The 50,450-nt window shown below is 55.5% G+C and carries 38 protein-coding genes; 31 read left to right on the forward strand and 7 right to left on the reverse strand.

The window, feature by feature from the left end; all coding sequences use genetic code 11:
- Window positions 1–90 precede the first annotated feature (90 nt).
- Window positions 91–1,131 carry an AraC family transcriptional regulator gene (locus tag IBX51_RS04840; RefSeq protein ID WP_291829234.1) on the reverse strand — a complete coding sequence of 347 codons (1,041 nt, stop codon included), beginning with the start codon at window positions 1,129–1,131 and terminating at the stop codon, window positions 91–93.
- A 140-nt stretch (window positions 1,132–1,271) separates the two neighbouring features.
- On the opposite strand from IBX51_RS04840, the gene IBX51_RS04845 reads away from it, so the two are divergent.
- The 21 genes from IBX51_RS04845 (at window position 1,272) to IBX51_RS04945 (ending at window position 28,092) form a co-directional block, all read left to right on the forward strand.
- Complete coding sequence (locus IBX51_RS04845; protein ID WP_291829236.1) at window positions 1,272–3,335, forward strand: NADPH-dependent 2,4-dienoyl-CoA reductase; 2,064 nt, start codon at window positions 1,272–1,274, stop codon at window positions 3,333–3,335.
- Between the two features lie 140 nt (window positions 3,336–3,475).
- A complete protein-coding gene (locus tag IBX51_RS04850) occupies window positions 3,476–4,708 on the forward strand; it encodes a DNA repair protein (RefSeq protein WP_291829238.1) in 1,233 nt (410 codons plus the stop codon).
- Window positions 4,709–4,821: 113 nt separating this feature from the next.
- Window positions 4,822–5,706 (forward strand): NAD(+) kinase, encoded by an 885-nt coding sequence (locus tag IBX51_RS04855; protein WP_291829240.1) that lies wholly within the window; start codon window positions 4,822–4,824, stop codon window positions 5,704–5,706.
- A 2-nt stretch (window positions 5,707–5,708) separates the two neighbouring features.
- Window positions 5,709–6,722 (forward strand): metallophosphoesterase, encoded by a 1,014-nt coding sequence (locus IBX51_RS04860; protein WP_291829243.1) that lies wholly within the window; start codon window positions 5,709–5,711, stop codon window positions 6,720–6,722.
- 17 nt (window positions 6,723–6,739) lie between these two features.
- On the forward strand, window positions 6,740–7,414 hold the full coding sequence (locus IBX51_RS04865) for a rhomboid family intramembrane serine protease (RefSeq protein ID WP_367166340.1): 675 nt from the start codon (window positions 6,740–6,742) through the stop codon (window positions 7,412–7,414).
- Between the two features lie 173 nt (window positions 7,415–7,587).
- A complete protein-coding gene (locus tag IBX51_RS04870) occupies window positions 7,588–7,878 on the forward strand; it encodes a DUF1315 family protein (protein WP_291829246.1) in 291 nt (96 codons plus the stop codon).
- On the forward strand, window positions 7,875–8,711 hold the full coding sequence (locus IBX51_RS04875; RefSeq protein WP_291829247.1) for a DUF2797 domain-containing protein: 837 nt from the start codon (window positions 7,875–7,877) through the stop codon (window positions 8,709–8,711). Before IBX51_RS04870 ends, IBX51_RS04875 begins: the two co-directional genes overlap by 4 nt.
- A 68-nt stretch (window positions 8,712–8,779) precedes the next feature.
- Window positions 8,780–11,419, forward strand: a complete 2,640-nt coding sequence (gene pepN, locus IBX51_RS04880) for an aminopeptidase N (protein ID WP_291829249.1) — start codon at window positions 8,780–8,782, stop codon at window positions 11,417–11,419.
- 176 nt (window positions 11,420–11,595) lie between these two features.
- Window positions 11,596–12,984 carry a DUF1329 domain-containing protein gene (locus tag IBX51_RS04885; protein WP_291829250.1) on the forward strand — a complete coding sequence of 463 codons (1,389 nt, stop codon included), beginning with the start codon at window positions 11,596–11,598 and terminating at the stop codon, window positions 12,982–12,984.
- 141 nt (window positions 12,985–13,125) lie between these two features.
- Window positions 13,126–14,274, forward strand: a complete 1,149-nt coding sequence (locus tag IBX51_RS04890; RefSeq protein ID WP_291829252.1) for a YCF48-related protein — start codon at window positions 13,126–13,128, stop codon at window positions 14,272–14,274.
- A 46-nt stretch (window positions 14,275–14,320) separates the two neighbouring features.
- A complete protein-coding gene (locus IBX51_RS04895) occupies window positions 14,321–16,705 on the forward strand; it encodes an efflux RND transporter permease subunit (RefSeq protein WP_291829254.1) in 2,385 nt (794 codons plus the stop codon).
- 186 nt (window positions 16,706–16,891) lie between these two features.
- A complete protein-coding gene (locus IBX51_RS04900; protein WP_291829257.1) occupies window positions 16,892–17,875 on the forward strand; it encodes a TAXI family TRAP transporter solute-binding subunit in 984 nt (327 codons plus the stop codon).
- 81 nt (window positions 17,876–17,956) lie between these two features.
- Window positions 17,957–20,560 carry a TRAP transporter permease gene (locus IBX51_RS04905; protein ID WP_291829259.1) on the forward strand — a complete coding sequence of 868 codons (2,604 nt, stop codon included), beginning with the start codon at window positions 17,957–17,959 and terminating at the stop codon, window positions 20,558–20,560.
- A 139-nt stretch (window positions 20,561–20,699) separates the two neighbouring features.
- On the forward strand, window positions 20,700–22,625 hold the full coding sequence (gene thrS / locus IBX51_RS04910; RefSeq protein ID WP_291829261.1) for a threonine--tRNA ligase: 1,926 nt from the start codon (window positions 20,700–20,702) through the stop codon (window positions 22,623–22,625).
- Entirely contained in the window at window positions 22,622–23,167 is a 546-nt protein-coding gene (gene infC / locus IBX51_RS04915) for a translation initiation factor IF-3 (RefSeq protein ID WP_291829310.1), read from the forward strand. The genes thrS and infC overlap by 4 nt, the downstream gene beginning before the upstream one ends.
- A gap of 95 nt (window positions 23,168–23,262) precedes the next feature.
- Entirely contained in the window at window positions 23,263–23,454 is a 192-nt protein-coding gene (gene rpmI / locus IBX51_RS04920) for a 50S ribosomal protein L35 (protein WP_007151842.1), read from the forward strand.
- Window positions 23,455–23,504: 50 nt separating this feature from the next.
- Entirely contained in the window at window positions 23,505–23,858 is a 354-nt protein-coding gene (gene rplT / locus IBX51_RS04925) for a 50S ribosomal protein L20 (RefSeq protein ID WP_022989373.1), read from the forward strand.
- 138 nt (window positions 23,859–23,996) lie between these two features.
- Complete coding sequence (gene pheS / locus IBX51_RS04930) at window positions 23,997–24,995, forward strand: phenylalanine--tRNA ligase subunit alpha (protein WP_291829267.1); 999 nt, start codon at window positions 23,997–23,999, stop codon at window positions 24,993–24,995.
- 72 nt (window positions 24,996–25,067) lie between these two features.
- Window positions 25,068–27,440 carry a phenylalanine--tRNA ligase subunit beta gene (gene pheT, locus IBX51_RS04935; RefSeq protein WP_291829269.1) on the forward strand — a complete coding sequence of 791 codons (2,373 nt, stop codon included), beginning with the start codon at window positions 25,068–25,070 and terminating at the stop codon, window positions 27,438–27,440.
- A gap of 3 nt (window positions 27,441–27,443) precedes the next feature.
- The gene (gene ihfA / locus IBX51_RS04940) at window positions 27,444–27,746 is read left to right on the forward strand and encodes an integration host factor subunit alpha (protein ID WP_044386556.1); all 303 of its coding nucleotides are present in this window, start codon (window positions 27,444–27,446) and stop codon (window positions 27,744–27,746) included.
- Window positions 27,727–28,092 carry a MerR family transcriptional regulator gene (locus tag IBX51_RS04945; RefSeq protein ID WP_291829275.1) on the forward strand — a complete coding sequence of 122 codons (366 nt, stop codon included), beginning with the start codon at window positions 27,727–27,729 and terminating at the stop codon, window positions 28,090–28,092. The genes ihfA and IBX51_RS04945 overlap by 20 nt, the downstream gene beginning before the upstream one ends.
- Before the next feature lie 39 nt (window positions 28,093–28,131).
- On the opposite strand, the gene IBX51_RS04950 is transcribed toward IBX51_RS04945, so the two are convergent.
- The gene (locus IBX51_RS04950) at window positions 28,132–29,310 is read right to left on the reverse strand and encodes a glycerate kinase (RefSeq protein WP_291829277.1); all 1,179 of its coding nucleotides are present in this window, start codon (window positions 29,308–29,310) and stop codon (window positions 28,132–28,134) included.
- 9 nt (window positions 29,311–29,319) lie between these two features.
- Window positions 29,320–29,772, reverse strand: a complete 453-nt coding sequence (locus tag IBX51_RS04955; RefSeq protein ID WP_291829278.1) for a winged helix-turn-helix transcriptional regulator — start codon at window positions 29,770–29,772, stop codon at window positions 29,320–29,322.
- A 201-nt stretch (window positions 29,773–29,973) separates the two neighbouring features.
- Between IBX51_RS04955 and putA the strand changes: the two genes are divergently transcribed.
- Window positions 29,974–33,600 (forward strand): bifunctional proline dehydrogenase/L-glutamate gamma-semialdehyde dehydrogenase PutA, encoded by a 3,627-nt coding sequence (gene putA, locus IBX51_RS04960; RefSeq protein WP_291829280.1) that lies wholly within the window; start codon window positions 29,974–29,976, stop codon window positions 33,598–33,600.
- Window positions 33,601–33,626: 26 nt separating this feature from the next.
- On the opposite strand, the gene IBX51_RS04965 is transcribed toward putA, so the two are convergent.
- Window positions 33,627–36,155 (reverse strand): chemotaxis protein CheB, encoded by a 2,529-nt coding sequence (locus IBX51_RS04965; RefSeq protein WP_291829282.1) that lies wholly within the window; start codon window positions 36,153–36,155, stop codon window positions 33,627–33,629.
- On the reverse strand, window positions 36,155–36,724 hold the full coding sequence (locus tag IBX51_RS04970; protein WP_291829284.1) for a hypothetical protein: 570 nt from the start codon (window positions 36,722–36,724) through the stop codon (window positions 36,155–36,157). The genes IBX51_RS04965 and IBX51_RS04970 overlap by 1 nt, the downstream gene beginning before the upstream one ends.
- A gap of 257 nt (window positions 36,725–36,981) precedes the next feature.
- On the opposite strand from IBX51_RS04970, the gene IBX51_RS04975 reads away from it, so the two are divergent.
- The 3 genes from IBX51_RS04975 to IBX51_RS04985 are packed head-to-tail and all read left to right on the forward strand — an operon-like array spanning window position 36,982 to window position 39,621.
- Window positions 36,982–37,383 carry a DUF4398 domain-containing protein gene (locus tag IBX51_RS04975; RefSeq protein WP_291829286.1) on the forward strand — a complete coding sequence of 134 codons (402 nt, stop codon included), beginning with the start codon at window positions 36,982–36,984 and terminating at the stop codon, window positions 37,381–37,383.
- Window positions 37,380–38,246, forward strand: coding sequence for an OmpA family protein (locus tag IBX51_RS04980; protein ID WP_291829287.1), 867 nt, complete (start codon window positions 37,380–37,382; stop codon window positions 38,244–38,246). The genes IBX51_RS04975 and IBX51_RS04980 overlap by 4 nt, the downstream gene beginning before the upstream one ends.
- Window positions 38,247–38,250: 4 nt before the next feature.
- Window positions 38,251–39,621, forward strand: a complete 1,371-nt coding sequence (locus IBX51_RS04985; protein WP_291829289.1) for a diguanylate cyclase — start codon at window positions 38,251–38,253, stop codon at window positions 39,619–39,621.
- Here the strand turns inward: IBX51_RS04985 and IBX51_RS04990 are convergent.
- Window positions 39,618–40,334, reverse strand: coding sequence for a Crp/Fnr family transcriptional regulator (locus IBX51_RS04990; RefSeq protein WP_291829292.1), 717 nt, complete (start codon window positions 40,332–40,334; stop codon window positions 39,618–39,620). The two genes, IBX51_RS04985 and IBX51_RS04990, sit on opposite strands and share 4 nt — an antisense overlap.
- Window positions 40,335–40,589: 255 nt before the next feature.
- On the opposite strand from IBX51_RS04990, the gene IBX51_RS04995 reads away from it, so the two are divergent.
- From IBX51_RS04995 to IBX51_RS05010, 4 genes are all read left to right on the forward strand, one after another.
- A complete protein-coding gene (locus IBX51_RS04995) occupies window positions 40,590–41,045 on the forward strand; it encodes a sn-glycerol-3-phosphate transporter (RefSeq protein WP_291829294.1) in 456 nt (151 codons plus the stop codon).
- 189 nt (window positions 41,046–41,234) lie between these two features.
- The gene (locus tag IBX51_RS05000) at window positions 41,235–42,131 is read left to right on the forward strand and encodes an ABC transporter substrate binding protein (RefSeq protein WP_291829296.1); all 897 of its coding nucleotides are present in this window, start codon (window positions 41,235–41,237) and stop codon (window positions 42,129–42,131) included.
- Window positions 42,128–44,818: a hybrid sensor histidine kinase/response regulator gene (locus IBX51_RS05005; protein WP_291829298.1), complete on the forward strand. Its 2,691-nt coding sequence runs from the start codon at window positions 42,128–42,130 to the stop codon at window positions 44,816–44,818. Before IBX51_RS05000 ends, IBX51_RS05005 begins: the two co-directional genes overlap by 4 nt.
- 169 nt (window positions 44,819–44,987) lie before the next feature.
- Entirely contained in the window at window positions 44,988–46,889 is a 1,902-nt protein-coding gene (locus IBX51_RS05010) for a TonB-dependent siderophore receptor (protein WP_291829300.1), read from the forward strand.
- Between the two features lie 16 nt (window positions 46,890–46,905).
- Here IBX51_RS05010 and IBX51_RS05015 read toward each other — a convergent pair whose 3' ends face one another.
- Window positions 46,906–47,508, reverse strand: a complete 603-nt coding sequence (locus tag IBX51_RS05015) for a response regulator transcription factor (protein ID WP_291829302.1) — start codon at window positions 47,506–47,508, stop codon at window positions 46,906–46,908.
- 158 nt (window positions 47,509–47,666) lie between these two features.
- On the opposite strand from IBX51_RS05015, the gene IBX51_RS05020 reads away from it, so the two are divergent.
- Both IBX51_RS05020 and IBX51_RS05025 read left to right on the forward strand, forming a co-directional pair.
- Window positions 47,667–48,632 carry a peptidyl-prolyl cis-trans isomerase gene (locus IBX51_RS05020; protein WP_291829304.1) on the forward strand — a complete coding sequence of 322 codons (966 nt, stop codon included), beginning with the start codon at window positions 47,667–47,669 and terminating at the stop codon, window positions 48,630–48,632.
- 52 nt (window positions 48,633–48,684) lie between these two features.
- The gene (locus IBX51_RS05025; RefSeq protein WP_291829306.1) at window positions 48,685–50,436 is read left to right on the forward strand and encodes a hypothetical protein; all 1,752 of its coding nucleotides are present in this window, start codon (window positions 48,685–48,687) and stop codon (window positions 50,434–50,436) included.
- Window positions 50,437–50,450: the final 14 nt, after the last annotated feature.

Genomic DNA, 50,450 nt, shown 5'->3' on the forward strand with positions numbered 1-50,450 from the left:
GAATACCGGCCTGTCACGCCGGGGGTCGCGGGTTCGAGTCCCGTCCGCTCCGCCATTTTTCTCCCCCTTTGTAGTTCCTCTGCTATCGCTCTACTCTCTGTTTTTTGTCTTTCGGTGCTCTCCAGGGCTCAGGCCATACCAGCGCTGATACGCTTTGTGAAACGCCGGTGGATTGGCAAATCCCAGCAGCCATGCAATTTCAGATAACGAGCTGTTGGTCTCTTGCAAATAGTCCTGAGCCAGTTGTTTTCGGGTGTCATCCAGCAAGTGCCGGAACCCCGTGCCTTCACTGGCAAGTTGCCGTTGCAGTGTCCAGGGGGTTGTGCCCAGTCGCGTCGCCAGTGCCTCCAATGTGGGTGTTTCGCCCCTTAGTAGCGGTGTGATCAGGTATCTGGCCCGATCGGCAACGCTCCAGCCTTTGCGAATTTGCGTGAGCTCGTGATCACACCAGCTGGTCAGTTTCTCATGCATTCCCTTATGGGCCTGAAAAGGCGTTTGCAGCCAAGCGCTGGGTTTGAGCCGTATCGAGTTCTCGGTGGCTCCAAATTCAACGGGGCACCGAAACCAGCTCTCGAACACGTCATCCAGTCCGATCGACGAATACTCAATACAGACTTGCTCAAGCACGTCGTAGCGCCCGGTCAGGTGTCGCGCCAGTTGAGTCCACGCCGCCAGGATCGAATCCACCACAAAGTAGTTGTATCGGTTGTAGGGCTGAATTGAATAGAACCGGGCCGTGCGCTGCTCTGCGTTCAGTGTGGGTTCGCCCCGGGAGTTCTGGCTGGTTAACAGCGAATAGCGGATCAGTGTGGCGAGCGCCTGCCCGACAGAGGGGGCCGCTTCCGCGGCCAGCCCCGCGATTCCGGCATCTACCGGGCGAGTCAGTGCCCCCATTCGAAGGCCCAGGGCTGCGTTGCCAGTGGTCGTGATTGCAGCGTGGCCGAGGCGCATAAATCTGGGGATGCTGATCCTGGCGTCTGGTGATGCCAATCCCGAGTCACTGAGGTGGAACTGTGCTTTCAGGTGTTCGGCATCGCCACCTTCTGCCGCTGTGGCGCGCAGGAGTACTGAGGCGTAAAGCAGGCTGATATCGCCGAGCGCGTTCTTTTTGGGTTGGGTTGTGAGTGTCATGGGCCTATTATGGCTGTTGTTTTAAGATAATAAAATGTTGCCTTTGGATATTGTTGGCTCGGGAGATGCTGGGTAGTGTAGCGCTATAACAACGGGAGCCTTGAGTTACCCGGCCTGACAATACGATGAGGAGATTACCGATGACTGCAACTGCTGGCGTCAACAAGTATCCGCACCTGCTCGAGCCTCTGGATCTGGGCTTTACCACCCTGCGTAACCGCGCCCTGATGGGTTCCATGCATACCGGCCTTGAAGAAGTGAAGAACGGCTTCGAACGGCTGGCTGCGTTTTATGCGGAACGTGCCCGTGGTGGTGTTGGCCTTATTGTGACCGGTGGGATCGGGCCCAACAGTGAAGGCAGCCCGTTCCAGCATGCGGCTAAATTGACGACTGAGGAAGAGTCCGATAAGCACAAAGTGATCACCCAGGCTGTGCATGAAGCCGGCGGTAAAATCTGTATGCAGATCCTGCATACGGGCCGGTACGCCTATTCCCCGGAATTGGTTGCTCCGTCTGCCATCCAGGCGCCCATCAACCCGTTCAAGCCCAAAGAGTTGGACGAAGCGGGTATTCAGAAGCAGATTGATGATTACGTTACCTGTTCTGCGTTGGCCCAGCGGGCCGGCTATGACGGTGTTGAGATCATGGGTTCTGAAGGTTACTTCATCAATCAGTTCATCGTTAAGCACACCAATCATCGTACCGATCAGTGGGGCGGCAGCTACGAGAACCGTATACGGTTAGCTGTTGAAGTCGTTCGCCGAGTACGTGAACGGGTGGGAGAGCACTTCATCATTATCTATCGATTGTCCATGCTCGACTTGATCGAAGAGGGTAGCAATTGGGAAGAGGTTGTGCAGCTGGCCAAGGAAATCGAGAAGGCCGGCGCCACCATTATCAATACCGGTATCGGTTGGCATGAAGCCCGCGTTCCAACGATCGCCACCTCGGTCCCCCGTGGTGCCTTTACCAAGGTGACCGCAAGGCTGAAAGGCGAGGTGAGTATTCCGCTGGTGACCACTAACCGCATCAACATGCCAGACGTGGCTGAGAAGATTCTGGCTGATGGCGATGCCGATATGGTGTCTATGGCGCGGCCTTTCCTGGCGGACGCCGATCTGATGCTCAAGGCTGAAGAAGATCGGGCTGATGAAATCAACACCTGCATTGGCTGTAACCAGGCGTGCCTGGACCATGCATTCAGTGGCAAGCTGACCAGCTGCCTGGTGAATCCCCGGGCCTGTAATGAAACCGAGCTGGCCTACGTGCAAACGGCGACACCCAAATCCATCGCCGTGGTTGGTGCCGGTCCTGCTGGCCTTGCGTTTGCGTCTGTTGCGGCTGAGCGTGGTCACAAGGTCACGCTGTTTGATGCCGGCAGCGAGATTGGCGGCCAGTTCAACGTGGCTAAACGGATTCCTGGCAAGGAAGAGTTTTACGAAACCCTGCGCTATTTCCGGGTGATGCTCGATAAGCACGGTGTGGATGTTCGCCTGAACACTCGTGTCTCTGCCGACGATCTGAAGGCCGGAGGATTTGATGACGTGATTCTGGCAACCGGTGTTGAGCCGCGCATGCCGGATATTGAAGGAATCGATCATCCGAAAGTCATCGGTTACCTCGATGCGTTGTTAGGCCGTAAGCCGGTAGGTCAAAGGGTTGCGGTGATCGGTGCAGGTGGTATTGGCTTTGATGTTTCTGAATTCATCGTGCACAAGGGCGAGTCTCCCGCCTTGAATACAGAGCACTTCATGAAAGAGTGGGGTGTTGACCTTACGGTACAGCACCGTGGCGGTATTCAGGGTATGACTCCGGAAGTTCCAGAGCCGGCCCGCGAGGTTTATCTGCTGCAGCGTAAGTCGTCTAAGGTCGGTAAAGATCTGGGGAAAACAACCGGCTGGATTCACCGTACCTCCCTGAAGCATCGTCAGGTTCAGATGGTTCCGGGTGTTAGCTATCGCAAGATTGACGATGCGGGCCTGCATATTACCGTTACTCCGAAGGGCGCAGAGCATGGTGAAGACAAGCTGTTGCCGGTAGATACCATCATTGTGTGTGCTGGCCAGGAGCCACTGCGGGAGCTGCAGGCGGGTCTCGAATCTGCAGGTGTGCCGGTACACTTGATCGGTGGTGCTGATGTGGCTGCAGAGCTGGATGCAAAGCGGGCCATTGATCAGGGCAGTCGCCTGGCTGCGCAGATCTGATCACAAAACGTTGCAGTATTTCGCTGTGCTTCGGTTAAGCTCCGGCTAGACTAAAGGAACAATGGGTGGGCGGAAAACGGAACCTTTCGCCCGGCCCAGTCGTCCCTTTACAGGATCTTTCCGGAGCATGGAGATGGTGGATGGTTAATGCCGGCCCGGCAGCTGAGGGTTACTCGGCGGTTTTCTTTACGGAGGGCAGTCAGGTTGCCCGCCAGATGCGTTTGTCAGAATTTGGCGCGTTTCTGGATGGCTATGTGGGCCTGTCGGATCTCGCAGAGACCGAAGTGCGGGCAATTCTGGTTAACCTGAGCCCGGATCTTAACGTCCGTGAGCTGGTGTTCTTCCGGATCTGGTTTGACGAAGAGGGGCGGGCCGACAGCAATTGGAACGTTCCCATCGAAGCGCTGGCCGAAAAAGGTGCCAAAGGCCCTGACATGGGTGGCGGTCCGATCCGGTTGGTGTGCCGCAGTCAATGCCCCGATCCATCGTTTGCTGAAGAACTCTGGGATCCCGACATGACACCGGGCAGCAACCATTTCCAGACAATCCGCAAGGCAGTGATTGCCAATACCCTGCATTTTCAGAAAGCTGAACCTGAAGAAGAAAATATCCCGGTTTTGACTGCGTCCAGTCCTGATCCGTCTGCCGACGACGACAGCCGTGACCGCGCGCGCCTGGCGCAACTGCTTCGGGAGCAGCGGCTTCGAATCAAGACATTGCAAAGCGTGCATCGTGATTCCCTGGCCGATCTCCAGCGGGAGCATCGCCTGGAAATACAAGCGCTGCGCAGTGATATGACCGCTCTTGAGCAGCGTTATGAGAGAGTAAGGCTGAGCAACGAGCAACTCAAAACACGTCTGTCACAACGCAATGAGCAGTACCTGTCGATGCAGGAAAAAATGGCCGAAGGCGATGCCCGCCAGCGTCATGAAACCAACACCGATGCCGAAACCGTGCTGTTGCGAGAGCAGCTTGAGCGTAAACAGCGGGAGCTGGAGCTGCGAGACGAAAAAATCGTAAAACTTGAGCAGGAGAATCATGAGCTTAGGCATCGAGAACTGCCCGAGGACTCGTTGCTTGAGCAATTGCGCAGTCAAGTGGTCTTTTTGGTGGCCTATCACGCGGGTGTCGGCCATATCACCCTGCCTTACGCCGATATCGAAACCTACTTCAATAACCCTCTGGCCTATGCCGCTGAGCGTTGTGGCATGAATGAGCCTGCCTATAAAGAATGGCTGGCGCATTACGAGCACCCGGTGTGCGGTCACCGTGATGATGACGGGGCGGCGTGCGCCGAGCCGATCATGCGGGTCACCCAGCCGGCAGAATTTGAGTCCGGAGTGGATGATCGCTGCGATCAACACAAAACCTGACGCGGATCTTTTTTCAGTATCTGCCAGAGATTCGTTAAACTGTGGTTCTGTTTCTCACGTATCAGGGTTGGCGCGGGCCTTTCCTGGCTTATTCAGACACCACGGGATACTTCATGGACCAGTTCAGGAACATCGGCATTATCGGGCGCATGGGTAGCGTCAAGGTGGTCGAATCGTTGCGGCAGTTGAAGAAATACCTCACCGCCAATAACTATCAGGTCATCATCGAAGAAGAGACCGCCACCATGATACCGGGCCACGGGTTGCAGGTGGCCAGCAAAAAGCTCCTTGGCGAAATTTGCGATCTGGTCATCGTGGTGGGGGGTGATGGCAGTCTGCTGGGCGCGGCCCGGGAACTGGCTAAATCCAAAATCCCCATTCTTGGCGTAAACCGTGGTCGGCTCGGCTTCCTCACCGATATTTCGCCCTCGGATCTGGAAGAGCGCCTTGGCCAGGTGCTGGCGGGTGAGTACATTGAGGAATCCCGCTTCCTGCTCGACGGCCACGTCGAGCGCAATGGCCAGCCTCTGGGCTTTGGCTCCGCCTTGAACGACGTAGTTCTGCACCCCGGTAAATCGACCCGGATGATCGGTTTTGATCTGTATGTGGATGGTCACTTTGTTTACAGTCAACGCTCTGATGGCCTGATTGTATCGACGCCGACCGGGTCCACGGCTTATTCGCTCTCCGCCGGTGGCCCCATCATGCACCCAAAGCTGGATGCCATCGTGCTGGTGCCCATGTTCCCTCACACTCTGAGCAGTCGTCCGATCGTGGTGGATGGCAAGAGCGAGATCAAACTGGTGATCGGGGAGACCAACGAGACCTATCCGCAGATCAGTTTTGATGGCCAGATGAACATCGCTTGTGCGCCGGGCGACATCATCCGCATCACCAAGAAGCCCTTCAAGGTCCGTCTGATCCACCCGACCGATCACAATTTCTATGCCACCTGCCGTGACAAGCTGGGGTGGGCAAGCGAAATAGCAGCGAGTTGATTATGGTGGGTAACACGACAGCCGCGAGCCGCGGCTACGACATCATCGGTGACATTCACGGTTGCGCCCATACCCTGGAGCGACTGCTTGAACAGATGGGCTATCGCAAACGGAACGGCATCTACCAGCATCCCCGGCGGCAGGCCATCTTTATTGGCGATATCATCGACCGTGGCCCGCGAATCCGTGAATCGCTGCATCTGGTCCGAGATATGGTTGAGCACGGCGCTGCCCAAATCGTCATGGGTAATCATGAATACAACGCACTCGGTTACTGCACTCGTGCCCGGCCTGGCAGTGGCAAGCAGTTCCTGCGTGAGCATAATGCCCGTCACGACCGACTGATCAAGGAAACGCTTGAGCAGTTTGATGCGTACCCCTATGAGTGGAATGAGTTCCTGGAGTGGTTTTACACCATTCCTTTGTTCATTGAAGAAGACCACTTTCGGGCAGTACACGCCTGCTGGGACCAGGAGTTGATCGATAAATTCCGGCAGAGCCAGGGGGGCGCCTGTATTGACGAGGACTTCCTGCACGCGTCGGCGGCGATCGAGTCCTTTGCTGGCCAGGTGATGGATACACTGCTCCGGGGTACCGACCTTCGGTTGCCTGAGGGTGTTAAAATCACAGGCCGCGATGGCTACGTGCGGGAGTTTTTCCGTACCAAATTCTGGGCCGACAATCCGGCCACTTACGCCGATGTTGTCTTTCAACCGGACCCGTTACCGCCAGAGGTGGCGCGCATGGAGCTTCAGGATCACGAACTCAAGCAGCTGATTACCTATTCACAGGATGCACCACCGGTCTTTGTCGGGCACTACTGGATGGAAGGTGAGCCCGCTCCGTTAAAGCCGAACGTGGCCTGTATCGACTACAGCGCCGTAAAATATGGCAAGTTGGTGGCGTATCGGTTAGACGACGAGAAGGCACTATCCCGGGATAAATTTGTCTGGGTAGATGTAGATCGGCCAGAGCAGTCGGATTACCCCACCAGCGAAGACAGTGTCGCGCGGTAAGAATCAACGAGGTGCACTTGGATCAACAAACATCTTCTCCGGTTACGCCGAGCGGACGCTGGCAACCGACACCACGGCATGCACCCTTTGTGGTTGCGATCATCGCGATTGCTCTGGTGATGGTATGGCTCACCTCGATGGGGCAGAACTCCGTAGCCGCCGCAATGATGATTGTGGATCCGCGAGCATTTCCCTGGGATGTGTTCAGTTCCTTGAATGGGCGGCTGGATGCGCTGTCAGCAACGCTGGCCAGTGGCCAGATCTGGCGACTGATTACCCCGGATTTTTTGCACTTTAGCTGGACCCACATCATTTTCAATTCTGTGATCTTGTGGTTTTTGGGGAGTCAAATCGAATGGATTGACGGCAAGGGCCGTCTTCTGGCTCTGTTTTTGGTAACGAGCCTGGGTTCAAACGGTCTGCAGTATCTGGTGTCGGGGCCATTGTTTGGCGGCTTGTCTGGCGTCGTCTACGGGATATTGGGTTACTGCTGGATCAGCCAGAGGCGCTGGCCGCGATTCCAGTTCCCGCCTGCCCTGGTGACCTTCGCACTGGTGTGGATGGTTATCGGCTTTACACCCATCCCTGAAATGATAGGCGTGGGGCGCATGGCGAACGAAGCCCATCTTGGCGGTTTTATCTCTGGCCTGGCTTTGGCCGTCATCATGCCGCTGCGGCGCAGAGCAAGGTAGCTGGACGAAAAAAGCCCCGCACACTGGCGGGGCTGAAAAAGAGCTTATAGCTCCTGATGAGAGACCAAATGTCACGACGTTCCGTCATTTGGTGTTTTAATGATAATTGTTATCATTTGCGTCTGTCAAACGGATTTGCCGAGCTTTTTATGAATCATTTTTCAGGAGGCGTTATGACCTACGACGAATTGATCGAGCGGTTGGATCCGATGGTGTACCGCAATCTCAAACAGTCCATCGAATTGGGTAAGTGGCCAGACGGCCGCGCGATGTCTCGGGAGCAGCGCGCGATCAGCCTTGAAGCGGTCATATACTACGAGAACAAGCACAACATTCCGGAAGAGCAGCGGGTTGGTTATCTGGATCGTGGTGAGAAAGCAGGCACAGCCTGCGATCCCTCAGTACAGTTCAGCACGCGGAAAAAAGACGTAGACCCGGATCAGTTTGTTGAGGTCAAGGTTTGAGTGTGCCCATCGATGTTACCGGCAGGCTGAGAAAAATGCCGGCTAAGGCGGGAAGCCCAGTGTCCTATGCGCTTAAGGTCGGCGATACTGAGGTTCCCCTGAACGAGTTGATCGGTCGTAAGGTCCGTCTGGATTATGACGGCATCATTCGCTGTATTCATTGTGACCGGACCACCAAAAAGAGCTTCAGCCAGGGCTTCTGCTATCCCTGTTTTCGGAAGCTTGCGGCCTGTGACAGCTGTATCATGAGCCCGGAGAAGTGCCATTTCCACCTGGGCACTTGTCGGGAGCCGGAATGGGGTGAGCGCAATTGCATGGTGGAGCACGTGGTCTACCTGGCTAATTCCAGCGGCCTGAAGGTGGGCATTACCCGGAGCTCCCAGGTGCCCACTCGCTGGATTGATCAGGGTGCAGTGGATGCCATTCCCATGCTTCGTGTCTCCAGCCGGTACCTGTCGGGTTTGGTGGAAGTGGCTTGCAAACAACATGTGGCAGATCGCACCAACTGGCGAGCCATGCTCAAGGGTGACGTGCCGGAGCTGGACCTGTTGGAGGAGCGGCGGCGCATATTGACGTTGATTGAAGGCGATCTGGCGACTCTGAAACAGCACCACGGTGACGACAGCATCAACGTGGTGGATGAAGCCTCATTAAGTCTGGGTTACCCGGTGGATGTGTGGCCGTCGAAAGTGAAAACCCACAACCTGGACAAAACACCGGAAGTGGAAGGGCTGCTTGAGGGGATCAAGGGCCAGTATCTGATGCTGGATACCGGCGTCATCAATATCCGAAAATTCACCGGTTACGAAGTCCGGTTCCGGGTTCTTGACTGAGCCCACACGTTTTTCTTCTGGCTCGCGCCCTGTGTGTCGGGTCAGGACACCTTTTTTGGAGAGTGTGAATGCGTACCAATCAGCCCCAAACCATCTACCTCAGCGACTATCAGGCACCTGCGTACTTTGTGGATCAGGTGGACCTGCGTTTTGAATTGTTCGAGGACGGTGCCCGTGTGCACAGCAAGTTGGCTCTGCGCCGTAATCCTGAGGCCAGCGTCGGTGCGCCGCTGGAGTTGAATGGCGACAGCTTGACGCTGGAGTCCCTGACGCTTGATGGTGAAGCTCTGCCGGCAAGTCGCTATCAGAATGAGGGCGACAAGCTAGTGGTCCCCGGGGTGCCTGCCAAGTTTGAGCTGGCGGTAGTGACCTGGATAGAGCCCCAGAAAAACACCCGCCTTGAAGGCTTGTACAAGTCATCTGGTATGTTCTGTACCCAGTGTGAAGCCGAAGGCTTCCGCTGCATCACCTACTACCCCGATCGCCCCGATGTAATGGCCCGGTTCCGCACCCGCGTTGAAGCAGACAAGAGTGCCTACCCAATATTGTTGTCTAACGGTAATCCCGTTGAGCAGGGCGACCTGGATGATGGTCGGCACTTTGTTACCTGGGAAGACCCGTTCCCCAAGCCGGCCTATTTGTTCGCCCTGGTGGCGGGAGATTTGCTGGAGAAGAAAGACACCTTCACCACTTGCTCGGGCCGGAACATCGATCTCCGCATGTACGTGGAGCCCCGTAACTCGGAAAAATGCGATTACGCCATGGACGCGCTCAAGCGCTCCATGCGCTGGGACGAGGAAGTGTACGGCCGGGAGTACGATCTGGATATCTTCATGATCGTAGCGGTAGATGATTTCAACATGGGTGCCATGGAAAACAAGGGCCTGAACATCTTTAACTCCTCGTGTGTGCTGGCCAGCCAGGACACCGCGACGGATGCGGCATTTCAGCGTATTGAAGCCATCGTCGCCCATGAGTATTTTCATAATTGGTCAGGCAACCGGGTGACGTGCCGGGACTGGTTTCAGTTGAGCCTGAAGGAAGGCTTTACCGTGTTCCGGGATTCGCAGTTTTCAGCGGATATGGGGTCGCCCACGGTCAAGCGTATTGAAGACGTGACCTTGCTGCGCACCGCCCAGTTTGCTGAAGATGCCGGTCCTATGGCGCATCCGATTCGCCCGGCCTCGTATATGGAAATTACCAACTTCTACACCCTCACCATCTATGAAAAAGGTGCAGAAGTGGTGCGTATGCTCCACAACTTGTTGGGCTCAGAGATGTTCCGCAAGGGCAGTGATCTTTACTTCGAGCGCCATGATGGTCAGGCCGTGACCACCGACGATTTTGTTCGCGCGATGGAAGACGCTTCCGGTCGCGATCTGAACCAGTTCCGGCTGTGGTATGAGCAGGCGGGTACGCCGATTGTGACCGTGGTAGACGACTATGACGAAAGCGATGGCATTTACCGGCTCACGATCAAGCAATCGATTCCCGATACGCCGGGTCAGACCCATAAAAAACCGCAGCACATTCCCTTTGCGATGGGCCTGCTGAACCGTGCTGGTGAGCCTTTGCCGCTTAATCTGAGCGCAGAAGAACAGAACGGTCCGCAGGATCGGGTGCTCGAGCTTACGGAATCTGAGCACTGCGTAGAGTTCCACGGCCTGTCTGAGCGCCCGGTGCCCTCTTTGCTTCGGGATTTTTCGGCGCCGGTCCGCGTGCAGTATTCCTGGACCCGTGAGCAGCTTCTTTTTCTGATGAGCCACGATCCTGACGGTTTCAACCGCTGGGATGCCGGTCAGCGGCTGGCGGTGGATGTGATTCAGTCCCTGCTTGGTGCGCCAGACGATGCGCCCATTGAGCCTCGGCTGGTGGATGCTTACCGCCAACTCTTGAATAATGTATCTCTGGACCAGGCCCTGGTGGCCAAGATGCTGCTGTTACCATCAGAGGCCTATCTGGTGGAACTGTCTGAACAGGCAGATGTGCCCGCCATCCATGCGGCCCGTGAGCGTGTGTTGAAACACCTCGCGCACGCGCTACGTGACGAGCTCCTGACGTGCTACCAGCGCAATCTGGATCACGGCGATTACCGGTTATCCCCGGAGGCCATTGCCCGCCGAAGCTTGCGTAACATCGCGCTTGCCTGGCTGCTGCATATTGATGACGAGCAGGCATTGGCGTTGGCCAGCGAGCAGGTTGAGAACGCCGATAATATGACCGATCGTCTCGGCGCCTTGCGAGCCATGGTGAACTCCCGGTTTGAAACTCAGCGTAATCAGGCGCTGACCGCGTTCTATCAGCGCTTCAGTGATGATCCTCAGGTAGTGGAGTTGTGGTTCTCCGTGCAGGCTTCCAGTGATCGGGCAGGGCAATTGCCTCAAATTCAGCAGCTACTGCAGCACCCGGCGTTTGACTGGAAAAACCCTAACAAGGTGCGCTCTGTAGTGGGGGCGTTTGCCGGTCAAAATCTGTCAGCCTTCCACAGCCCGGATGGCACCGGCTATCAGTTCCTGGCAGAGCAGGTATGCCGGCTGGATGACAGTAACCCTCAGATCGCTGCACGTTTGGTGTCTCCGCTGACCCGCTGGAAAAAATTTGCACCGCATCATCGTGAGCAAATGAAAGCCGCCCTTGAGCGTATTCGTGATAAAGACGAGCTTTCCAGGGACGTCTACGAAGTCGTTCACAAAAGCCTGGCAGACTGACGTCGGGCCTGTATTCAGCGGTGATTGTAACGCCGTCGTCACCGCCGGATACAAAATCGCACTTTCGGTCGATAGACAATATTGCCCAATCGGCTAATCTGAATAAAAGTCTGCGATTGAATCAGACCATAACAATAAAGCCCAAAAGGGCTTCCAGACGGCTCTAAGGTTGCACAATGAGAAACAACAAAAACGCATTTTTCGGCGGGTTGCTTGCGCTTTCGTTTGCGACAGCTCCTGTTCAGGCTGCAGTATCGGCTGCCGAGGCCAGCCGCCTTGGTCAGGATCTCACTCCTTTTGGCTCCGTGAAAGCAGGCAACGAGGCGGGCACCATTCCAGCCTGGGATGGCGGGTTGACAGAAGCGCCGGCGGGCTATCAGGGCAGTGGTCAACATCACATTAATCCTTTTCCGGATGATCAGGTTCTGTTCACGATTACTGCCACCAATATGGACCAGTACAGTGAGTATCTGACCGATGGCGTAAAGGCCATGCTCGAGAATTATCCGACGACGTTCCGCATTCCTGTTTATCAATCGCGCCGAACGCACGCGGTGCCGGACTGGGTGGCGGAGAATACCCGCAAGAATGCTGTTAATGCTGAGATTGTGGGGCAAGCCGAGGGTTTGAACGGTGCGTATGGGGGTTACCCGTTCCCGATACTGCATGGCACGGATGAAGAAAAAGCCTGGCAGGTTATCTGGAACCACCTCACCCGTTGGCGCGGTGTCTCCATTACTCGTCGCTCCAGTGAAGTGGCGGTGCAGACCAACGGTGATTATAGTCTGGTGACCTCCCAGCAAGAAGCCTTCTTCAACTTTTACAGCCCAGAAGGCGATGAGAGCGATCTTGATAACATTATCTTCTACTACCTCTCATTCACCCAGTCCCCACCTCGCCTGGCGGGTGGCGCGATTCTCGTACACGAAACCCTGAATCAGATCATCAACCCGCGTAATGGCTGGGGTTACAATGCTGGCCAGCGCCGTGTTCGCCGGGCACCCAATCTGGGTTACGACTCTCCGATTGCCGCGGCCGATAACCTGCGCACCGCCGATGATACCGATATCTTCAACGGGGCCATGGATCGTTACAATTGGAATTACGAGGGCATCAAAGAAATCTACATTCCCTACAACAACTACCGGATTGGTGAAAAGGGCACGCCTTATTCCGACATTCTGGGGGTTTCTCACCTGAATCCGGACCTGACTCGCTGGGAATTGCACCGGGTTCATGTGGTTGAGGCCAACCTCAAGCGGGGTCAGCGCCACATCTACGGAAAACGTCGCTTCTATGTCGATGCCGACAGCTGGAACACTGTGCTGCTTGATCAGTATGACGGCCGGGGCGAATTGTGGCGAGTAACCATGGGTATTCCAAAAAATTATTATGAATTACCGGGCGTCTGGACAGTCCTTGATGTATATCATGACCTCCAGGCTCGCCGTTACCACGTACTGGGGTTGGACACGGAAGAATCTGGTACCCGTGTATTCACGGATGATGTGCCCAATACACGTTATTTCTCACCGGCCGCACTGCGTCGGCGGAGTGTGCGCTGAGGTGTCAGTGCTCAGTCCGGTTTTGGCGCAGTGGCAGCATTTTCACGGACACCGGCGGCCTTAAGGCTGCCGGTTTGTTTGTGTTGCTGCCGGGCCAGGGGTGAAGCGTAACAAGATACAATCAACGGAAAGGCAATTTGAATGGCTAATAGGTTCATGTGCGAGACACTGGGGGCTGCCGGCGTGGGGCTCTCCATGGCGCTGGCAGCGCCGGTGGCATTTGCGCTGCCAGATATTCTTGAAATTCCAGCGCGGCCGACACTGTTGGCCCCCGAATCGTTGCTCAATGACGCAACGCGGGCCGGTGAGCGGATTGTGGCTGTTGGTGAGCGTGGCCACATTATCTTCTCGGACGACGAGGGGAAAACCTGGGTCCAGGGTGCAGTGCCGGTCTCACTAACGCTGAACGCTGTGGATTTCGGGACTGAGCAGCACGGCTGGGCCGTTGGTCACAGCGGTGTGGTGCTGCACTCCTCTGATGGTGGCGAAAACTGGGCCTTGCAGCTGGACGGCGTTCAGGCATCTGAGCTGGCCATGCAAAGCAAGGAAGAGCAGATTGCCGATCTGGAAGAGCAGATCGAGCAGGCGCCGGATGATGAAAAGGCCGATCTCGAATGGGCTCTGGACGACCTTCAGTTCACGCTCGAAAACATGCAGGCTGATCTGGATGTGGGGCCGGTCAATCCATTTCTTGATGTCTGGTTTGAAGACGACAGTCACGGATTTGTGGTTGGCGCCTACGGCATGATCCTGAGAACTCATGATGGTGGCGAGAGCTGGCAAGACTGGGCGCCAAAGCTGGATAATCCCCAAAGCTTCCACATCAACAGTATTACTCAGGTGACCGGTGGTGGATTGGTGGCCGTGGGTGAAGCGGGCAAGATTCATGTTTCTGTGGACGGTGGTGATACCTGGACTCTTCGTGAAAGCCCTTACACAGGCTCGTTGTTTGGCGTTATTGGCACCGGTCAAGTGAATGAGGTGATCACCTTTGGCTTGAGAGGTAATGCATTCCGTTCCACCGACCTTGGCCGCAGTTGGACAGTTGTGCCTAACGAAGGCGGGGCAACGTTAAACAATGGTGCCGTGGCTGATGATGGCAGGATCACCCTGGTAGGAAACGGTGGCGCTGTGTTGATGAGTACCGATGGTGGTGAGAGCTTCCGGGTGCACTTCCGGAACGACCGCGAAGGTGTGATGGCAGTAGTTCCGCTTGCTGAGACCAATCTTCTTCTGGTCGGCGAGAGTGGCGTAAAACACACCGACGCTCGTGGCCGGAATCCGAACTAACGCCCGGGTGTGGCATCAACAGACTAATGGATAGAGGGGCTTTTTAATGTCTAACCCGAAGCACGACAGGGGTGAACATTACCTTACAACGCCAAAGGCGGAGCCGTTCCTTGAACGGCTGATATTCAATAACCGGGTTCTGATCCTGGTTGGTTTTCTTATTCTGACGCTGTTCCTTGGCTACAACGCCATCAAGATTCAGCCGGATGCCAGTTTTGAACGGATGATCCCGCTCGAACATCCTTACATCGTCAACATGCTGGAACACCGGGATGATCTGGACAATCTGGGTAACTTTGTCCGGATTGCGGTAGCGGTTGAAGATGGCGATATCTTTACCGCGGACTACATGGAAACGCTTCAGCAGATCACGGATGAAGTGTTCTACCTTAACGGCGTTGACCGGTCAGGTCTGAAGTCGCTCTGGACCTCCAACGTTCGCTGGGTAGAAGTGACTGAGCAAGGCTTTCAGGGCGGCACGGTTATTCCGGATGGCTATGACGGTTCCCGCGAAAGCCTGGAGGAGTTACGCCAGAACGTTTTGCGGTCGCCTGAAGTCGGGCGTCTGATTTCGGATAACTTCCGCTCGACCATCGTGTATGCACCTTTGTATGAGAAAAATCCGGAAACTGGAGAAGCGCTGGATTACGGTGAGTTTTCGCGCCAGTTGGAAGAGAAAATCCGTGACAAGTACCAGGCACAGAATCCCGACGTCAGCATTCACATTGTTGGGTTTGCCAAGAAAGTCGGTGATCTGATCGAGGGTATCGCATCCATTGCCTGGTTTGCGGGCATTACGATCCTGATGACCACTTTGCTGCTGTTCTGGTATTCCCGCTGCATCGCCGGCACCTTGGTTCCCGTTTTTACCTCCATTGTTGCGGTGTTTTTGCAACTCGGTACGCTCCGTCTGCTGGGGTACGGGCTTGATCCATACTCGGTGCTGGTGCCGTTCCTGGTGTTTGCCATTGGTATCAGTCATGGCGTACAGATAGTCAACGCCATGGCGGTTGAAGCTGCCAAAGGCTTTGATGCTGTTACCTCCGCAAGACTGGCGTTCCGGGCGCTTTACATTCCGGGCATGCTGGCCTTGATCTCAGACGCCTTTGGCTTTCTGACGCTGGTGTTTATCGAAATCGACGTAATCCGCGATCTGGCGATTGCCGCCGGTCTGGGTGTCGCCTTCGTTATCATTACGAACCTCGTGTTGCACGTTTTGCTCATGTCGTACATTGGTATCTCCAGGGGTGGCGTCAAGCACGTGCAGAACCACGGTGAGAAGCAGGATCGCAAGTGGCGTGTGATGTCCTACTTCTCGCATCCGGGTGTGGCACCGATTTCTTTGCTCATTGCAGTGATTGGTCTGGGTCTGGGCCTGTATTACAAGCAGGATCTGAAAGTCGGCGATCTCGATGAAGGTGCTCCGGAACTGCGTGCAGATTCCCGCTACAATCTGGACAATTCCTATATCATCAATAATTACTCAACCAGTGCCGATGTTCTGGTGGTGATGGTGAAGACGCAAGAAGAGCAATGTACCCAGTACAATGTTCTGCGGGCGATGGATCAGCTGCAGTGGGAGTTGCAGAACACCCCGGGTGTCCAGAGCTCTGCGTCACTGGCCGATGTATCGAAAATGGTGACCAAGGCGCTGAACGAAGGCAGCTGGAAGTGGTACGAAATCTCCCGCAACCAGACCATCATCAACGCGTCTATCCGTGAGGCTCCGGCTGGCCTGATCAACACAACGTGTGACCTGACCCCGGTGCTGGTATTCCTTGAGGATCACAAGGCAGAAACCCTGGAAACGGTCGTTGAGCGGGTTGAGGAGTTCTCCAGCACCTACAGCAACGATGAGCATACCTTCCTGCTTGCAGCGGGTAATGCAGGTATCGAGGCGGCCACAAATGAGGTGATTGCCGGTGCCAAGGATCTCATGCTGATCCTGGTCTACAGCGTGGTCAGCTTGCTGTGCTTCCTGACCTTCCGCTCTATTCGTGCGGTTGCCTGTATCGTTATCCCGCTGGGCCTGACGTCGATTTTGTGTGAGGCCATCATGGCGGTATCCGGTATTGGCATCAAAGTGGCGACCCTTCCGGTCATCGCGCTGGGTGTGGGTATCGGTGTGGACTACGGCATCTATATTTACAGCAAGCTGGAGAAGTTTCTGCTTGAAGGCAAAACACTGCAGGATGCCTATTATGAGACGCTGCGTTCTACCGGTAAGGCGGTTATCTTTACTGGCATAACGCTGGGTCTTGGTGTGGTGACCTGGATCTTCTCGCCGATTAAGTTCCAGGCAGACATGGGCTTCCTGCTGTTCTTCATGTTCCTTTGGAACATGGTGGGAGCAATCTGGCTGCTGCCGGCACTGGCGCGGTTCTTGTTGCGCCCTGACAAGATGTTGGCCAAAGCACGGGCTGTGAAGTAACCGTCCGGTTCGGCAAAAAAGCCCGCGAAAGCGGGCTTTTTTGTTGTCAGGTCAGACGGTTAGCGAGCTAATGCTTTCTTTATTTCTGGCCCATAGTGGTCTATGTTTTAACACTGCTTGGATGTTTGCCCGCACTGCTGGGCGAATAATCAATTATAACGACCAAAAAAAGAAGGAAGAGCACACATGACACTGAAACTCAGAGCGTCCGTTTTTGCGGTGGCCGCTGCCGTGAGCCTTGGCACTGCATCCACGGCTGTATCGGCTCAGGAACAGCGGTTCGTGACGATTGGAACCGGAGGCGTCACCGGCGTTTATTATCCTGCGGGTGGCGCGATCTGTCGCTTGGTCAATATGGATCGTAAGGACCATGGCATTCGCTGTTCGGTTGAAAGTACCGGTGGCTCGGTCTACAACCTTAACTCCATCCGGGCGGGTGAGCTGGACCTGGCGGTTGCCCAGTCGGACTGGCAGTTCCATGCATACAACGGTACCAGTCAGTTTGAAGATGCCGGCAAGAACGAAAAGCTGAGAGCGGTCTTCTCTCTGCATCCAGAGCCGTTCACCGTTGTTGCGGGTAAAAACTCCGGAATCAAAACGTTTGAAGATCTGGAAGGTAAACGGGTATCCGTTGGTAATCCGGGCTCTGGTCAGCGGGCAACCGCCGAGGTGCTGATGGATGAGATGGGTTGGAGTATGGACAAGTTTGGTATGGCTGCGGAGATCCGGGCAGCGGAGCAGTCTCAGGCCTTGTGTGACGGCAATATTGACGCGTTCTTCTACACGGTTGGCCATCCCTCTGGTGCTATCAAAGAGGCCACTACATCCTGTGACAGCGTCTTGGTAAATGTTGAAAACGCGGCGACCAAAAAGCTGATTGACGACAATCCTTATTATCGGAAAGCGGTGATCCCTGGTGGAATGTACCGTGGTTCCGATCAGGATGTTACAACATTCGGTGTGGCGGCAACCTTTGTGTCATCGACCGATGTGCCGGATGATGTTGTTTATGCGGTGGTTAAGGCCGTGTTCGAGAACTTCGACAGCTTCAAGCGCTTGCACCCGGCGTTTGGCAACCTGAACAAAGAAGAGATGGTCTCCGATGCTTTGAGTGCGCCTCTGCACCCGGGCGCTGCGAAGTACTATCGTGAGGCTGGCTTGATCAACTGATCCGGTGAGCACACAACAGAGCGGGCGTCCGGCCCGCTTTGTTGACTCCAGTCTGGCTCTTTCCCACCACAGGTAAATTCTATGGCAAAGAACGACCCCGGTACCGGGGCGGGTGCTGATGCCGCCAAGGTTAATCAGATTTTACAGACAGAAATCGGAGGCAGGGCGCTCACCGGACCCGCATCTGTCATCCTCTTTGTTATTCCGCTTTGTTGGTCATTATTTCAGCTCTGGATTGCATCGCCGTTACCGTTTATTTTTAATTTTGGCCTGTTTAATTCCACTGAGGCACGCTCCATCCACCTTGCCTTCGCGGTCTTTCTGGCGTTTTCCGCCTTCCCGATGATTAAAGGTGTGCACGTCAACAAAGTGCCGTTTTATGACTGGCTGCTGGCGTTAGCGGCCGCATTCTCCGCCTCTTATCTTTACGTTTTTTATAGAGAGCTTTCAACACGCCCGGGGGCTCCGACCACGGCAGATCTCTGGATTTCTATGGTTGGCCTGATGTTGCTGCTGGAGGCCACACGCCGAGCGCTGGGTCTTCCTTTGGCCATTGTGGCCGTCGTATTCATTGCGTACTCTCTGGGCGGTCCTCACATGCCGGATGTGATTGCCCACAAAGGCGTCAGTTTGAATAAGTTGGCCTCGCACCAGTGGCTGGGCACAGAAGGCGTGTTTGGCGTTGCGTTGGGGGTTTCCACCAGTTTCGTCTTTCTTTTTGTGCTCTTTGGCGCGCTTTTGGAGCGGGCGGGGGCTGGTAATTACTTCATCAAAGTTGCCTACGCTCTGCTGGGGCATATGCGGGGTGGTCCGGCCAAGGCGGCTGTGGTGTCCAGCGGCCTCAGTGGTGTGATCTCAGGCTCGTCCATTGCCAACGTCGTTACGACAGGCACCTTTACCATCCCGTTGATGAAGCGTGTCGGGTTTCCCGCCACCAAGGCTGGTGCCGTTGAAGTGGCCGCCTCGACCAACGGTCAGCTCACGCCACCGATTATGGGGGCGGCTGCCTTCCTGATGGTTGAGTATGTGGGCATTCCATACCTTGATGTCATCAAACACGCTATTTTGCCCGCGATGATTTCTTACGTGGCATTGATGTACATTGTCCACCTCGAAGCCTGCAAGCTGAAGATGGAAGGTGTGGTAAGGCTCAATCGCCCCACGCTGGCCCAGCGCATGCTGAACTGGGTCGTATTGTTGATCGGCCTGATCGCACTGACCCTTTTTGTTTACTACGGAATAGGCTGGACCAAATCGGCGATGGGAGAGGCTGCGCCCTGGGTGCTTGGCCCCTTGTTAATTGCGGTTTATGTGGGGCTTGTGGGCTACGCTACCCGATTTCCTGAGCTGGTCGAAGATGAGCCGGGCGCCGCTATGGGCGAATTGCCGGAGGTTGGCCCTACGGTTAAGACCGGGCTTTACTACTTGCTGCCGGTGGTGGTGTTGGTCTGGTGCCTCACGGTAGAGCGGTTCTCGCCGCAGCTGTCTGCCTTCTGGGCGACCTTGTTCATGATCTTTATTGTGCTTACCCAGCGCCCTCTAAAAGCGTTCTTCCGCAAACACAGAGGAGTGCTCCAGGAGTTTGCCGGCGGCTTTGTCGATCTTGCGCACTCTCTGGCCACCGGTGCCCGGAACATGGTGGGTATCGGTGTGGCAACCGCAACCGCGGGTATTGTGGTGGGCACCGTGACCTTGACCGGTATCGGTCTGGTGATGACCGAGTTTGTCGAATTTCTCTCTGGCGGCAATTTGCTGTTGATGCTGATTTTTACCGCCGTGATCAGCCTGATTCTTGGTATGGGTTTGCCCACTACCGCCAACTACATCGTGGTGTCGACCTTGATGGCACCGGTGATCGTCACCCTGGGCGCGCAGAATGGTCTCTTGGTGCCATTGATCGCGGTACACCTGTTTGTGTTTTATTTCGGGATTCTCGCAGACGATACACCGCCCGTTGGTTTGGCCGCATACGCGGCTGCGGCTATTTCGGGGGCTGATCCGATTCGTACCGGTATCCAGGGCTTTGCTTATGACATCCGCACGGCGATTTTGCCGTTCATGTTTATCTTCAACACTCAGTTGCTGTTGATTGGGTTGACCGGGTGGGTTGACCTGTTGATCACTGTTGCCAGTGCGGTCACGGCGATGCTGGTTTTCTCTGCGGCTACCCAGGGCTACTGGTTTACCAGGAGCTACAAGTGGGAAAGTCTTTTGTTGGTGTTGATCACCTTTACCCTGTTCCGGCCCGGATTCTGGTGGGACATGATCTACCCCCCCTATGAAGAAAGGCACGGTGCTGAAATCATGGAGTATGTTGAAACCGCTCCCGTAGACGAGGCGGTGGTGTTCAGGGTCTCGGGTATGGGTTTTGATGGCCGCGATATCACCACCTACGTTCAGTTCGAGTTGCCGGAGGGTAGTTCAGCTCAGGAGCGGATGTCGGCGGTTGGGCTCGATGTCTCTGATATTGGGGATGAGCTCTCGGTTGGCTTTGTTGACTTTGGCAGCCCTGCAGCAGATGCCGGTATTGAGTTTGGCTGGAATATAGAGGCCGTTCAGGCGACGCTGGAGCGCCCGCCACGCGAACTGATGTTTATTCCGGCTTTGCTTTTGCTGGCGATGGTCGCCTTTGGCCAGCTCAAGCGTAAGGCCAGAGAGGAGGCGCAGTCACAGCCAGCCTGTTGATCTCGGAAAACCCGGCGTTGTTGCCGGGTTTTTTTCTGGTAAACTCGCGTGCGAATCGGCTCGCGGTTTGTATCGCAGACGCCGGCCACCATGTGATCTTTGGTATAGATCACCGCTGAGAAACCACCAGGAGCGTTTTATGCCCGTTATTACCTTGCCGGATGGCAGCCATCGCAGTTTTGCAGAAGCCGTTACCGTTCACGACGTTGCCGCCGATATTGGTGCGGGTCTTGCCAAAGCCGCTCTTGCCGGGAAGGTGAATGGCAAGCTGGTAGACACCAGCCACCTGATCGAAAACGATGTCGATCTGGCCATTGTGACAGAGCGTGATGACGACGGCGTAGACGTGATTCGCCACTCTACAGCCCACCTGATGGCGATGGCGGTGCAGGATCTGTTCCCCGGCGCCCAGGTAACGATCGGGCCGGTTATTGAAAACGGTTTCTACTACGACTTCAAATATGAGCGCCCGTTTACCAACGAAGACCTGGCCCGCATCGAAAAGCGAATGGAAGAGCTGGCGAAGCAGGACTTACAGGTATCCCGCTCTGTTATGTCTCGGGGAGATGCCGTCAAACTGTTTGAAAAGATGGGCGAAGAGTACAAGGTTCGTATCATCGAAGATATTCCCGGTGAAGAGGATCTCTCGTTCTACAGTCAGGGTGATTTCATCGACCTGTGCCGTGGGCCCCACGTGCCCAGTACGGGTAAGCTGAAAGCGTTCAAGCTGACCAAGGTGGCAGGTGCGTTCTGGCGCGGTGATCAGAACAACGAACAGTTACAGCGGATCTACGGTACCGCCTGGGGTAACAAGAAAGAGCTGAAGGCCTACCTGAATCGCCTGGAAGAAGCCGAGAAGCGGGATCACCGCAAAATCGGTAAGAAGCTAGGCCTGTTTCACATGCAGGAAGAAGCGCCGGGTATGGTGTTCTGGCACCCGGATGGCTGGTCTCTGTATCAGGAAATTGAACAGTACATGCGGGCCAAGCAACATCAGCACGGCTACCAGGAAATCAAGACACCGCAGGTGGTATCCCGTACTTTGTGGGAGAAATCCGGGCACTGGGACAAGTTCAAGGATGGCATGTTTACCACGGAGTCGGAGAAACACGACTTTGCCATCAAACCCATGAACTGCCCCTGCCACGTGCAGGTGTTCAATCAGGGATTGAAGAGTTACAAGGACCTGCCGCTGCGCCTGGCCGAGTTCGGCTCCTGTCACCGTAACGAGGCGTCCGGCGCGCTGCACGGGCTGATGCGGGTGCGTGGCTTTACCCAGGACGACGCCCACATTTTCTGCGAGGAAGATGCCATTCAGGACGAAGTGTCAGCGTTCATGAAAATGCTGCACGAAGTGTATGAGGACTTCGGTTTTACCGAGATTCTTTACAAGTTGTCTACTCGTCCGGAAAAGCGTGTGGGATCGGATGAAGTCTGGGACAAAGCAGAGGCGGCACTGGAAGAGGCCCTGAATCGGGAAGGTGTTGATTGGGAATTGCTGCCTGGCGAAGGGGCTTTCTACGGCCCCAAAATTGAGTTTTCCCTGAAGGATTGTCTCGGCAGGGTATGGCAGTGTGGTACCATCCAGGTAGATTTTTCCATGCCGGGCCGCCTGGGTGCCCAGTATGTAGCGGATAATTCCGAGCGGAAAACGCCGGTTATGCTGCATCGTGCAGTTCTCGGGTCTTTTGAGCGGTTTATCGGTATACTGATCGAAGAATACGAAGGTGCGTTCCCCACCTGGCTGGCGCCAACACAGATTGCGGTACTGAATATCACCGATAATCAGCGTGATTATTGTCAGAATCTGGCCAAAAAATGGGATTCTTTGGGATATCGGGTTAATGCTGACTTGAGAAACGAGAAGATCGGCTTTAAAATCCGCGAGCATACTCTTAACAAGGTTCCCTATCTTGTCGTCGTCGGCGACAAAGAAGTCGAGAACAATGCGGTTGCTGTCCGTACCCGCAAAGGTGAAGACTTAGGGACCCTATCGCTTGAAGCGTTTGAACAGCTGTTGGCTGATGACATTCAACGCAAAGGCAGAACCAAAACGGAGATCTGATTATTAAACAGCGAACGAATCGGGGTGGGCGTACTCCAAAAGCGCCTATCAATGAGAATATTGACGCAACTGAAGTCCGCCTGATCGATGCCGAAGGCAATCAGGTTGGGGTTGTATCGATCGAGGACGCCATCCGAATGGCAGAAGAAGCCACCCTTGATCTGGTGCAGGTTACGGATTCCGATCCGATCGTCTGTAAGATAATGGATTACGGCAAGAAGATCTTCGACGAGAAAAAAGCGAAGGCCGCTGCCAAGAAGAAACAGAAACAGACGCAAGTCAAAGAGCTTAAGTTCCGTCCAGGAACTGAAGAAGGGGATTACCAGGTAAAACTACGCAACCTGGTACGTTTCCTTGAAAACGGGGACCGCGGCAAGATTACAATCCGGTTCCGTGGCCGTGAGATGGCACACCAGGAAATCGGTATGAAACTCATGGAGCGGATCGAAAAGGATCTTGAAGAAATCGCTACGGTTGAGATGCGGCCGAAAATGGAAGGCCGGCAGATGACCATGATTGTGGCTCCCCGCAAAAAGAAGTGAACCTGATCCTGTGATGGATCCCCCGCTATGGCGGGGGATTTGTCGTTCAGGGGCACAATTGTTTTACTTAAAAATAGAATGCGGAGTTTTAAAAAATGCCTAAGATGAAAACCAAAAGCGGAGCTACCAAGCGGTTCAAGAAAACCGCCACTGGCTTCAAGCACAAGCAGTCCTTCACCAGTCATATCCTGACCAAGAAGAGCCCAAAGCGTAAGCGTCAGCTGCGTGGCACCAAGCTGATCGCCAAGTCTGACGTGGCATCTATCAAGCGTATGACGGCTTGCTGATTTAGCCGCCAACCATTCTTGCTCAGGTATAAAGGTAAAAGGACAAAAGTATGGCTCGTGTAAAACGTGGCGTGGTAGCACGTCGTCGTCACAAGAAGATTCTCAAGCAGGCCAAAGGTTACTACGGCGCTCGTAGCCGTGTATTCCGCGTTGCCAAACAGGCGGTTATCAAAGCCGGTCAGTACGCTTACCGCGACCGTCGTAACCGCAAGCGCGCCTTCCGCGCTCTGTGGATTGCCCGTATCAACGCTGGTGCCCGTGCTAACGGTCTGTCTTACAGCCGTTTGATCGCTGGTCTGAAGAAAGCGAATGTTGAAATCGATCGTAAGGTTCTGGCTGATCTGGCCATGAACGAGCAGCAGGCGTTTGCCGCTGTTGTTGAGAAGGCCAAAGCATCCCTGTGATCGCTTAAGCTCTTTCATCGATTACGGATCGATCTGGGTGCCACATGTTCTCATGCTGGTGCCTCCTGATAGGGGAAGGGCGCGCTCTTCCCCTATTTTTGTTTTAAGCTACCCAATTTCTGGTTTGGAGCAGGGTCAATGGATAACCTGGAGCAACTGGTTCAGGATGGTTTGAACGCGGTAGAACAAGCGGACAACCTTCAGGCACTTGATCACATTCGCGTGGAATATCTCGGCAAGAAAGGTGTTATCACCCAACAGGCGAAAACCCTGGGTAAGCTTTCTGCGGAGGAGCGTCCTGCCGCCGGTCAGAAGATCAACGAAGCCAAGGGCCAGGTTGAGCAGGCCATCAACGCCCGCCGGGCAGACCTGGAAAAGATCGCTATTGAGTCGAAGCTGGCGAGCGAGTCCATCGACGTCACGTTGCCAGGCCGAGGCCAGGATCTGGGCGGTTTGCATCCGGTGACCCGCACACTGCAACGCATAGAAGATATTTTTGCCCGCGCGGGTTACAGCGTGGAGCAGGGGCCTGAAATCGAAGACGATTACCATAACTTCGAAGCCCTCAACATTCCGGGCCATCACCCGGCTCGTGCCATGCACGATACCTTTTATTTTGATCCGGGCACGCTGCTGCGCACCCATACCTCACCGGTGCAGATCCGCACCATGGAAGCCGGCAAGCCGCCGTTCCGAATGATCTGCCCCGGCCGGGTCTATCGCTGCGATTCCGATATGACCCACACACCGATGTTCCACCAGGTCGAAGGCCTGCTGGTTGAAAAGAACGTCAGCTTTGCTGACCTCAAAAGCACGGTTGAAGAGTTCCTTCGAGTGTTTTTCGAGCGCGATCTGAAAGTTCGTTTCCGCCCGTCCTATTTCCCGTTTACCGAACCTTCTGCAGAAGTGGATATTGAGTGGGGACGGGAGCCGGATGGCAGCATCAAATGGCTGGAAGTGATGGGTTGCGGCATGGTGCACCCGAAGGTGTTCGAACATTGCGGTATTGATGCTGAAGAATATCGTGGCTTTGCGTTTGGTCTGGGTGTTGAGCGCCTGGCGATGCTCCGTTACGGCGTAAAAGACTTGCGCATGTTCTTCGAAAACGACCTGCGCTTTCTGCGCCAGTTCCGTTAAGCCTCAGGGCAGGCCGGCGCAAACAGGACTCCGAATCAACCGCATAAATGGCATCAGGACAAGGCAACAACGATGAAATTCAGTGAACAGTGGCTGCGCGAGTGGGTTAATCCGAGCATTGGTTCTCAGGAATTAATGGACCAGATCACCATGGCCGGGCTTGAAGTGGACGGCTTTGAGCCAGTGGCTGGTGATTTTAGTGGCGTAGTCGTGGGCGAAGTGCTCTCCGTTGCGCCACATCCCGATGCCGACAAGCTGCGGGTCTGCCAGGTCAGTGATGGCCAGCAGACGGTTCAAGTGGTCTGTGGTGCACCCAATGTGCGCGATGGTTTAAAAGTACCGTTTGCCGTGGTCGGTGCGGTTCTGCCCGGTAACTTCAAGATCAAGAAGGCGAAACTGCGCGGCCAACCTTCTGAAGGTATGCTCTGTTCCGAATCGGAACTTGCTCTGTCAGAAAGCCACGATGGCCTGATGGAGTTGCCCGCGGATGCTCCCGTCGGTCAGGATTTGGCTGAATACCTGAAGCTGAACGACATCACCATTGATGTCGACCTGACGCCTAACCGCAGTGATTGTTTGTCGATCCGGGGTCTGGCCCGGGAAGTAGGCGTTTTGAACAGCCTGCTGGCCGAGGCGCCTGAGATTGAACCGGTGGAAGCGGTGCATTCGGAAGTACCGGATATTCGCGTGCAGGCACCCGCCGGATGTCCTCGTTATCTTGGTCGTATCCTGCGCAATGTGAACCTGCAGGCAGAAACCCCGTTGTGGATGCAGGAAAAGCTGCGCCGGTCTGGCGTCCGTTCTATTGATGCGGCGGTCGATGTGACCAATTATGTTCTGCTGGAACTGGGCCAGCCCATGCATGCCTTTGACCGGGATGAGATTGTCGGTGGCATCGTTGTTCGTATGGCGACTGCCGGTGAAAAACTGGTGCTGCTGGATGGTCAGGAAGTGGAGTTGACGTCTGAAATTCTGGTGATTGCCGATCATGAAAAGCCGGTCGCCATTGCCGGTGTGATGGGGGGCGAGCATTCCGGTGTCGGGGACAAAACCCGCGACCTGGTGCTGGAGTCCGCCTATTTTGACCCGATCACCCTGGCCGGCAAGGCTCGTCAGTTTGGCTTGCACACCGATGCCTCTCATCGCTTTGAGCGTGGTGTGGATTATCAGCTCGCCCGTGACGCCATGGATCGCGCCACTCGGCTGCTGATGGATATCGTGGGTGGCGAGCCCGGTGAAATTGTTGAGGTAGTGAGCGACGAACATCTGCCCAAGCCGCGAGTTATCGATCTGAGGGAACAGCGTCTTGCCAGTGTTCTGGGCCTGGCTATTCACCGCACCACGGTTGAAGAAATTCTGTCTCGTCTTGGCTTGCGTGTTGATAAGTTGCTGAAAGACGGCTGGCGAATCAGCGTGCCTAGCTTCCGCCCGGATATTTCTATTGAGGAAGATCTGATTGAGGAAGTCGGGCGAATTTATGGTTACAACAATCTGCCGGTCACCGAGCCTACCGGCTCTTTGGGTCTACGAGTTCGGGACGAGGCGGTGCGCCCACTGTCTGCGATCCGGAATTTCTTTGTCGCCCAGGGCTATCAGGAAGCAGTTACCTACAGTTTTGTAGACCCCAAAGTACAGCAGTTAATTGATCCTGAGCGTGAAGGAATTGCTCTAGCGAATCCGATTTCCGCTGACCTGTCCGTCATGCGCACCACTTTGTGGAGCGGACTGTTGAAGACCGTTGCGCACAACCAGAACCGGCAGCAGCCGCGGATTCGTTTGTTTGAGACCGGTCTGCGCTTTGAGCAAACTGATGCCGGGATCGATCAGCAGCCGATGCTGGCTGGCGTGGTGGTCGGCAATCAGGTTCAGGAAAACTGGGTAAACGGTCGCAGAACGGCAGACTTCTTTGATGTAAAAGGAGAGTTGGAGAGCTTGTTCAGTTTGCTGGGTATTGAGGTTCAGTTTCTGGCCAGTCAACACCCGGCAATGCATCCGGGCCAGACTGCCCAGTTGCTGCGCGATGGAGAACACATCGGCTGGCTGGGCACCTTGCACCCACAAGTTCAGAAAAGCCTTGAACTTAATGGCACGATCCTGATGTTTGAGCTATTCTTGAATTCGATCGTGACTGGATATGTGCCTAATTTCAAAGATGTTTCGAAATTCCCGGAAGTCCGGCGGGATTTGGCAATCGTTATCGGAAGCGATGTGGCGTTCGCTCAGGTTAAGCATGTGGCGCGTAAGCATGCCGGCGAACACCTCACGGCGTTGCGTGTGTTTGATGTTTACGAGGGGGACAACCTGGGCGAGGGTAACCGAAGCCTGGCATTGAGCCTGTTCTGGCAACATCCTGAACGCACACTCAATGAAGACGAAGTGCATTCGCTCTTTACCGGGGTTATTGATGCCCTCAAAGAAGAGTTGGGCGCAACACTGAGGAGTTGACAGATGGCGGCTTTGACGAAAGCGGATATGGCAGAGCGCTTGTACGAAGAGCTGGGTCTCAACAAGCGGGAAGCCAAGGAAATGGTAGAAGCTTTCTTCGATGAAATCAGAGGCGCACTCAGCCACAATGAGCAGGTAAAGTTGTCCGGTTTTGGTAACTTTGACCTCAGGGACAAAAAACAGCGGCCGGGAAGGAACCCGAAAACGGGTGAAGAAATACCCATCAGTGCACGACGCGTTGTTACGTTTCGGCCAGGCCAGAAACTGAAGCAGAAAGTAGAAGCGTATGCTGGAACCGAGTCATAACAACGAGCTACCCACTATTCCGGGGAAGCGCTACTTTACAATAGGTGAAGTCGCTGAGCTGTGTGCGGTAAAAGCGCACGTATTGCGCTACTGGGAGCAGGAGTTCCCACAACTGTCGCCAGTCAAACGCCGGGGCAACCGCCGCTACTATCAGCGGGCAGATGTGATCACCATCCGTCAGATCCGAAGCCTGTTATACGAGCAGGGTTACACCATCGGTGGTGCCAAGCAGAAGCTCAGCAGCTCCGAGGTTAAAGACGATACCACTCAGTACAAGCAATTGATCCGCCAGATGATCACCGAGCTTGAAGAGGTGTTGGATGTGTTGAACGCGCCGGTTCGCTGACGGTTTATCGGCGCAGGCTTTAAAATTGGGTTGACCGGGTTAGCCAGTGGCCTGGCATCGGTCTGACAGGCTGTGAACCAGTCTGGCCAGCTGTTCGGCTGACTGCTCAAGATTATCGGCGGCCCCTGCATAGGCGGTCTCAAGATCCATGGGAGCGGGGGTGATAGAAAACGCTGAAGACAACCCCAGTTTGTGAAGTTCCTCCAGGCCATTGCTTAGCTTTCCGGCCAATCCAATCACGGGCACGCCGTGTTTTTTGGCGAGACTGGCAACGCCGGCTGGGGTTTTGCCGAAAGCACTTTGTGAATCGATGGCGCCTTCAGCGGTGATGACCAGGTCAGCCTGTTGCAGATGACTTTCCAGCTCAACCGTTTCCATGACCAGTTCAATGCCCGGGCGCAACTTTGCACCGAGTATACCGGCGACCATTCCGCCAATCCCCCCGGCGGCGCCGCTTCCGGCGAAACTCGCCATGTCCATTCCCTGTTGCTCAACCTGTTGCGCAAAATGCCGGAGATTGCTGTCCAGTTGAACTACCTGATGAGCATCGGCGCCCTTTTGCGGTCCAAACACCGCGGCTGCGCCGTTGGGGCCGAGCAGCGGGTTGTTGACATCGCACGCGACCACAAGGCGGATACCAGACAGCCGCTCGATGGCGGGTGTGAGATCGAGGCTGGCAAGTTTTGCCAAGCCGGCGCCGCCACGGGGAATATCATCGCCTTCGCTATCCAGAAGTCGGGCACCCAGTGCCTGAAGAATCCCTGCGCCACCGTCCGTGGTCGCGCTGCCACCAAGGCCCATGATCAGGGTGGTTGGCCGATGGGCCAGTGCCGCAAGAATGAGCTCACCGGTTCCGTAGCTTGAGGCTTCCAGAGCACTGCGTCTAGCAGCCGGAACACAGTGAAGTCCGCTGCCCTCGGCCACTTCGACGATGGCAATGTCACCGCCGTTGACCAGGCCGAAGTGAGCGGTAACCGGTTCGCCCATTGGCCCGGTTACCTCTTGACTGTGCAGAGTGCCCTGGCGGGCCTCGGTCAGGGCCAGAGTTGTGCCCTCACCACCGTCCGCCAGTGGCACCTCCACAATCTGATCCTCCGGCGCAGCCTTGCGCCAACCCCGGGCTATAGCGCTGGCCACCTGCTCGGCGGCCAGGCATTCCTTGAACGAATCCGGTGCAATGACAACTCTAAACGGCGACGGCTTGACTGGTCGGTTCATGGTCTATCCTTAAAGGCCGCGATCTTTGACACTTTCCATAACCACAAAGGTGCTGGTTTGCAGCACATGGGGCAGGCTGGAAACCTGCTCACCAAGCACCTGCCGGTATTCGGCCATGTTCTTGGTACGGATCTTCAGCAGGTAATCGAAGTTGGCCGCCATCATATGGCACTGTTCTACCGCTGATATCTTCCGCACCGCGTCGTTAAAGGCCGCCAGAGCCTTACTGCTGGTGTCATTGAGGGTGACTTGTGCGAAAGCCACATGAGCCAGGCCCAGCTTGGTCTGATTGACCATCGCGATGTAGCCGGTGATGTAGTTTTGTTCCTCCAGTCGCCGCATGCGTGTCTGGCACGGCGTTTTGGACAGGCCGACTCTGGACGCCAGGTCTGTCACTGTTATCCGACCGTTTTTCTGCAATTCACGGATGATTGCAAGGTCAATTCTGTCCAGATCCGCCATGACTGCTATCCTTTGAGATAAGCGGTTAGTTTTTCTATTAAAAGGTGATAATTCCCAAGTTTAGTGAATTTGTGGCCGGATAGGTATTTATAATCGGTGCAATTAGGGAAAAAAGTAAACTGTAGCGGGGCCGAACGGGTAAATAGACTACATGGGCTTCGTTAAAATGCGGTAAGCAAAAACAATCAGGAGGGTACACCCATGAGTCCACAGCAATCCGTGATGCCAGAGCTCGGTACGATTCGTAAAGCGATCCGGGACAACTACCTGGCAGACGAAGTTGAAGTCATTCACCGGTTGATTGCTGAGGCCCAGCTTTCTGATGCTGATCGGCGTGCGATCTCCGCTCGGGCGGCGGATCTTGTTCGTGCTGTGCGCAACAGCGCGCGGCCCACGATCATGGAAAAGTTTCTGGCCGAGTACGGCCTGACCACCAAAGAAGGTGTGGCATTGATGTGCCTGGCGGAGGCCCTGCTACGGGTGCCCGACAACCTGACCATTCACGATCTGATCGAAGACAAAATCACCTCCGGTAACTGGGGCGCCCACGTGGGCAAAGCCAAGTCTGGGATGATCAACTCAGCGACCCTGGCTCTGTTGATGACCAGCAATTTATTGAAAGATTCAGAGCGCCAGAGCGTGGGCGATACTCTGCGCAAGCTCGTTAAGCGCATGGGCGAGCCGGTGGTGCGTACCGTTGCTGGTCAGGCCATGAAGGAAATGGGCCGGCAGTTTGTGCTGGGCCGGGACATCGCAGAGGCTCAAGAGCGCGGCAAAGCTCAGGAACAGCGAGGCTACACCTACTCCTATGACATGCTGGGAGAGGCCGCGCGTACCGACGCCGATGCCGAACGTTATTTCAAGTCCTACGCCGACGCGATTGAGAGTATCAGCAAGCGTTGCGAAGGTGATGTTCGCACTAATCCGGGTATTTCCGTCAAGTTATCTGCCTTGCTGGCGCGCTATGAATACGGCAACAAAGAACGGGTGATGGCTGAGCTGGTGCCCCGTGCACTGGAACTGGCCAAAAAAGCCGCTGCTACCAACATGGGCTTTAACATCGATGCCGAGGAGCAGGATCGGCTGGATCTTTCTCTGGATGTAATCGAAGCCATTTTGTCAGCCCCCGAGCTGAAAAACTGGGACGGCTTTGGTGTGGTGGTGCAGGCCTTTGCCAAGCGCGCTTCACAAACGCTGGACTGGCTGTACGCCCTGTCTGAAAAGCTGGATCGCCGCATCATGGTGCGCTTGGTAAAAGGTGCCTATTGGGACGCAGAGATCAAGCGCGCTCAGGTAATGGGTTTGAGTGATTTCCCGGTCTTCACCCGTAAGGCCTGCAGTGATGTGTCTTATCTTGCCTGCACGCGGAAGTTGCTGGGTATGACGGATCGCATCTATCCGCAATTTGCGACCCACAACGCTCATTCGGTCTCTGCCGTGTTGGAACTGGCTAAAGACCTGGGTCGTGACAAGTTTGAGTTCCAGCGCCTTCACGGTATGGGTGAATCCTTGCATGATCAGGTGCTGGAAGACAGTAAGGTACCTTGCCGGATCTACGCGCCTGTGGGCGCACACAAAGACCTGCTGGCCTATCTGGTGCGCCGTTTGTTGGAAAATGGTGCCAACAGCTCCTTCGTTAACCAGATCGTCGATACCAGCATTACACCGGAAGACATCGCCAAAGATCCTATTGATGCCGTTACAGAGCTGGGCCGGAATCTGTCCAGCAAGGCCATTGTGCATCCGTCAAAACTCTTTGGTGACCAGCGCCGAAATTCCAAAGGCTGGGACATTACCGATCCGGTGACCGTGGCAGAAATCGATGAGGGGCGTAACCGGTACAAGACCCATCAGTGGACGGGTGGGCCATTAATGGCTGTGGCCAGCGCCAGTGATGAGGTTCATGAAGTGCGCAATCCTGCCAATCCAGACGATCTGGTGGGGCAGATTACCTTTGCCTCGAAAGCAGACGTCAATGCCGCTCTCGATGCGGCACAGCAAGGCTTTAGTCAATGGTCTTCGTTGTCGGCTGACCAGCGCGCAGAGCTGATCCGCAAGGTGGGTGATCTATACGAAGCGAACGTGCATGAACTGTTCGCCCTGACCACCCGCGAAGCTGGCAAGTCCTTGCTGGATGCGGTAGCTGAAATTCGCGAGGCGGTCGACTTTGCCATGTTCTACGCCAACGAAGGTATCCGCTACAAAGACGCCGGTCAGGGCAGGGGGGTGATAGCGTGTATCTCACCGTGGAACTTCCCGCTGGCGATCTTTACCGGTCAGATCCTGGCCAACCTCGCCGCCGGTAACTCGGTTGTGGCCAAGCCCGCAGAGCAAACGTCCTTGCTGGCCGTGCGCGCGGTGGAGTTGATGCACGAAGCGGGCATCCCGAGAGAGGCCATTCAGGTGCTGCCGGGTGATGGCGGCACCGTGGGTGCTGCGTTAACCTCCGATTCACGGGTGGCGGGTGTGTGCTTCACCGGCGGCACCGACACCGCGAAATTGATCAACAAAGCCATGACTGAGAACATGGCCCCCGACGCGCCGCTAGTGGCTGAAACTGGCGGTATGAACGCCATGATCGTGGATTCCACTGCACTGCCGGAACAGGTGGTGCGTGACGTACTGGCGTCGTCGTTCCAGAGTGCCGGCCAGCGTTGCTCAGCCTTGCGTATGTTGTACGTGCAGAAAGACATTGCCGACAACCTGCTGGACATGCTTTACGGCGCCATGGAAGAGCTCGGTATTGGCGATCCCTGGTTGCTGTCTACCGATGTGGGGCCGGTCATCGACGAAGAATCTCGCAAGAAGATCAGCGATCACTGCGCCAAGTTCGAGCAACAGGGCAAGCTGCTGAAGAAATTGCCGGTACCGGAAAAGGGACTGTTCGTATCGCCCGCTGTTCTGAAGGTGAGCGGTATCGAAGAGATGGAAGAGGAAATCTTTGGCCCAGTTCTGCATGTGGCTACCTTCGAAGCGAAGGATATCGATAAGGTGGTGGATGCCGTTAACGCCAAGGGCTATGGCCTGACGTTTGGTATCCATAGTCGGGTAGATCGCCGTATTGAGCACATTGCCAGCCGTATCAAAGTGGGTAACACCTACGTTAACCGTAACCAGATCGGTGCCATCGTGGGCTCGCAGCCCTTCGGCGGCGAAGGTTTGTCGGGCACCGGCCCAAAAGCCGGCGGACCGCAGTATGTGCGCCGCTTTATCAAAGGCGAGGTGGTTGAGAGATCTGGGGTTGAAGGCAAGGCCATTGCCGCTGGCAAGGCGCAAAAGCTGATTGATCAGGTGAGCAAGATCGATGCGCCGATTGCCGAAGGACGCCAGGAAATGCTCAAGGTATTCTTTAACTACGTACCGATTGCCCTGGATCTTGGCCACGAGGAAATGCCGGGACCAACCGGTGAGCAAAACCGCCTGTCCTGCCACGCCCGTGGTGTCGTGCTTTGCCTGGGCCCCGATGCCGAGTCGGCAGTGGAGCAGGCCAGCACGGCGCTGTCGCAAGGTAACAAGGTTGTCGTGGTGGCTCCGGGTGTCGAAAAGGCCCTGGCCGATGCCATCAAAGCGGGCTTGCCTATCGTGGCCTGCGACGGTGTGCTGGATCCAGAAGCCCTTGCCACACTGGACGGTTTTGAAGCCGTGGTCAGCGTTGCAGAAAAGCCTCTGCTCAAACAGTATAGGCAGGCCATGCTCAAGCGTGACGGCGCGCTATTGCCGATCATCAATGAGCACAAGCTGGACCAGCGCTTCGTGATTGAGCGGCACCTGTGCATCGACACCACCGCCGCCGGCGGCAACGCCAGCCTGATCGCCTCCTCAGAATAAAGGTTAAGGGTCTGACCCCTTTTGGGTCAGACCCGGGGGTCAGAGCCCGGCCTCTCACGCAGCGCGGATTCCAGGTTTTTGGTCTCGGTGATGTCTACCAGCGTAATCACCACCCCATCAATCACGTTGTCCAGCCGCCGATAAGGTATGATCCGGACCGAAAACCAACGGTCGTCGATGGTGGTAATCTGTTTTTCGCTGACGGCCAGGGTGTTCAGGGTCTGCAGGGCGTCTTCCTGCAGTTCGGGATAACGAAGGCTGCTGGTCAGATCGCTGAGGGGGCGGCCTATATCGCTCTCCCGCAGGCTGACAATGGCGGAGGCGCGCTCGGTGTAGCGCCGAACATTCAGCTCCTGGTCGAGGAACAGAACGGCAATTTCGATGCTGTTAAGCACGTTTTGCATATCGCTCTGGGCCAGGGCGAGGTCGTCCAGCTTGGTTTGCAATTCCGTATTGATGGTTTGCAGTTCTTCATTCATCGACTGCATTTCTTCTTTGGAGGTGGTCAGCTCCTCATTCGCCGATTGCAGCTCCTCGTTGGTAGATTGCAGTTCCTCGTTCGATGCCTGCAGTTCCTCTCGGGAGAGCCGCGCCTGTTCTCTCAAGCGCTCAATTTCCTGCTGATATTGCTCGATCTTGTTGGTGTTGTCCGAATCCGCTTCCGGCTTGGACTTACGACGGCGGGGTGGCGTCTGTTCGGCGGCATCCCGGAATACCACCATCGTCATGCCTTTCAGAGCCTCGGGTTCACGGAACGCTTTAATCGACAGATCGACCGGCTGTGTGCCAGAGCCGGTATTCACCCGAAGGCCCGTAAGCTCGATGGGGTCTGTCTGGCTAACCGATTGCCTCAGCGCGGTGTACAACGGCTCCCGAAGGCCGTCCCGGGCCATGGCGTGAATGTTCCAGTTGGCCTTGCCGGCAGCGGGTTCCAGGTATTTGCCCGTGCGCCCGCTGATGTACACGATATCGGCATGTTCATTAAGCACGACCGCTGCCGGCGCGTATACCTGCAGCAGTACATGATCAGCTGCGGCTTGCAGGGAATTGAGGGTCTCCGGCGAACTCGATTGACTGGTCGGCACGGGATGCTCCTTGGGCAATGTTGACATGGGTGGAAACGATTTCAGCAGGAAATCCGAATGCCGGGAAGACTGATAATGTTTGCTGCGATACAGGCGCATTTTGGGTTGCAGCGGCTCGAACAGGTGGTTCAGCCGCCCAACGGTTTCCGAACTGCCCAGCAGTAACATGCCCCCCGGGCGAAGACTGTAGTGGAACAGGGGAAGTATCCGCCGCTGAAGCGTCAGGTCAAAATAGATCAGCAGGTTACGACAGGCGATCAGATCCAGCTTGGTAAACGGCGGGTCCAGAATAACATCGTGCCGGGCAAACAGTACCTTGTCTCTTATGGCGGGGCGTATCTGGTAGTGGTTGTCATGCTTGATGAAAAAACGGACCAGCCGCGCTTCGGAGATGGTGTTCTGAATGCTCAGGGGATAGCAGCCCCGCCTGGCGATGGTGATGGCCTCCGGGCTGATGTCAGAGGCAAATATCTGGAGGTTGAGATCGTGCCCGGGGTGGCAATTCTCCATCGCTTCCGAGAACGCTATGGCAAGTGAGTAGGCTTCTTCTCCGGTAGAGCAACCTGCCACCCAGGCTCGCAGTGGTTGGTCCGGCGAGTGGCTGGCAAGCAGTTCAGGCAGGCCCTGAGTAATCAGGTAGTCCCAGGTGTCGGGATCTCTGAAAAACTGGGTGACGCCGATCAGCAATTCCCGGAACAGCAGCTGAACTTCCTGGCTGTTGTTCGACAGAAAACGACTGTAGTCCGTTAGATCAGAAATATTGTGTATTGCCATCCGGCGCTCGACGCGCCGGTTGAGCGTGGTCGGTTTGTAGAGAGAAAAATCATGCCGGGTGTGTTGCCTCAGCAGCCGCAGGATCGGGTCAAGCCTTGTTATAGACGTTTGGGTCTGGTGGCTGTGGTCGCTCTCTGGCACGCGCCCGACAAAATCCAGTATGCGCGCCGGTAATTCGGCCGGAGGCGCTATGATATCAGCGCAATCCGAGCCTATGGCGCTTCGGGGCATGGCATCAAACTGGGCCGACTCAGGGGTTTGCACCAGCGTTAGTCCGCCGGTGGCCTTGATGGCTTGCAGGCCGAGGGTGCCGTCAGAACCCATACCCGAGAGCACGACAGCAATCGCCTGCTCACTCTGGGCACTGGCCAGTGACGAGAACAATACGTTGATAGGCAGGCGAAGCCCTCTGGGCTCGGCAGGCTGTTCCAGCTTTAACGTGTTATCAACTACGCGCAGTTCTCGGTTTGGTGGTATCACATACACCGAGTTTGCCTGAATCGCCATGTTCTGTTGCGCTTCGTGCACCGGCATGGCGGTATAGCGTTGAAGAAGCTCTGGCAACAACGCCTTCTGGGTTGGGTCAAGATGCTGAACCACCAGAAAGGCCATGCTCGTGTTGATGGGCGTGTTGCGAAAGAACTCTTCGAGGGACGCCAGCCCCCCGGCGGAAGCACCAAGACCAACGAGGCGCATCAGGGTGTCGTGTCTGAATTCCGGGTCTCGGTCAGGATTATCAGAACGGTGTCTGTGTTATCTGCGAGCCTGGTATGGATGGTCAGTTGCCGCTGGTCTGGCAGCGCCAGGGATGTCACGGTTGCCAAAGTGGATGCACCAGCCCGCTCGGCAAGGGCACTCAGTTGATTGCATTCAAGCACAGGCTCCGGCCCCTCGATAAGTGCCGAAGCGGCCTGATTGGATTCAATCACATCTCCGTTTCTGTTGAGAACAAAATACGCCGCCGGTGCCCGGTCAAACAGCGTTTTGTAGAGGAGCAATTCGTCAGTCATTGCCTGTTCATTGGCCTGAAGCTGCTCGTAGAGCATGTCTAGCTCTACCTGATAGGTCTGAAGTTCGTGAAGTAATCGGAGGGCATCCGCAGCGGTCTCCGGGCTGCTTGCCTGCTGGTAAAGCAGCTGTAACGCCTCGGCACTGATTGAGCCGCCACCGCTGGGCGGGGGAATGCCGCGGTCGATCAGGCGCCTGGCACTGTGACGCAACCGGTCATGATTCTGAGCGTTCGGGTGTCTGTGTGTATTGGCCATAGCGCTTCCCTTATCAAATGGCGCCCCTGAAATCGGTATCTGCGAGACGTCAACTGATACTACTCCACCTCATGCCCACGGAATAGCGATGCTGGCCTGTTTTTGTAAGAAGCGTTGCTTATGTGCGTTAACGTACGGACGCTCAAATGCCAGAGCTCTAGCATCGATGTCAGGGAGAGTTGTTATATCGGATGGTATGACATTATCAGAATCCGTGAAATGGGTACTGATAGCTCCATTTCATCAGGAGCCAAACTATGAAAACCGTTCTGATCCGGCAGGCTTTTCGGCGTGCCGTCCTCGTCACTACCTTGATGCTGGCGACCGTCACCCTCGTAGCATGTGCCGCCCCTCAAGTACCACCCACGGAATCGTTGAACATGGCCAGAGAGGCTATCACCAATGCTGAGCAGGCTGATGCCCGGCGTTATGCCGGCGCTGAACTGGAAGAGGCGAATCGACACCTGGAAGCAGCTGATAAAGCCGTAGCCGCCGAAAAAATGGCAGAAGCCGATCGTCTTGCCAAACAGGCCCGTGTAGCCGCCGAACTTGCGGTAGCAAGAACCGGAGCGGCGAAGGCGGCGGCGATTAACCGTGAAATGGGCCGCGGTACGGATGCCCTGGATGAAGAAATGCGTCGACAAGGAGAGCAGCAATGAACCCCCAATCCCTTTTCAAACCGGGCCTTGGTAAGAAAACCGGGGCCGCACTGATCTTATCGTCTGTTTTGTTGACAGGCTGCGCCATGTCGCCAACCAGTCCGGAAGGCTCGGAGTCTGTCCGCGCCAAGCTGACCGAACTGCAACAGAACCCGAACATGGCCACTCATGCCCGGGTTGAACTGAGAGATGCCGAAGCCGCTGTTGAACTGGCAGAAAGGCCCGTGGCCAGCGGTGAAGCGGCACTGGCGGCTCACCGCATTTACATGGCTGACCGCTCTGTGGAAATTGCCAGAGCCAAGGGCCAGATCCGACTGCTGGAATCGGAACGAGCGCTTCTCGGCGAGCAGCGCGATGCCGCGAGGCTGGCAGCCCGGACCCAGGAGGCAGATCGAGCTCATGCTGATGCCGCAAGTGCCCGCAGTGCACAAGCTCAGGCGGCTGCATTGTCAGGGCGTGAAGCCGAGGAGTTGCAACGACAGATCGACCTGCTGGAAGCCGAAGCAACCGAAAGGGGGCTGGTTCTGACTCTGGGTGATGTGCTGTTTGCAACCGGCAGTGCCGAGATCCAGGGTGGCACCAATCAGAATCTGGAAAAGCTGGCAAACTTTCTGAGGCAGTATCCGGATCGTCAGGTCTTGATTGAGGGCCATACAGACAACGTAGGTAGCGCTCTGTTTAATCAGAGATTGTCGCTACAGCGTGCTGAGTCCGTGAAAACTTTTTTGATCAATCGCGGCACCGACAGCCGCCGGCTGTCGGTATCCGGTTACGGGTTTGAGCGCCCGGTGGCCAGTAACAATACAGCGACAGGTCGTCAGCAGAACCGACGTGTCGAGGTTGTCATCGAGAACAGGGAGTAACTCAATGTTGCGATACCGCGATTACTTTCCTTTATCAGCCGACCCGCAATCCCAGTCTGGCCCGGGCAGAGGACTTCCGCTGAGCGATGTCCTGCCGCTTGGCATCCTGGTAACCGACAGGCACGGCAAGTGCCTGTACAGCAACGCCGCCTATCAGAAGCTTTGCGGCTGGAGCGGTGATGAATTGGTTGGTTCCCACTGGAGTGCTGCTGTGCACCCGAAGGACCACGCCAGAGTGATCCAGCACTGGAACGAAGCCATTCTTGGCCACAAGCCTTTTCTGTTCGAAGCACGCCTGAAACACACCAGTGGAGACACCGTCTGGACCCGACACAATGCTGCGCTGCTGACAGACAACATGCCTGGCCACGGCTACGTGCATACTGTCGAAGATATCAGCACCTACAAGGCCCACGAGAGAGCCAGAATAAAGGCAGAAGAACGGCTGTTTGAGGAGCAGGAGAGGGCTCAGGTCACCCTGGACTCCATTGGTGATGCGGTCCTGAGCACCGACATTCACGGCCGGGTTTCGTACATGAATCTGGTGGCGGAGACGCTCACGGGCTACAGCCGGGAAGAAGCGATTGGCCAGCCCCTGAGCGATATTTTTCAGGTGATGGATGCCACAACACACCAACCCACAGACGACCCGGCCAGACGCGCAATTCAAACCGACAGCATTGTAGCGCTGGAGGCAAACGCCCTGTTGGTCACCAAAGACGGTAAGGAGCTCGCCATTGAGGATTCGGCGGCACCTATTCACAACCGAAACGGTGTGGTTGTGGGGGCGGTGATTGTGTTTCACGATGCCCGGTTTTCCCGAGCGTCCACTGCTCGTATGGAACATCTGGCGCAGCACGACGCACTGACGGGGTTGCATAACCGCACTGCCTTTTACGAGCGGTTTGAGCAATCGCTTGCTTTGGCGCAACGGCACGGCAAACAGATGGGGTTGTTATTCATTGATCTTGACAATTTCAAGGCTATTAACGATCTGCTTGGCCATGAAAGTGGTGACATCATCCTTGCGGTGCTGGCCGGAAAACTGAAAAACCTGATCCGTGCGGCAGACACCGTATGCCGTTATGGCGGTGACGAGTTTGTGGTGTTGTTGGGCGAGATTGCCCAGCCGGATCATGCCTATGCCGTAGCCGATAAAATACGTGAGGCTGCGGCTGCGCCTTTAGTCATCGACGGGCATAAAGTGTCCCTGCAGCTGAGTATCGGCGTGAGTGTGTATCCGGACCATGGCAAGAGCGCCGATGTTTTGATGAAACAGGCAGACAAAGCCATGTACACCGTCAAGGCGCTGAACCGTAAGCCCAATGCAATCAGCTTGCTGCTGGCTCCGGAAAGCCCGAAGCCATTGCGTTAGATCTGGGGGATCGATGCCAGCCGGTCGGTTTCGCGTTTGACTACGGCGTAGCATTCGCAGCAGAGCGCTTCCAGCCTTGGCCGGTCAATAACGGTGATATGGCCGCGGTGGTAGTTGATCACCCCCATCTTTTGCAGTTTGCCTGCGGCTTCTGTGACGCCTTCCCGGCGAACGCCAAGCATATTGGCAATCAGTTCCTGAGTCATCGTCAGGTGGTTATCGGGCAGCCGGTCCAGGGATAACAGCAGCCAGCGGCACAATTGTTGATCGATGGAGTGGTGGCGGTTGCAAACGGCGGTCTGCGACATCTGGGTAATCAGGGTTTGGGTGTAGCGAAGCATCAGTATCCGCACCGCGGCATACTCATTAAACTCATCCTTCAGATCCGACGCGTGCATGCAGAAGGCGAGCCCCTTGCTCTGGACGATGGTCCGGGTAGGCGTGCTCTCGCTTCCCATGAACACGGCGACACCGACCACGCCCTCGTTACCGACCACCGAGATCTCGGCGGAGGAACCATTTGCCATCACATGAAGCAGAGAGACGATGCAGTCTATCGGGAAATAGACAAAGGCGATCGGTTGGCCGGACTCGTAAATTACATCACCCAGGTTGAGTTCAACCAGTTTGAGTTGCGGAATGAAGCGCGCTTTGGCCTCCGCGGGCAAGGCCGCCAGTATATGATTTTGCTCAGGTATGACCTGTGTGCCCATCAATGGGAATCTCCTTGGCAAAGATGTCTTTAATGAGTGGTACTGCTCAAGACAATCAGCGACAACCCTGTCTACTCCCGCCAACGGTTCCAGTACGTTAACACATGATCCACATGCAAGCTGCAACAATCCGTCACGTTAAGCCTTCTTCGTGCGGGCCTGAAACCTAAAGCTGTTGAATCTGTAATCGATTGTGCGTTGATCCGGTAAGTGCCCGGCGGTAACATTCTGAGCGCAGAAATGAGAGGTAACCCGGTGTTAAGAGTTCTGATATATCTGTTTGTTGCGCTCTTCAGTCAGCTCGCTCAGGCAACAGAGACGCGCTGGCTGCTACAGACCAGTGTTTTTACGTCGCATCACAACCCCAAGCCTGAGCACAATAACGACCAGGAACTGGTCAGTCTGGAATACACTCGCGAGAATGACTGGATTGTGGGAGGCGCAAGTTTTCTGAACTCCTTCAGCCAGCGATCGGCTTATGTATACGCGGGCAAGCACTTTGATTTTGGTCCTGGCCCCGTATTCGCCAAACTAACCGGCGGACTGATGCACGGTTACCGGGGAGAATACCGGGACAAAATTCCGCTCAACCACTTGGGAGTGGCGCCCGCTATCATTCCTGCGGTGGGAGTTCGTGGGCAGTATGTATCCTCGGAGCTTTCTTTTCTGGGTGCTGCTGCGGTGATGATTACGACAGGCTTGCAGTTCTAGGTGGTTGTCATAGTGCGGAAATAGCGGTAGAACGGAGGCGTGACTAACCGCGCCAAGACAGCCCCAATGACTGCTATTTTTTGTTTACGAGTAAATTGTAGTCTTGCTTTAGCCCGGCTCAGGCGTTGGCGACAACTGGTCGTTCAATTCGCTGTTCTCGCGATAGCATCAGCAGACGTTCCTGCCCAAGTGAAACTGCCCGACCCTTCCCCTGCGGTTCTGCTTGTCGTATCCGATAAAAGTGCACCTTATTCCAAATTTCTCGATGGTTTTGCGCAGTGCAACAGACCGTCAGAGGGCGTGCAATTACGCTACGACGTAAAGACCGTTGACCAGGTTGCGGCAGATCCGCCGCTTTTTGAATCTTTCGATGTTGTCGGGGTTGGAACCAGGGCAACGAAGTTTTTGTACGATCACGCTGACTCTCCCACCTTTTCAGCCTCTCTTTTACCGAGCATCGCCGTTCACCAACTGCTCGCAGGCGAGGTAACCGGTTACTCGGCTTCTCTTGAGGCGGCCTTTGTGATTGATCAGCCGCTCAGCAGGCGGTTGGCTTTGGTCAGGGCTTTACTGCCGAAAGCGTCGACACTCAGCATTGTTTTAGGGCCGGATAGCGCCTTTTTTGAAGAGGAACTTCGGCGAGAAGCAAAAGCGTTCGGTTTTACCCTCAATATCGCTGAGGTGGCGTCCGAACAGGATTTGTCGCCAGTGGTCATGCCCCTTTTCGATAACAGCGATGGCATGTTGCTTTTCTATGATCCGGTTATGACATCCCCCCGTGCGATCCGGTTCCTGTTATATTCGGCGTATCGGCGCCAGGTCCCCGTCATTGGTTACTCCGAGGGCTTTGTCAAAGCTGGCGCCATAGCGGCCGCCTATTCGTCGCCCCAGGCACTTGGGTGCCAGGTTGCACAGCATTTTTCCAGAAAGATGCTGCTGGCGGCTGAAATTCCTGCCCGGGAGCGGCCAATTTTCATCTATCCGTTCTATTATCAGTACAGAATCAATGAAACAGTGGCCGAGTCCCTCGGTATCAGTACAGGCCGGATTCTGCCCGACAAACCGGTCCCAGAGGACACACCTTGAAGATCCTGAGATCGAACTTGTCGAGTATTCAGTCGCAGATCATCATCGGTGGTCTGCTTCCGTTGTTGCTGGTGGCCCTAATCCTTGGCTTTCTGGCTGCCCGTTTTGGCGTTCAGGACCAAAAAGAATCGATGGAGAGTCAGGCGGCTCTGATCGCTGACAATATTGCCCAGGTTGCCGGTTACTACTTGTTCTCTGGTGATGACGAAATATTGAGACAATTAATCGAAGGCGCCGTCAACTCGAAGTGGGTCAGTTCCGCTGTCATCGTCGATCAAAACGAGCAGATAAGGGTGAGGGTGGGGCCGGGTTTCAGAGAGGCTGATAAAACCGCAGAGCTGTTTGTGCGTGAGATTGCCGGGCCAGAGGCAGAGGTAACGGATGACCTGTATCAGGAGAACTCGATCAGCAGCTCGCCCAAACAGGCACCCATTGGCTGGGTCATGCTGGAAGTTGATATGGCCGAAATGCGCGCTGCCAATCAGCAAGTCATTGCCCGAAGCCTCTGGGCTCTGGCCATCGGTAGCGTTTTCAGCCTTCTGGTGTCGGTTTACCTGTCGAGACGATTCGTTAAACCGATCAGTGCCGTTACTAAAACCATTCAACAGATCGCAGACGGCGACCTGTCTGCGCGCGTAAATCGATTAGGGCGGGGGGAGATTGTCCGACTGGTGACCAATGTAAACAGCATGGCGGAAACCATTGAGTCATCGCAGCATGAGTTACAGCAACGAGTGGCCGAAGCAACCTCCTCTTTAGAGAAAAAAGTGGCAGAACTTGAACAGCGGAATACCGAGCTGGATGCCGCGCGCACACGGGCCAATAAGGCCGAAAAAGTCAAAGCAAATTTTCTGGCCAATATGAGCCATGAAATTCGTACTCCGGTAAATGCCATTTATGGCTTCAGCCAGCGTATTCTGAAGCCCGGCTCAGCTGCTGAAACCAGAGAATACGTAGAGATGATGTCTCGTGCTGCCAAGCTGCTGATTCATCTTATCGATGGCATTCTTGGCTTTTCAAAAGCTGAATCCAACACCATCAGGCTCAACGAGTCCATTTTCGACATTCGCCGTTGCCTGGAAAACATGGCTACGATATTCAGTACCGAAGCCCAGCAAAAGGGGCTTGAACTGGTTGCTCTGATTGACAGTGATGTTCCGGAGTTCATCAAAGGCGATGAGCTTCGGATCGAACAGGTGTTGGCTAACCTGCTGGCCAATGCCATCAAATTCACTGAAGACGGGCACGTTGTACTGCGGGCATCTGTGGTGCTTGCCCGCAAACAGTTGAAAATCAGTGTTACAGATACCGGCATCGGCATCCCACCTGATGAAATTGCCAGCCGGTTCAAGGTGTTTGAACAGGGCGACTCTACAGCGACACGGAACTTCGGAGGGGTCGGGCTGGGGCTGGCCATCTGCAAGAATATCATGGACCTGATGGGCGGCAGCATTTCGGTGGAGAGTGAGCCCGGCCACGGGTCCGAGTTTTCATTTCACTTGCCGATCAATACCGACATCAAGCCTGAACTGCCCGTTCAGGCTGAGCTGGCCCGTTTCAATGTGCTGGTTTTTGAGCCTCATGCTCTGGTGCTGCACAGCGTCAAAAATAACCTGGTGATGCAAGGCGTGACTGTATTTACCGCCCGGAACAATGAAGTTGCATGCCGTATTCTCAGCAACAGGCTGCCTGACAACAAAACGATTGATGTGGTCATCATTGGCCTTTCCCCACGCAGCGATTCGGATGCTGCGAACCGTGCACGCATCAGAACGGTCCGGGAGCATTTTTCTGGTCCGGTTCTGTTGATGGCCACCAGCCATCATTCCGATCTGGATCTTTCCAGAGACGTTGAGGGTAAGGTTCGTGTGCTGGTCAAGCCGGCCCGTTCGGACATATTAATAGCGCGGCTTTCGGAGCTCTTCTCGATTGACAGTCCGGTGCTGAGCAAGTCGCCAACGACGGCACGGGTTCCGGGCTTTCTCTCGGGGCTGACAGTACTGGTTGCGGAGGATAACGAATTTAACCGTCGCCTGATCGAATCCTGGCTGATTGATTGGGGTGCCAGGGTTGTTCTCGCCCGGGATGGAAATGAGGCCGTCGAGCGCGCCCTTGTCCACCAGGTTGACCTGGTTTTGATGGATCTGCATATGCCCAATCTCGATGGTGGGTCTGCCCTCAAGCAGTTGCGTGCGCTGCACGACAAGACGATCAGTCTTGTGCCGGTCGTTATCGTCACGGCAGACGTATTTGGTGCCAATGACTACCTGGAGAAAAAGATCCCGAAGGTGCAGCTTGTCTACAAACCGATCAACGCCAATCTACTGGCCCGCACGATCGCCAGAATGCTGGGGCTCAGGTATCCGGAATCGGCCATTGACCCGAATGAACACCAGCACTTACTACCAGATCGTTTGCGGGCGAAGCTTCACCAGGAATTTGAACGTTTGGGCGGCGCCCTTCAATCGGCCGTGACCGACCAAGATCAAACAGCGATACGCGACCTGCTCCATCAGATTCAGGGTATCGCGGGCTATTTTCAGTTTGAATTGCTTCGGCAGAGAGTAGATCGATGTCGACAGGCCTTCGAAACCGGATCCAATCAACAGTTCGGCCATGAAGCCCAGCAGCTTCTGGCTTTGCTTGACAAGCCCGATGCAGGGAGCTCTGAGGACACCCATGAATAAGGCCTCATTCAGTATCAGCAGTGCGTTATCCTGTCCACTCCGAGTGGCCTGGAGTGTCGCAGCCGTTTTTCTTTTGAAGCCCGCACTTGTTCAGTCAGAGGGGTTAACAGACCCGGGTCCGGAAGCGCACTTTTTTACAGAAGTGCCAGTGGGTATCACGGTCTCCAGAATGATGCAGCCCGTCAATCGGTCGGCAGCGTCAGTTACGGTGATTGATCGCGACATGATCCGGGCGTCCGGGGCAACGCAGATCGTTGATCTGCTGAGACTCGTGCCGGGGTTTCAGGTATCTGGCTCTACCATTGGTAGTCCCTATCTCGTTGCTTATCATGGGCAATCGGATTTGCTGCAGCGAGGCCTTGAGGTGATGGTGGATGGCGCATCCGTGTATAGCTCTTTCCTGACCGTCGATTGGCAAACCCTCGGTGTTGCGCTTGAAGACATCGAACGCATAGAAGTGCTCAGAGGCGGCGGGGCGCCAACCTATGGTTACAATGCATTTACCTCGACCATTAACATTATTACCCGCAAGCCGGTTGCAAGCACGGGTGTCTACGTGGGCGGCAGTGTGGGATCCCGAAACACACGGTCAGCGACGGCACGGTATGGCGCTGCTAATGGCATGGTTGAATACCGGTTAACGGGAAAGTTCGAGGAAACCGACGGCAACCGGGGCCGCGATGACGGCTGGCAGTTCGCCACCTTGAACTTCCGAGGCCAGGTCGGCCTGGGTTACAGCGACGAACTGGATATTGATCTGTCGGGAACCTACGGTGAGTTCGATGTGAATCGGGATCTTCCGATAGCGCAACCCGGTGCCGTCCGAGATTCCAGGACAGACAGGCAGCGGCTGCGCTGGACCCGCACGCTTGATCTTGATCGCGATGTCTACGTCCAGTTTTACCGGCAGTATTCAAATCAGGATGACCGTGTAAATCTTGGCCTGCTGTCTGAGATAGCGGGTCTGCCGCCTGAGGCAATACCGTTGTTCTTCGATGGGCGCCCGGACCAGGCTATTGAGGCCGGTTGGTTTACCTATGAGGAGGAACGCCATGACCTGGAGGTGCAATACCGGGATTATGAATCCGGCTCGGTGAGTTGGGTGTTGGGTGCGGGGGGGCGGCAGGAAAGTATCAGAAGCGCCGAAACTTTCGGGTCTGACCGCTGGAAAAGAGACAACAGCTACCGGGTGTTTGCCCAGGCAAGCATACCCCTGTCGAATCAGTGGCTGGCGAACATCGGCGGTGTGCTTGAGCGTGGCGATTTTTACGATACGGGCGCTTCTTACCGGGTAGGTGTCAATTATTTTCCCTCGCCGGATCACACGTTCCGATTGACCTACAGCCACGCTGAACGCAAACCCACACTCTTCGAGGAATACTTCAATAAGGCTTTTTACTTCAATGATGGAGGCGTGCTGGCCCAACTGACCTTCTCTCAAGGCGGCTTGAAGCCGGAAGAACTCGACGTCATTGATGTCGGTTATATAGGTAAGCTGTTCGATAATGCTCTGCTCGTTGATCTGCGCCTGTTTTATGAGCGCCTGGACAACCAGTATCGGAGCACCACCGACACCGTGTCAGTGTTTCCCGGCTATCTGACAAACGGAGTTGAGGTCTGGTATGACGGTCGGGTGGGTGTTGACACCTGGGGTCTTGAAGGTCAGTTGAAAACCGAGCCCTGGCAAAATGCCAGGCTCAGCTTCCAGTTTTCTTTCCTGCGCAGTGAGGACCGTTACGACGTTATAGAAACGGGGCTTGTCAGCCGAGAGCGCCATGTTCCCGACATGACCCTGAGCCTGCTGCTATCCCAGAAGCTGGGACATCAGCTTGATGCCAGTCTTGTCTACTATTATCTGGACGACATGTCGTGGAATGGTGACGCCGCGCATGGTGCGCCCTCCATAATAAAGTCGACTCACCGCCTGGATGTTCGTATTGCTAAACAGATTGGCCAGTACTGGCTGGTTGAAGGCATTGCCCAGAATCTGGCCAGTCGCTACGAACAGGGCACTCGCGGCGAGAGTGCTCAGGATCCCAGGTACCTTCTGAGAGTGTCAGCGCAGTACTGAATGGATGCGCCCGGAGTTACAGATCAGATATCATTTCCTGTGCTTTCATAACGGCCTGGGTCCGGTTGGAAACCCGAAAATGTTCGTACAGTTTGGCCAGATGGTTCTTGATGGTATTCGCGGATATATGGAGTGTATTCGCGATTTCCTTGTTCGATTTTCCCTGGGCCAGAAGCTCAAGAATCTGACGTTGTCGGGGGGTTACTGTTGAAAGGGCATCGTCCTCACTTTCTCGAACGGGCGGCATGAACACGCCGCCGGCCAGAACCATCCGCAGAGCTTCTTCCAGCGCCGCGTTGCCCAGGGCCTTGTAAATAAAGCCGGAGGCGCCGCATTCAATGGTTTTAAGGACAAGATGCCTGTCTGCCGACGCGGACAGAACCAGAACCGGCGTATCTGCCAGCAGTTCGCAAAGCCGGGACACCATCGGAAGACCGCTGGTTCCCGGTAAGGAAAGATCAATCACCGCAAGATCCAGGTCCTGATGTTCCGCAGCAGTGGCAATGGCTTCATCGCCGGTTGTTGCCTGGAAGATGTCTGCACCGGGCTCCAGCCTCTCCAGAAGGGCGGTGACCCCATCCCTAATCAACTCGTGATCATCTGACACCAGTATTTTCACAATCTCCATCCCTCCTTGCCGGCTCGGCAATCAGTATAGCGGAGCCAATAAGTGCAAAAACTACCCAAACGGACTATTACGGATTTGTCATTAATTTCATAGAGTCGGTGCGAACTAAGGCAAACATGCCTGGTCCCGATTTTGGATTGAAGACAACCATGCCAAAGCAACGTCTGCTGATTTATTCATCAATATTGATCCTCGTCTTCGCCGGCGCCGGCTTCTACCTGTTCAAAATCAGCTCTGAAAGCTATCTCCCAAGCGACGCAGTAGCCCGTATTGGCGGGACAGTCATCACAGGGGAACAGTTGAAGGAGTACATGTGGCAGCGGAAATCAGCCTCTAATTCAATGGAAGCAAAAGAGCTTCTTCTCCGGGAACTGGTTGAGCGGGAGGCTCAAATAGCTGCTGCCAGGGAGTTAGGCTATGAGCAGGATCCGGAAGTCGTGCGGGCCACGGAGAATGCCCTCATTGCCCGTTTGCGCGCCCGACAACTGAACCCGGAGCTGGACCGCACAGAAGTCAGCGAACAGGAAATCAGCCGTTACTACGAGACGAATATCAGCCGATACACCACACCCGCTCAGAAACGCGCTGCAATTATCCGTTTTGACTTGCCTGCCACTGCCCCCGCCGACCGGATTACCCAGGTAACCGAGCTTACACGCCGTGTTCAGGAACTGGCCACGTCGCAACCAGATACCGTGAGGGGATTCGGTTCGCTGGCCGCGAAATATTCCCAGGACCAGGGGTCCCGCTATGTGGGTGGTGATATCGGCTGGCACAGCGCTACGAGCCAGAATCTGGATCCGGCATTGCTCTCGGCCCTTCTGGCCCTGGAAAGCCCTGGCGAGATGGCGCCGGTTGTGCGGGGTAATAATGCGCTCTATCTGCTCAAGCTTCTGGATGCGCGCGACCAAGTCGTGACGCCACTAGATAAGGTGGCCAGCAATATCCATGTGATCCTTTTGCAACAGAAGCGTCAACAGCGGGAACTTGCCTGGGTTGAATCAACGGTAGAGCGGGTGACTCCTTCTCTGATCAATGTGCCGGTCCTGTCTGCTCTGGTGGTCACCGGAAACGAGGACGTGGCTCTGGTGCGACCTCCGAACCTTCCGGAGTAAGCGGTTCTCCTTCATAACATCTAACAGAAATCAGTGCCCAGAGGGCGATAATATGACTTTGAAAAAGCGGATGTATTCACTGGGCCTCATATTGGCCGTGGCGCTGTTATCGGTTCCGGGCATTGCTCTGGCGGGCGTTAGTTGCAGCGGTGGATTGAATTGCACCCAGTCAATCCGCCTGTCGCCGGGCTGGAATGCCATTCATGTCAAGGTCGCGCCGTCCGATGATGCAACAGCGCAGGTGTTTGCAGATTTTGTAGACGGCAGTGGCGCTCAGATCAGCAGTGTATGGACCTGGCTGCCGGAGCGTGCCAAGGTGGACTTCATTCAGGACCCCAACGCGGATGCGATGCTCAGCTCCCCCGGCTGGCTTCGGTATTTTCCTTCAGCCGCGCCCGAGGCGTTTATGAATAACCTGTTCGCCATTCAGGCGAACAGGGCCTACCTCGTAAAGTTAGAGGGCGGTACCGACGCAACCCTGACCATCAGTGGTCAGCCGGTGGTGCCGAGAATCAGGTGGCAGCCTGGCGAATTCAACCTTACGGGCTTTCACGTGGATTCAAACAACCCGCCGGTCTTCTCGGACTTTTTCGCGGGATCTTCCGCTCATGCAGGCCAGCCGATTTATCGGCTGGTGGGTGATCAGTGGCAGCAGGTGATCCCCTCCGGCACGGTGATTGACCCCGATGCCGCATACTGGGTGTTCAGTGCAAGCGGTAGCGATTACCGGGGGCCAATGGAGGTTGATCTGCCGCAGATTGATCGCCTGGAGTACGGCACAACCCTGGAGCAATTGACCCTAAAGTTGTGGAATCGGCTGAATGTTGCACACACCACCACCCTCCAGCTTCTGGGCGGAGAACCGGGCCTGTTCTACGCCAACCCCGATCCAGTATCGGAGCAGGACTGGTTACCTCTTGGCAGCGGTGTGGCAATACCCGTGGGCGCCGCCGCCGAGAGCCGCCTGCCACTGGGTGTGCGCCGGGCGGACTTCGCACCCAACAGGTTTGAGCAAACTCTGGAAATCACGAGCACGTCGGGCGCCCGCTGGCTGGTGCCGATTACGGCAGCCGCCCCTGAACTCAGCTCCCTTTGGGTTGGCACAGTGACGATTGATCAGGTCTCTCAGGTGCAGAACTATCTGCGTACCTGTACCACTGAAGTACCCGCAGGCGGCGAGGCAAACCAGGAAGCCGCGCTCGTCATCATTGGGAGCAACCCAGGCTCTGGCAATGACCTCTGCACCGATGCTAAGGGTTTTCCGATAGAGCAATCCAGTGAGCTTGGCGCGGTTGCCGCCAATTTTTCCTTCCGGGTCATCATGCACCGTGAAAGCGGTCAGGTAAGGCTGCTGAAGGATGTTATCCAAATGCGGGCCGACGACGGGCGCTACGTGTTGCTGACCGACGACAGCCTGATTCCTAATTATAACGGTGTGGTATTGCGGGACGGCGAGCGAGTTGGCCGTCGCATGAGCACGGTCGCGTACGACTTTGCCGGCGACACCCTGGCCATGGCTGGCGGCCTTGACGGCGTCTTAACTGCCGATATCATTCTGGGCGCCGACGCGCCGACCAATCCGTTTCGCCATCACTACCACGCGGACCATGGTGGCGACGGGTACGAGGTGATCCGCCGTATGGAATTTACGTTTGGTGCGGTAGACAAAGGGCTGGGTGCAAATTACGACCTGAAACAGGGCAGTTACCGTGAGGTGATCTCCGGACTGCATAAAGAACAGATTGTTGCGGCTGGCAGCTTCACGCTTCGCCATGCGGCGCAAATCAATACGTTGAATCAGTGAGGGGTCAGGTCATG

This window comes from Marinobacter sp. (genome assembly GCF_014859525.1).
Classification (GTDB): Bacteria; Pseudomonadota; Gammaproteobacteria; order Pseudomonadales; family Oleiphilaceae; genus Marinobacter.

Excerpts from the sequence above, each read along its gene's own strand:
- IBX51_RS04840 (WP_291829234.1), bottom strand. The coding sequence starts at position 1,131 with ATGACACTCACAACCCAACCCAAAAAGAACGCGCTCGGCGATATCAGC.
- IBX51_RS04845 (WP_291829236.1), top strand. The coding sequence starts at position 1,272 with ATGACTGCAACTGCTGGCGTCAACAAGTATCCGCACCTGCTCGAGCCT.
- IBX51_RS04850 (WP_291829238.1), top strand. The coding sequence starts at position 3,476 with ATGGTTAATGCCGGCCCGGCAGCTGAGGGTTACTCGGCGGTTTTCTTT.
- IBX51_RS04855 (WP_291829240.1), top strand. The coding sequence starts at position 4,822 with ATGGACCAGTTCAGGAACATCGGCATTATCGGGCGCATGGGTAGCGTC.
- IBX51_RS04860 (WP_291829243.1), top strand. The coding sequence starts at position 5,709 with ATGGTGGGTAACACGACAGCCGCGAGCCGCGGCTACGACATCATCGGT.
- IBX51_RS04870 (WP_291829246.1), top strand. The coding sequence starts at position 7,588 with ATGACCTACGACGAATTGATCGAGCGGTTGGATCCGATGGTGTACCGC.
- pepN (WP_291829249.1), top strand. The coding sequence starts at position 8,780 with ATGCGTACCAATCAGCCCCAAACCATCTACCTCAGCGACTATCAGGCA.
- IBX51_RS04885 (WP_291829250.1), top strand. The coding sequence starts at position 11,596 with ATGAGAAACAACAAAAACGCATTTTTCGGCGGGTTGCTTGCGCTTTCG.
- IBX51_RS04890 (WP_291829252.1), top strand. The coding sequence starts at position 13,126 with ATGGCTAATAGGTTCATGTGCGAGACACTGGGGGCTGCCGGCGTGGGG.
- IBX51_RS04895 (WP_291829254.1), top strand. The coding sequence starts at position 14,321 with ATGTCTAACCCGAAGCACGACAGGGGTGAACATTACCTTACAACGCCA.
- IBX51_RS04900 (WP_291829257.1), top strand. The coding sequence starts at position 16,892 with ATGACACTGAAACTCAGAGCGTCCGTTTTTGCGGTGGCCGCTGCCGTG.
- IBX51_RS04905 (WP_291829259.1), top strand. The coding sequence starts at position 17,957 with ATGGCAAAGAACGACCCCGGTACCGGGGCGGGTGCTGATGCCGCCAAG.
- thrS (WP_291829261.1), top strand. The coding sequence starts at position 20,700 with ATGCCCGTTATTACCTTGCCGGATGGCAGCCATCGCAGTTTTGCAGAA.
- rpmI (WP_007151842.1), top strand. The coding sequence starts at position 23,263 with ATGCCTAAGATGAAAACCAAAAGCGGAGCTACCAAGCGGTTCAAGAAA.
- rplT (WP_022989373.1), top strand. The coding sequence starts at position 23,505 with ATGGCTCGTGTAAAACGTGGCGTGGTAGCACGTCGTCGTCACAAGAAG.
- pheS (WP_291829267.1), top strand. The coding sequence starts at position 23,997 with ATGGATAACCTGGAGCAACTGGTTCAGGATGGTTTGAACGCGGTAGAA.
- pheT (WP_291829269.1), top strand. The coding sequence starts at position 25,068 with ATGAAATTCAGTGAACAGTGGCTGCGCGAGTGGGTTAATCCGAGCATT.
- ihfA (WP_044386556.1), top strand. The coding sequence starts at position 27,444 with ATGGCGGCTTTGACGAAAGCGGATATGGCAGAGCGCTTGTACGAAGAG.
- IBX51_RS04945 (WP_291829275.1), top strand. The coding sequence starts at position 27,727 with ATGCTGGAACCGAGTCATAACAACGAGCTACCCACTATTCCGGGGAAG.
- IBX51_RS04950 (WP_291829277.1), bottom strand. The coding sequence starts at position 29,310 with ATGAACCGACCAGTCAAGCCGTCGCCGTTTAGAGTTGTCATTGCACCG.
- IBX51_RS04955 (WP_291829278.1), bottom strand. The coding sequence starts at position 29,772 with ATGGCGGATCTGGACAGAATTGACCTTGCAATCATCCGTGAATTGCAG.
- putA (WP_291829280.1), top strand. The coding sequence starts at position 29,974 with ATGAGTCCACAGCAATCCGTGATGCCAGAGCTCGGTACGATTCGTAAA.
- IBX51_RS04965 (WP_291829282.1), bottom strand. The coding sequence starts at position 36,155 with ATGCGCCTCGTTGGTCTTGGTGCTTCCGCCGGGGGGCTGGCGTCCCTC.
- IBX51_RS04970 (WP_291829284.1), bottom strand. The coding sequence starts at position 36,724 with ATGGCCAATACACACAGACACCCGAACGCTCAGAATCATGACCGGTTG.
- IBX51_RS04975 (WP_291829286.1), top strand. The coding sequence starts at position 36,982 with ATGAAAACCGTTCTGATCCGGCAGGCTTTTCGGCGTGCCGTCCTCGTC.
- IBX51_RS04980 (WP_291829287.1), top strand. The coding sequence starts at position 37,380 with ATGAACCCCCAATCCCTTTTCAAACCGGGCCTTGGTAAGAAAACCGGG.
- IBX51_RS04985 (WP_291829289.1), top strand. The coding sequence starts at position 38,251 with ATGTTGCGATACCGCGATTACTTTCCTTTATCAGCCGACCCGCAATCC.
- IBX51_RS04990 (WP_291829292.1), bottom strand. The coding sequence starts at position 40,334 with ATGGGCACACAGGTCATACCTGAGCAAAATCATATACTGGCGGCCTTG.
- IBX51_RS05010 (WP_291829300.1), top strand. The coding sequence starts at position 44,988 with ATGATGCAGCCCGTCAATCGGTCGGCAGCGTCAGTTACGGTGATTGAT.
- IBX51_RS05020 (WP_291829304.1), top strand. The coding sequence starts at position 47,667 with ATGCCAAAGCAACGTCTGCTGATTTATTCATCAATATTGATCCTCGTC.
- IBX51_RS05025 (WP_291829306.1), top strand. The coding sequence starts at position 48,685 with ATGACTTTGAAAAAGCGGATGTATTCACTGGGCCTCATATTGGCCGTG.